This window comes from Acetobacter vaccinii, assembly GCF_008365315.1.
Lineage (GTDB): Bacteria > Pseudomonadota > Alphaproteobacteria > Acetobacterales > Acetobacteraceae > Acetobacter > Acetobacter vaccinii.
On the sequence record NZ_CP043506.1, the window covers coordinates 2,345,001 to 2,402,671 of the forward strand.

General features: G+C 54.3%; 45 protein-coding genes, 1 tRNA gene, 2 rRNA genes, 2 pseudogenes and 2 other annotated features (1 of these 52 only partly in view). Of the genes and pseudogenes, 28 read left to right on the forward strand and 22 right to left on the reverse strand.

The annotated features are described in order from the left end of the window. The first annotated feature begins 41 nt into the window (after positions 1-41). The 3 genes from FLP30_RS10565 (at position 42) to FLP30_RS10575 (ending at position 3,114) form a co-directional block, all read left to right on the forward strand. Positions 42-2,780: ribosomal RNA gene (locus FLP30_RS10565) — 23S ribosomal RNA — on the forward strand. Positions 2,781-2,889: 109 nt separating this feature from the next. Further along, positions 2,890-3,005 (forward strand): 5S ribosomal RNA (gene rrf / locus FLP30_RS10570). Between the two features lie 32 nt (positions 3,006-3,037). Further along, a tRNA-Met gene (locus FLP30_RS10575) sits at positions 3,038-3,114 on the forward strand. Between the two features lie 471 nt (positions 3,115-3,585). Here the strand turns inward: FLP30_RS10575 and FLP30_RS14375 are convergent. The 6 genes from FLP30_RS14375 to FLP30_RS10605 form a co-directional block, all read right to left on the reverse strand. Further along, positions 3,586-3,756, reverse strand: coding sequence for a metallothionein (locus FLP30_RS14375; protein WP_075624995.1), 171 nt, complete (start codon positions 3,754-3,756; stop codon positions 3,586-3,588). After that, positions 3,753-4,043 carry an ArsR/SmtB family transcription factor gene (locus FLP30_RS10585; protein WP_338028476.1) on the reverse strand — a complete coding sequence of 97 codons (291 nt, stop codon included), beginning with the start codon at positions 4,041-4,043 and terminating at the stop codon, positions 3,753-3,755. Before FLP30_RS10585 ends, FLP30_RS14375 begins: the two co-directional genes overlap by 4 nt. A gap of 160 nt (positions 4,044-4,203) precedes the next feature. Beyond that, entirely contained in the window at positions 4,204-5,937 is a 1,734-nt protein-coding gene (locus FLP30_RS10590) for an ABC transporter ATP-binding protein/permease (protein WP_149279791.1), read from the reverse strand. Further along, positions 5,934-7,856: a threonine--tRNA ligase gene (gene thrS, locus FLP30_RS10595; protein WP_149279792.1), complete on the reverse strand. Its 1,923-nt coding sequence runs from the start codon at positions 7,854-7,856 to the stop codon at positions 5,934-5,936. Before thrS ends, FLP30_RS10590 begins: the two co-directional genes overlap by 4 nt. Beyond that, positions 7,853-8,359 carry a Fur family transcriptional regulator gene (locus FLP30_RS10600; protein ID WP_149279793.1) on the reverse strand — a complete coding sequence of 169 codons (507 nt, stop codon included), beginning with the start codon at positions 8,357-8,359 and terminating at the stop codon, positions 7,853-7,855. The genes thrS and FLP30_RS10600 overlap by 4 nt, the downstream gene beginning before the upstream one ends. Further along, positions 8,356-8,982, reverse strand: coding sequence for a DUF1826 domain-containing protein (locus FLP30_RS10605; RefSeq protein WP_168200088.1), 627 nt, complete (start codon positions 8,980-8,982; stop codon positions 8,356-8,358). The genes FLP30_RS10600 and FLP30_RS10605 overlap by 4 nt, the downstream gene beginning before the upstream one ends. A 164-nt stretch (positions 8,983-9,146) precedes the next feature. Between FLP30_RS10605 and folE the strand changes: the two genes are divergently transcribed. Genes folE through cysS form a run of 7 tightly spaced genes read left to right on the forward strand, consistent with a single transcriptional unit; the run spans position 9,147 to position 15,276 of the window. Next, positions 9,147-9,758: a GTP cyclohydrolase I FolE gene (gene folE / locus FLP30_RS10610; protein WP_149279795.1), complete on the forward strand. Its 612-nt coding sequence runs from the start codon at positions 9,147-9,149 to the stop codon at positions 9,756-9,758. Beyond that, complete coding sequence (gene hisI / locus FLP30_RS10615) at positions 9,755-10,264, forward strand: phosphoribosyl-AMP cyclohydrolase (RefSeq protein WP_149279796.1); 510 nt, start codon at positions 9,755-9,757, stop codon at positions 10,262-10,264. The genes folE and hisI overlap by 4 nt, the downstream gene beginning before the upstream one ends. Before the next feature lie 13 nt (positions 10,265-10,277). Continuing rightward, positions 10,278-11,507 (forward strand): zinc metallochaperone GTPase ZigA, encoded by a 1,230-nt coding sequence (zigA, locus tag FLP30_RS10620; protein ID WP_149279797.1) that lies wholly within the window; start codon positions 10,278-10,280, stop codon positions 11,505-11,507. Positions 11,508-11,545: 38 nt separating this feature from the next. Then, on the forward strand, positions 11,546-12,709 hold the full coding sequence (locus tag FLP30_RS10625) for an S-(hydroxymethyl)glutathione dehydrogenase/class III alcohol dehydrogenase (protein WP_089179076.1): 1,164 nt from the start codon (positions 11,546-11,548) through the stop codon (positions 12,707-12,709). A gap of 17 nt (positions 12,710-12,726) precedes the next feature. After that, the gene (locus tag FLP30_RS10630) at positions 12,727-13,287 is read left to right on the forward strand and encodes an LbetaH domain-containing protein (protein ID WP_075624989.1); all 561 of its coding nucleotides are present in this window, start codon (positions 12,727-12,729) and stop codon (positions 13,285-13,287) included. Between the two features lie 40 nt (positions 13,288-13,327). Continuing rightward, positions 13,328-13,843, forward strand: a complete 516-nt coding sequence (locus FLP30_RS10635) for a DUF1176 domain-containing protein (RefSeq protein WP_123809133.1) — start codon at positions 13,328-13,330, stop codon at positions 13,841-13,843. Further along, positions 13,840-15,276: a cysteine--tRNA ligase gene (gene cysS / locus FLP30_RS10640; protein WP_149279798.1), complete on the forward strand. Its 1,437-nt coding sequence runs from the start codon at positions 13,840-13,842 to the stop codon at positions 15,274-15,276. The genes FLP30_RS10635 and cysS overlap by 4 nt, the downstream gene beginning before the upstream one ends. 73 nt (positions 15,277-15,349) lie before the next feature. Here cysS and FLP30_RS10645 read toward each other — a convergent pair whose 3' ends face one another. Continuing rightward, complete coding sequence (locus FLP30_RS10645) at positions 15,350-15,649, reverse strand: hypothetical protein (protein ID WP_035351135.1); 300 nt, start codon at positions 15,647-15,649, stop codon at positions 15,350-15,352. Positions 15,650-15,764: 115 nt separating this feature from the next. Here FLP30_RS10645 and FLP30_RS10650 point away from each other — a divergent pair, with 115 nt between their 5' ends. From FLP30_RS10650 to FLP30_RS10665, 4 genes are all read left to right on the forward strand, one after another. After that, positions 15,765-17,066 (forward strand): hypothetical protein, encoded by a 1,302-nt coding sequence (locus tag FLP30_RS10650; RefSeq protein ID WP_149279799.1) that lies wholly within the window; start codon positions 15,765-15,767, stop codon positions 17,064-17,066. A gap of 322 nt (positions 17,067-17,388) precedes the next feature. Next, positions 17,389-18,696 (forward strand): hypothetical protein, encoded by a 1,308-nt coding sequence (locus FLP30_RS10655; protein ID WP_035353823.1) that lies wholly within the window; start codon positions 17,389-17,391, stop codon positions 18,694-18,696. 218 nt (positions 18,697-18,914) lie between these two features. Further along, complete coding sequence (locus FLP30_RS10660) at positions 18,915-20,984, forward strand: ParB/RepB/Spo0J family partition protein (RefSeq protein ID WP_149279800.1); 2,070 nt, start codon at positions 18,915-18,917, stop codon at positions 20,982-20,984. A gap of 135 nt (positions 20,985-21,119) precedes the next feature. Continuing rightward, positions 21,120-22,322 carry a DUF932 domain-containing protein gene (locus tag FLP30_RS10665; protein ID WP_149279801.1) on the forward strand — a complete coding sequence of 401 codons (1,203 nt, stop codon included), beginning with the start codon at positions 21,120-21,122 and terminating at the stop codon, positions 22,320-22,322. A gap of 77 nt (positions 22,323-22,399) precedes the next feature. On the opposite strand, the gene FLP30_RS10670 is transcribed toward FLP30_RS10665, so the two are convergent. After that, positions 22,400-22,693: an HU family DNA-binding protein gene (locus FLP30_RS10670; protein ID WP_168200127.1), complete on the reverse strand. Its 294-nt coding sequence runs from the start codon at positions 22,691-22,693 to the stop codon at positions 22,400-22,402. A 74-nt stretch (positions 22,694-22,767) separates the two neighbouring features. Between FLP30_RS10670 and FLP30_RS10675 the strand changes: the two genes are divergently transcribed. Beyond that, on the forward strand, positions 22,768-23,847 hold the full coding sequence (locus tag FLP30_RS10675; RefSeq protein ID WP_149279802.1) for a DUF7146 domain-containing protein: 1,080 nt from the start codon (positions 22,768-22,770) through the stop codon (positions 23,845-23,847). Between the two features lie 314 nt (positions 23,848-24,161). Then, positions 24,162-25,097, forward strand: coding sequence for a DUF2493 domain-containing protein (locus FLP30_RS10680; RefSeq protein ID WP_035353812.1), 936 nt, complete (start codon positions 24,162-24,164; stop codon positions 25,095-25,097). A gap of 306 nt (positions 25,098-25,403) precedes the next feature. Here the strand turns inward: FLP30_RS10680 and FLP30_RS10685 are convergent. Next, positions 25,404-26,638 (reverse strand): annotated as a pseudogene (locus tag FLP30_RS10685) (IS3 family transposase). Next, positions 26,235-26,351 (reverse strand) — a sequence feature (AL1L pseudoknot). Its footprint overlaps the pseudogene before it by 117 nt. A 202-nt stretch (positions 26,639-26,840) precedes the next feature. Next, on the reverse strand, positions 26,841-28,019 hold the full coding sequence (locus FLP30_RS10690) for a site-specific integrase (protein WP_149279803.1): 1,179 nt from the start codon (positions 28,017-28,019) through the stop codon (positions 26,841-26,843). 491 nt (positions 28,020-28,510) lie between these two features. Between FLP30_RS10690 and FLP30_RS10695 the strand changes: the two genes are divergently transcribed. From FLP30_RS10695 to FLP30_RS10715, 6 genes are all read left to right on the forward strand, one after another. Beyond that, positions 28,511-29,008 carry a sigma-70 family RNA polymerase sigma factor gene (locus FLP30_RS10695; RefSeq protein WP_025860961.1) on the forward strand — a complete coding sequence of 166 codons (498 nt, stop codon included), beginning with the start codon at positions 28,511-28,513 and terminating at the stop codon, positions 29,006-29,008. Positions 29,009-29,141: 133 nt separating this feature from the next. Next, positions 29,142-30,146: a FecR family protein gene (locus FLP30_RS10700; protein WP_168200089.1), complete on the forward strand. Its 1,005-nt coding sequence runs from the start codon at positions 29,142-29,144 to the stop codon at positions 30,144-30,146. A gap of 176 nt (positions 30,147-30,322) precedes the next feature. Continuing rightward, on the forward strand, positions 30,323-32,857 hold the full coding sequence (locus FLP30_RS10705; protein ID WP_149279805.1) for a TonB-dependent siderophore receptor: 2,535 nt from the start codon (positions 30,323-30,325) through the stop codon (positions 32,855-32,857). Positions 32,858-33,003: 146 nt separating this feature from the next. Continuing rightward, on the forward strand, positions 33,004-33,261 hold the full coding sequence (locus FLP30_RS14380; protein WP_408834545.1) for a transcriptional regulator domain-containing protein: 258 nt from the start codon (positions 33,004-33,006) through the stop codon (positions 33,259-33,261). Next, positions 33,155-33,820, forward strand: a complete 666-nt coding sequence (locus FLP30_RS10710) for a DNA -binding domain-containing protein (RefSeq protein WP_149279806.1) — start codon at positions 33,155-33,157, stop codon at positions 33,818-33,820. Before FLP30_RS14380 ends, FLP30_RS10710 begins: the two co-directional genes overlap by 107 nt. A 21-nt stretch (positions 33,821-33,841) precedes the next feature. Beyond that, a protein-coding gene (locus tag FLP30_RS10715; protein ID WP_149279807.1) for an IS3 family transposase occupies positions 33,842-35,076 on the forward strand; the annotation gives its coding sequence in 2 pieces (ribosomal slippage) (positions 33,842-34,136 and positions 34,136-35,076; 1,236 coding nt in all). Continuing rightward, positions 34,129-34,245 (forward strand) — a sequence feature (AL1L pseudoknot). Its footprint overlaps the gene before it by 117 nt. A 548-nt stretch (positions 35,077-35,624) precedes the next feature. On the opposite strand, the gene FLP30_RS10725 is transcribed toward FLP30_RS10715, so the two are convergent. Further along, positions 35,625-37,001, reverse strand: a complete 1,377-nt coding sequence (locus FLP30_RS10725) for an IS1182-like element ISGdi16 family transposase (protein WP_149278715.1) — start codon at positions 36,999-37,001, stop codon at positions 35,625-35,627. Between the two features lie 258 nt (positions 37,002-37,259). On the opposite strand from FLP30_RS10725, the gene FLP30_RS10730 reads away from it, so the two are divergent. Further along, positions 37,260-38,150, forward strand: coding sequence for a LysR family transcriptional regulator (locus FLP30_RS10730; RefSeq protein WP_168200090.1), 891 nt, complete (start codon positions 37,260-37,262; stop codon positions 38,148-38,150). Between the two features lie 42 nt (positions 38,151-38,192). Here FLP30_RS10730 and FLP30_RS10735 read toward each other — a convergent pair whose 3' ends face one another. Then, on the reverse strand, positions 38,193-39,068 hold the full coding sequence (locus tag FLP30_RS10735) for an arginase family protein (RefSeq protein ID WP_149279809.1): 876 nt from the start codon (positions 39,066-39,068) through the stop codon (positions 38,193-38,195). A gap of 446 nt (positions 39,069-39,514) precedes the next feature. On the opposite strand from FLP30_RS10735, the gene FLP30_RS10740 reads away from it, so the two are divergent. Both FLP30_RS10740 and FLP30_RS10745 read left to right on the forward strand, forming a co-directional pair. Further along, positions 39,515-40,693, forward strand: a complete 1,179-nt coding sequence (locus FLP30_RS10740) for an MFS transporter (protein WP_149279810.1) — start codon at positions 39,515-39,517, stop codon at positions 40,691-40,693. Positions 40,694-40,807: 114 nt separating this feature from the next. Next, positions 40,808-41,779, forward strand: a complete 972-nt coding sequence (locus FLP30_RS10745; protein ID WP_149279811.1) for a quinone oxidoreductase family protein — start codon at positions 40,808-40,810, stop codon at positions 41,777-41,779. Positions 41,780-42,248: 469 nt separating this feature from the next. Here the strand turns inward: FLP30_RS10745 and FLP30_RS10750 are convergent, their stop codons facing one another. From FLP30_RS10750 to FLP30_RS10760, 3 genes are all read right to left on the reverse strand, one after another. Further along, on the reverse strand, positions 42,249-43,100 hold the full coding sequence (locus tag FLP30_RS10750; protein ID WP_168200091.1) for an MBL fold metallo-hydrolase: 852 nt from the start codon (positions 43,098-43,100) through the stop codon (positions 42,249-42,251). 92 nt (positions 43,101-43,192) lie between these two features. Next, positions 43,193-43,975 carry an SDR family NAD(P)-dependent oxidoreductase gene (locus FLP30_RS10755; protein WP_210419275.1) on the reverse strand — a complete coding sequence of 261 codons (783 nt, stop codon included), beginning with the start codon at positions 43,973-43,975 and terminating at the stop codon, positions 43,193-43,195. 144 nt (positions 43,976-44,119) lie between these two features. Then, complete coding sequence (locus FLP30_RS10760; RefSeq protein WP_246856502.1) at positions 44,120-45,064, reverse strand: LysR family transcriptional regulator; 945 nt, start codon at positions 45,062-45,064, stop codon at positions 44,120-44,122. Positions 45,065-45,293: 229 nt separating this feature from the next. On the opposite strand from FLP30_RS10760, the gene FLP30_RS14255 reads away from it, so the two are divergent. Beyond that, positions 45,294-45,809, forward strand: a complete 516-nt coding sequence (locus tag FLP30_RS14255; RefSeq protein ID WP_246856503.1) for an SDR family oxidoreductase — start codon at positions 45,294-45,296, stop codon at positions 45,807-45,809. Positions 45,810-46,681: 872 nt separating this feature from the next. On the opposite strand, the gene FLP30_RS10770 is transcribed toward FLP30_RS14255, so the two are convergent. The 6 genes and pseudogenes from FLP30_RS10770 to FLP30_RS10790 all read right to left on the reverse strand — a co-directional run bounded on the left by FLP30_RS10770 (position 46,682) and on the right by FLP30_RS10790 (position 53,184). Beyond that, a protein-coding gene (locus tag FLP30_RS10770; protein ID WP_149279812.1) for an IS3 family transposase occupies positions 46,682-47,832 on the reverse strand; the annotation gives its coding sequence in 2 pieces (ribosomal slippage) (positions 46,682-47,574 and positions 47,574-47,832; 1,152 coding nt in all). A gap of 102 nt (positions 47,833-47,934) precedes the next feature. Further along, positions 47,935-49,146: a histidine-type phosphatase gene (locus FLP30_RS10775; RefSeq protein WP_149279813.1), complete on the reverse strand. Its 1,212-nt coding sequence runs from the start codon at positions 49,144-49,146 to the stop codon at positions 47,935-47,937. Further along, positions 49,143-51,335, reverse strand: a complete 2,193-nt coding sequence (locus FLP30_RS10780; protein ID WP_149279814.1) for a TonB-dependent receptor — start codon at positions 51,333-51,335, stop codon at positions 49,143-49,145. Before FLP30_RS10780 ends, FLP30_RS10775 begins: the two co-directional genes overlap by 4 nt. 387 nt (positions 51,336-51,722) lie before the next feature. Beyond that, positions 51,723-52,427: a FecR family protein gene (locus tag FLP30_RS10785; protein WP_246856504.1), complete on the reverse strand. Its 705-nt coding sequence runs from the start codon at positions 52,425-52,427 to the stop codon at positions 51,723-51,725. 114 nt (positions 52,428-52,541) lie between these two features. Next, a pseudogene (locus tag FLP30_RS14385) lies at positions 52,542-52,658 on the reverse strand (hypothetical protein); the annotation flags it as partial. Beyond that, complete coding sequence (locus FLP30_RS10790; protein ID WP_168200092.1) at positions 52,609-53,184, reverse strand: RNA polymerase sigma factor; 576 nt, start codon at positions 53,182-53,184, stop codon at positions 52,609-52,611. The pseudogene FLP30_RS14385 and the gene FLP30_RS10790, both read right to left, overlap by 50 nt. A gap of 1,009 nt (positions 53,185-54,193) precedes the next feature. On the opposite strand from FLP30_RS10790, the gene FLP30_RS10795 reads away from it, so the two are divergent. Continuing rightward, positions 54,194-55,297, forward strand: coding sequence for a linear amide C-N hydrolase (locus tag FLP30_RS10795; protein WP_149279817.1), 1,104 nt, complete (start codon positions 54,194-54,196; stop codon positions 55,295-55,297). Between the two features lie 628 nt (positions 55,298-55,925). Here the strand turns inward: FLP30_RS10795 and FLP30_RS10800 are convergent. Further along, entirely contained in the window at positions 55,926-56,378 is a 453-nt protein-coding gene (locus FLP30_RS10800; protein ID WP_149279818.1) for a MarR family winged helix-turn-helix transcriptional regulator, read from the reverse strand. A 67-nt stretch (positions 56,379-56,445) separates the two neighbouring features. Between FLP30_RS10800 and FLP30_RS10805 the strand changes: the two genes are divergently transcribed. Then, positions 56,446-57,671, forward strand: the 5' portion of a protein-coding gene (locus tag FLP30_RS10805) for an FAD-dependent oxidoreductase (RefSeq protein WP_149279819.1). It continues 289 nt past the right edge of the window; only the first 1,226 of its 1,515 coding nucleotides appear in the window; its start codon is at positions 56,446-56,448; the stop codon falls past the right edge of the window.

The following is a 57,671-nucleotide window of genomic DNA, read 5'->3' on the forward strand; positions in this document are numbered from 1 at the left end:
TGCTGCATGCATGATGCATGGATGGTTTCTGTGCATGGTGCGAGTGAGCGCGATAAGGGCATTCGGTGGATGCCTTGGCACTAGGAGGCGATGAAGGACGTAGCACGCTGCGAAAAGCTGTGGGGAGCCGCGAGCAGGCATTGATCCGCAGATATCCGAATGGGGCAACCCACCCGCAAGGGTATCATCATCTGAATACATAGGATGATGAGGCGAACCCGGGGAACTGAAACATCTCAGTACCTGGAGGAAAAGACATCAAACGAGATTCCGCTAGTAGTGGCGAGCGAACGCGGAACAGGCCAGTAGTTTTTGAAGAAGAAGCAGAAGGATCTGGAAAGGTCCGCCAGAGTGGGTGATAGCCCCGTATGCGTAGTGTCTTTGAAAATTCTTGAGTAGGGCGGGGCACGTGAAACCCTGTCTGAACATGGGGGGACCACCCTCCAAGCCTAAATACTCCCTAGTGACCGATAGTGAACAAGTACCGTGAGGGAAAGGTGAAAAGCACCCCGACGAGGGGAGTGAAATAGACCTGAAACCGAATGCCTACAAGCAGTCGGAGCCTCTTATGGGGTGACGGCGTACCTTTTGTATAATGGGTCAGCGAGTTTCTGTTTGCAGCGAGCTTAAGCCGTTAGGTGTAGGCGTAGCGAAAGCGAGTCTGAATAGGGCGACGAGTTGCTGGCAGAAGACCCGAAACCGAGTGATCTAGCCATGGCCAGGCTGAAGGTGCGGTAACACGCACTGGAGGGCCGAACCCACGCCTGTTGAAAAAGTCGGGGATGAGCTGTGGTTAGGGGTGAAAGGCCAATCAAACTCGGAGATAGCTGGTTCTCCGCGAAATCTATTGAGGTAGACCGTCAGGTGTTGACCCCGGGGGGTAGAGCACTGGATGGGCTAGGGGGGCCCAAAGCCTTACCAAACCCAACCAAACTCCGAATACCCGGAAGTTTAGCCTGGCAGACAGACAGTGGGTGCTAAGGTCCATTGTCGAGAGGGAAACAGCCCAGACCACCAGCTAAGGCCCCTAAATCGTGGCTAAGTGGGAAAGGATGTGGGGATTCCATAACAACCAGGAGGTTGGCTTAGAAGCAGCCATCCTTTAAAGAAAGCGTAATAGCTCACTGGTCTAATAGAAACCCTGCGCCGAAAATGTAACGGGGCTCAAGCCACGTGCCGAAGCTGTGGGTGCATACTATGTATGCGCGGTAGCGGAGCGTTCCGTAGGTCTGTGAAGGAGACGGGGTGACCCTCTCTGGAGATATCGGAAGTGCGAATGCTGACATGAGTAGCGACAAACAGTGCGAGAAACACTGTCGCCGAAAGTCCAAGGGTTCCTGCGCAAGGTTAATCCACGCAGGGTCAGTCGGCCCCTAAGGCGAGGGCGAAAGCCGTAGTCGATGGGAATCAGGCGAATATTCCTGAACCTGCCAGAAGTGACGAATGCAATATGTTGTCAGTCCTTATCGGATTGGACTGGCTTTTGGCGCATTCCAGGAAATAGCTCTGGCATATAGACCGTACCCGAAACCGACACAGGTGGACTGGTAGAGAATACCAAGGCGCTTGAGAGAACGATGCTGAAGGAACTAGGCAAATTACTCGTGTAACTTCGGGATAAGCGAGACCCGTCATTGGGCAACCATTGGCGGGTGGCACAGACCAGGGGGTAGCGACTGTTTAGTAAAAACACAGGACTCTGCGAAGTCGAAAGACGACGTATAGGGTCTGACGCCTGCCCGGTGCCGGAAGGTTAAGAGGAGGTGTGCAAGCACTGAATTGAAGCCCCGGTAAACGGCGGCCGTAACTATAACGGTCCTAAGGTAGCGAAATTCCTTGTCGGGTAAGTTCCGACCTGCACGAATGGCGTAACGACTTCCCCGCTGTCTCCAGCATCGGCTCAGCGAAATTGAATTCCCCGTGAAGATGCGGGGTATCCGCGGTCAGACGGAAAGACCCTATGAACCTTTACTGCAGCTTTGCAGTGGCATCAGAGATAGTCTGTGTAGGATAGGTGGGAGGCTTTGAAGCGGGGGCGCCAGTTCCCGTGGAGCCATCCTTGAAATACCACCCTGTCTCTCTCTGATGTCTAACCGCGACCAGTAAGCCTGGTCCGGGACCCTGCATGGTGGGCAGTTTGACTGGGGCGGTCGCCTCCCAAAGTGTAACGGAGGCGCGCGATGGTGGGCTCAGGCCGGTCGGAAACCGGCTGTCGAGTGCAATGGCATAAGCCCGCCTGACTGCGAGAGTGACAGCTCGAGCAGAGACGAAAGTCGGCCATAGTGATCCGGTGGTCCCGCGTGGAAGGGCCATCGCTCAACGGATAAAAGGTACTCTAGGGATAACAGGCTGATCTCCCCCAAGAGTCCACATCGACGGGGAGGTTTGGCACCTCGATGTCGGCTCATCACATCCTGGGGCTGGAGCAGGTCCCAAGGGTTCGGCTGTTCGCCGATTAAAGTGGTACGTGAGCTGGGTTTAGAACGTCGTGAGACAGTTCGGTCCCTATCTGCCGTGGATGTTGGAGACTTGAGAGGATTTGTCCCTAGTACGAGAGGACCGGGATGAACATACCTCTGGTGCACCGGTTGTCGCGCCAGCGGCACAGCCGGGTAGCTAAGTATGGACGGGATAACCGCTGAAAGCATCTAAGCGGGAAACCCACCTCAAAACTAGGTCTCCCCAAGGGTCGTGGTAGACCACCACGTTAATAGGCCAGATGTGAAAGCGTGGTAACACGTGCAGCTAACTGGTCCTAATCACCCAATAGGCTCACTCCTTCACTGTCCTAACCGACAGACCGTGCACAGAAATCATCCATGCACAACGTCATACACTCACTCTCTCAAAAACCAACCGGTCCACACCACCAAAGGGTGGTCTGGATGACCTGGTGGCTATGGCGGGGCGTGTTCCACCCGATCCCATCCCGAACTCGGCCGTGAAAAACCCCAGCGCCTATGATACTGCGGCTTAAGCCGCGGGAAAGTCGGTCGCCGCCAGGTCTTCCAAACCACCCTATCAATACATCCTCACCCGCGGGGTGGAGCAGCCCGGTAGCTCGTCAGGCTCATAACCTGAAGGCCGCAGGTTCAAATCCTGCCCCCGCAACCAAAATTTCCAAATAAAATCAATTTGTTAGCCCGCTCACAGAGCGGGCTTTCTGCGTTCTGCTCCACGCGCAGGATGCGTATAGGATGCAAACGGGAGTCGTAGTAGGGCGTAAACGGCCCGCGAAATCACAGCTTCACGATCGCGTGATTTTGAGCGGCTGTAGCACCGGGAACGACTTCGGCAGGTAACTGATCTCACCATGTCGAACCATACGGCAGGCTGCTGCCGGGATCATCCCAGATACATCCGCGAAAAGAGGACTTCCCTAAGGTGCCGTGGCACCGGGAATCCTCTCTTTTTTGCTGTCTGGATGAATGCCGATACGGGGGAGGGACGATGACTCCGGTTGGTGCAAGAGGCAGTGTCATCGGGAAGCTATTATGCTGAGAACTCACGTGTCGTCAGCATTCTGTTCGACGACGCAGATGTAGATATTCCTGCTGACCCCGGAGTCAGCAGGAACAGCCCAGATCAGCCGTGACAGGCGCATCCGGCATGGTGGCATCCGGCTCCATCCTTGTGATGCGTCGCGCAGGCTTCGTCACAATAGATGCGACCATCTTTCTCGACGCCGTTGTTAACGCTGACCACGCACACGCAGTCTGGGCAGGCACATTTTACGGATTCAACGGTAACGCTCATGGGTCTTCTCCTTCGGTAATGGCTTCGTCCACGTCATGCGGTTCAGTGACGTGTTCGATCATGTTGGTCAGCATCTGCCGGACATGACAGTCCGGCAGGTCATAGAACACCTGCTTGCCGTGACGTGTGCCTTTGAGCAGACGCGCACTGCGGAGCAGACGGAGATGATGCGACGTCAATGAAGGACTGAGGTCCAGCGTGTCCGCAATATCTCCAACGCTCATGGGCTGAGAGAGGCATGATGCGACAATCCGCAAGCGGTTCGGATCGCCAAGGAGGCGGAACATTTCTCCGAGTTCAGTGGCATGATCAGCAGTCAGCATCGTTATTCCCAAACACATGAACATGTATTCATATATCGGTGTGAGGAGAGGGGTGCAAGCATTTTCGTCATAGGAATGATGGCGGAAAGCCGGAAAGAGGAAATGACGACGCGCGCGCCGCCGCTCACTGTGATGGAGCGAAAACCTGAAGATCAATCGTCACAGGATGGCGTTCCTGTAGCGTGATCCGATGCGTGACGGACACAATTGTTACTGACGGGATATGGTCGCGCAGGAGGTCATAGAGCTGGTTTTCAGAAGCGGCATCAAGATTCGATGTCGATTCATCCAGAAACACCCATGCCGGCTGGTTCAGCAGGACGCGACCAAACATCAGACGTTGCTGCTCTCCCGGCGACAGCCGTTCAGCCCATCTGGCCTCGGTATCCCGATCATCGATCAGGGCCGACAGGCCGACCTGCGCGAGGACGGAGTAAAGACGATCATCGGAAACGGTCTCGGGGGAGCGGGGATAGCATAGGGTGGCGCGCAGGGTTCCAAGAGGAAGGTATGGGCTTTGCGGAACGAACATCATCTCCTCCGCAGGCAGTCGTATTGTGCCGCTGGTGAACGGCCAGACACCGGCGAGCGTGCGTAAAAGAGTCGATTTTCCGAGACCTGATGGCCCTAACAGGACAATATCATGTCCTTTGGGCAATGTTATGTTTACCGACGACAGAAGCACCGAATCATCCGGACGGTATATATCCAGATTATCAGTCACAATGTCGCACACGGTCGGCGTAATGTCGCGCGTGGTTTTCCCGATGCCGACGGACGCACGATCCATCGTGCGCTGGAAAGTGGCCAGACGAGTGACATTGGCCCGCCACTCAGTAAGTGACGCGTAGGAGGACCAGATCCATCCGAGTGCGTCCTCGACGCGGGAAAAAGCCTGCACAAGCTGCATCAGCGTACCGAAGGTGATCTTGCCAGCGAAATAGCGGATTGATCCGACGAGAAGAGCAAAATTTCCTGATAATGTTCCCAGACCATCCGTCAGGAATCCAAGCCATTTGGCGCGTTTCATAATCCCGAGGCAGTTGTCGTAGATGACGTCGAATTTCCCGATCAGAAGACGCTTCTCATGATTGGCCCCATCACTGAGAGCGATGCTGGCCGCGTGATCGCGGATATGAACCAGACTGTACCGGAAGTCGGCTTCCGCTTTCTGCTGGGCGATCCGCAGTGGAATCAGGCGACGACCCGTCAGATGCGTGACGGCCGACGCAAAGAGAGAATAAAGAAGGGCGATCCACAGGAAATAGCCTGGGATACGCACGCCGAATATCGAGATCGCACCTGACAGCACCCAGAGTAGGCCGACATAGCTGAACAAAGTGACAAGCCGTGACACGATGTCGAGGAACTGTGCCAAGGTGTCGCGCACGAAACCGTCGATATCTTCCTGGATGCGCTGATCGGGATTATCGCCAACAGCGGTCAGACCGGTTTCCTCTATGGCAATCCGGAAAGCGACGTTCTGGTCAAGCCACTGACTGACCATACGATGTGTGAGCCAGCGCCGCCAGCGCAGTTGCAGCAATTGTTGCAGGTAGGTGGCGTACACCGCCGCCAGCAGGGTAGGAACGGCGATGATGAAGAAGCCGGGGATCAGCATCGTCGGGGTGCGAACGAACCAGAACAGACCACGCAGGAAGGATGTGACGTCCCGCTGCTGCAGCGCGGTATAGAAAATATTCCGCGAAAACGATTGCAGCACATCCGCTCCCACGAGCAGAAGGGTCAGCCCCAGTACGACGCCAAGCAAACCCCACGCAGACTTTCGTTCATCCGAGGTGAAATAGGGGCGGCTCAGGTACCAGAGATCCGCGAGAGCAGCGCCTAGTCCTCTCATGTGCCAAAGACCTGGGACAGGCGGGAGCGGGAGGCGTCAGCCAGCAGGTTGATGGCCGTTTCCATAGCTATTGTTGGTGCATCCGGGTTTCCATACTCCCGGATGGAGACGGTTCCCGCCTGCGCTTCTTTCTTCCCGACGATCAGCAGTACGGGTACTTTCGCGAGACTGTGTTCACGGATCTTATAGGCAATTTTCTCGTTACGCAGATCGGGTACCACGCGGATGCCAAGCTGGCGGAGTGCTTTGATCAGATCGTCCGCGTAATCGTCTGCGGCGGCGGTGATTGTCGCCACAACGACCTGAACGGGAGCGAGCCAGAAGGGCAGATGGCCGGCATGGTGTTCAAGGAGAATGCCGATGAAACGTTCCAGCGAACCGAACAGGGCGCGGTGCAGCATGACGGGCGGATGCTTGTCCCCATCCGCGCCGACATAATGCGCGTCCAGACGCTGAGGCAGATTGAGATCGACCTGCACGGTACCGCACTGCCAGTCTCGTCCGATTGCATCACGCAGTACGAATTCCAGCTTGGGGCCGTAAAAGGCGCCTTCCCCCGGATTGCGCGTGTAGGAAAGGCCCGAAGCTTCGACCCCGCGCCGTAACGCGTCCTCTGAGCGATCCCAGATCTCGTCCGATCCGACACGTTTTTCGGGCCGGTCGGAGAATTTGATACGGACATCGTTGAAGCCAAAATCTTTATAGATCGAAAGCACGAGATGGCAGATCCGCTGCGTCTCAGCTTCCATCTGCTCCGGCGTGCAGAAAATATGCGCGTCATCCTGCGTAAATGCCCGCACGCGCATGAGGCCATGCAGCGCCCCTGACGGTTCGAAGCGGTGGACCTTGCCGAATTCAGCCATCCGCAGGGGCAGGTCACGATAACTCTTCAGGCCATGACGGAAAACCTGCACACCACCAGGGCAATTCATAGGTTTGAGAGCATAGGTGCGGCCTTCGGTTTCGGTGGTGAACATGTTCTCCCCGAATTTTTCCCAGTGGCCGGAAGCCTGCCAGAGAGACAGATCCATAATGTCGGGCGTATTGATCTCTACATAGTTCTCGTCCTGCTGGCGCGCGCGTAAATAAGCAAGAAGCGCCTGGAACAGTGTCCAGCCGTTTGGATGCCAGAATACTGCTCCCGGTGCTTCAGGCTGGAAATGGAACAGATCCATCTCACGCCCGAGACGGCGATGATCACGGCGTGCCGCTTCTTCCTGGCGCTGCTCCCACGCCGCAAGTTCGTCCGCATCACGACAGGCCGTGCCATGAATCCGCTGTAGCATCGGATTGTTCCGGTCACCTTTCCAGTAGGCACCGGCTGTGCCGAGAAGCCGAAAGGCGTGTCCGATCTGCTCGGTGCTAGCGAGATGTGGCCCCCGGCAGAGATCGACGAAGTTGCCCTGTCGGTAAAAGTTCAGGATAGCATCAGCAGGTAGGGACCGGATGATCTCCGCCTTGTAGGGCTGTCGGTTCTCCTGACACCAGGCAAGTGCGCTCTCACGCGTCCATTCTTCCCGGATGATCGCTTCGTCCCGATCGACAATCTCGTGCATACGGGCTTCGATCCGCACGAGATCATCATCTGTGAAAGGGCGCTCAACAGCGAAGTCATAGAAAAATCCCTGCTCCGTGGCTGGTCCTGTCGCAAGGGCGGTGCCGGGAAAGAGTTCGCTGACGGCCTGCGCCAGAACATGGGCGGTGTCATGCCGGATCAGGGAAAGCGCATCGGCGTCCGACCGGAAAACAGGCTCAGAAGGTCGGTCGCCTGACATGATTGCCGAAAGGTCGGAGAGAGCGCCGTCCACACGCCGGGCGAGAACGTCCTTTGGAGAATGTGATGCGGAACGGGAAGCGATGGTGGTCGATGACATGGGAGAACCTTGACGAAGAAGGGCGATGAGAGGGCAGCGGCTCATTTGGGGGCGCGTGTCGGAAGATCGTTCTGTTGGGGGCGTTGCAACGCGGACGAGAAAGAAGGACACGTACTGCACTGCGCGCAGACGCCCTGCACTTCCATCACCCGGTGCCTGACCTGGAATCCAAGGGTCTCGGCTGCGCTGTCGATCTGCTGGCACGATGACGTGGTTTCCACCGCCTGAGCGGCACCACATCGATCGCAGATACAGTAGACGAGGCGCGACGGATCGCCTGTCCGGATCCGCACGAAGGCATTTCGACTTTCGAGCCGCCCGACGAGCCCGTCAGCGATCAGCTTTTCCAGGGCTCTATAAATTGTAGGCGGGGCAACGCGACGGCGATCCGGATGACTGACACACCGGAGGATATCATAAGCCGATAACGGCAAATCTGTCTTAGTCAGCGCGTCGAGCACATCACTCAGCAAAGAGGTGGTCCGGCCATTTGGGGTATTGGAAACCTGATGGACGCCGCGAGAAGGGTGCGTGACATGTTCTTTCATCGGGAAACCGTATCCATCACAAGGATTGGCCCCGGAATCGCACCGTTTGGGTCACTGGCCGGGAGACGATGGAGGCAGCCAGGTTCGCCTTCAGCAGCTCCCTTGATAAACGCAACGGCGAAAGGCGACAGGGTACTGACGATGCCGCTCTTCGGGTCCTGATTGCTGCACCATTCCGCCCCAGTGCGCCCATAGCCGCAGATCAGCCTGAGCGCATCAGGAGGAAGCTCGAATATTGCATCACTACTGAGGGAGGCCATCAGTCGGATGTGCTGTCGGATGCCTCCCGTCAAAGCAGCGAACAGAGAGGATAGATCCACGACATCCGTCAGAATGACGGGAGGCCAATCCTGAAGCACAGCCGGGGTTGCAAGGTAATCCGCGATCTCCGAAGGCATGCCGGTGAGAGTGAGAGGAGACGGGGAGCCCGACCAGCCTGTGACCGACTTCTCCCAAGCTGCTGGCACCCTGCGGCCCCATACGACCATATCAACATCGGGCCGTTGCAGATCCATCACGACGGCCGCGTGGGAACAGGCGACTACATGGGGTGTGGGACAGCCAAGAGCGGCGTCTTCTGGTGTATCGACTTTCGCTGCGGGCCAACTCTCCATGAACAGCATGACACCGGGACTCTCCTGCGGCGCACGCGCTGACAGGGGCATGTTCATTGAGACGGGATGTTGCTGTGTGGAAGACGGCATGGCTCCAGCGCTTGACGAGAGGTGGGCGATGTTCGTAATGTTATATTATAACATAACATAGTCAATGTCGGGACGAGGGTTGAATGGACACACTGATTGAAACGCCCCGGAAAATGCGGGCACGCCCGACACGGGCTCAGGCAGAAGAAGCCGTACGGACTCTGCTTGCCTGGACTGGTGATGATCCCGATCGCGAGGGGCTGGTCGGCACGCCCGATCGCGTGGTGCGGGCCTATGAGGAGTTTTTCGAGGGGTATCAGGATGATCCGGTTGCTCTTCTGGAGCGGACCTTCGCAGAGACCGGAAACTACAATGAAATGGTGGTACTGCGCGACATCCGGCTGGAATCCCATTGTGAACATCATATCATTCCACTGATTGGTAAGGCGCATGTGGCTTACCTGCCTGACAGGCGGGTGGTCGGCATCAGCAAGCTGGCGCGTCTTGTAGACGTCTTCGCCCATCGCCTTCAGATTCAGGAAAAACTGACAGCCCAGATCGCCGACACGATCCAGAGCGTTCTGCAGCCGCGCGGCGTTGCGGTCGTGATCGACGCGGCGCACCAGTGCATGACCACACGTGGGGTGCATAAGCCGGGCGTGAGCATGGTCACCAGTCGCCTGCTAGGCGAGTTCGAGACCTCGGAACCCTTACGTCGCCAGTTCTTCGCTATGGCGGGAATAGGGGGCGTATGATGGGCGAAGCTCTCCCTTCTGCATCAACAGCGTTCCAACCTCGTGTCTCTATCGAGCAGGTCGAGGAAGGAACCGATCTCGCCCCGCGTTTCGACGTCAGGGGACTGCTGACCGTGGTCACGACGGACGCAGAGAGTGGGGATGTGATGATGGTCGGCGTCATGAACGCCGAGGCGCTCGCCCTCACCATCGAAACCCGCGAGGCGCATTACTGGAGCCGAAGTCGCCAGTGCCTCTGGAGGAAAGGGGCTACGAGCGGGCTGATCCAGCATGTCATCGAAATGCGGATCGACGACGATCAGGACGCGGTCTGGTTGCGCGTGCGCACTGCGGGCACAGGAGCGAACTGCCATGTGGGTTATCGAAGCTGTTTTTACCGGCGTGTCGATCTCCCTGCTGATGAAGTCGTTTCGGCGTCATTGGCTGAACTCGTCTTTTGCGAAACGCACAAGACCTTCGATCCGGTCGTCGTCTATGGCGACGTCCCGAACCCGACGCAGCTCTAGAGGAGAAACACCTATGGACAACAGGCTTCCCGTCACCGTGCTGTCCGGCTTTCTGGGCGCGGGCAAGACGACCCTGCTCAATCATGTTCTGAATAACCGCCAGGGCTATAAGGTCGCGGTCATCGTAAATGACATGAGCGAGGTCAATATCGACGCCGATCTGGTGCGAGAGGGCGGCAGCAATCTGTCGCGCACCGATGAGAAGCTGGTCGAAATGACCAATGGCTGCATCTGCTGCACCCTGCGCGATGATCTGTTGCAGGAAGTGCGGCGGCTCGCGGAGGAGCGGAAATTCGATTATCTGCTCATTGAATCCACAGGCATCGCAGAACCGCTGCCTGTCGCTGCGACGTTCGAATTCCGTGACGAGAATGATGTCAGCCTGAGCGATATCGCACGGCTGGATACGATGGTGACCGTCGTGGACGCGGTCAATCTCCTGCGCGACTATTCCTCCAGCGACTTCCTGAAGGATCGGGGCGAAACAGCCGGGGAGGACGACGAGCGCGCTCTGGTCGATCTGCTTGTCCAGCAGATCGAGTTTGCCGATGTCGTGGTCATCAACAAAGTCTCCACCGCCACGCCGGATCAGGTGGACGCGGCGCGGAAGATCATTCGTGCGCTGAATGCGGACGCCGACATCATTGAGACCGATATGGGACGGGTTCCTGTTGAACGGATCCTGAATACCGGTCGCTTCGATTACGACAAGGCGCACCAGCATCCGTTGTGGTTCAAGGAACTTTACGGGTTTGCCAATCATGTTCCTGAAACAGACGAATATGGCATCCGCAATTTCGTCTACCGGGCGCGGCGTCCGTTCGAGCCCGCGAAATTCCAGGCCTTTCTTGACCGGAACTGGCCGGGTGTCGTGCGCGCCAAAGGTCATTTCTGGCTGGCCACGCGCCCGGACTGGGTAGGAGAAATGAGTCAGGCCGGAGCCCTTGTGCGGAGCGAAGCAATGGGGTTGTGGTGGGCCGCGATACCGAAAAACCAGTGGCCGGACAGCGATCAGTGGCGGGATTTTGTTCTGGGGAACTGGGATTCCGTCTATGGCGACCGGCGGCAGGAAATCGTCTTCATCGGCACGGCGGAGATGGATGAAGCAAGACTGTGCCGGGATCTTGACGCCTGTCTTGTGCCGGATCTTGGAGATACTCCTTTCGAGCCGTCACGCTACGCACGACTGCCCGATCCTTTTCCGGTCTGGCGTCGCCAGTCGGAAAGTCTTGAACCGGCCTGATCGCGCAATCACACGTCATTCCTAAGGACTCTATTTCCATGAAAACCCGAGCTGCCATTGCGTGGGAACCTAACATGCCGCTTGAGATCGATCTGGTTGATCTCGAAGGCCCGAAAGACGGTGAGGTTCTGGTTCGTATCGTGACCACGAGCCTGTGTCATACAGATATGTTCACCCTGTCAGGGCATGATCCGGAAGGACGCTTTCCGTGTATTCTCGGCCACGAAGGGGTGGGTATCGTCGAGGATGTGGGCAAAGGCGTGACCTCTGTTGCCCCGGGGGATCATGTCATTCCGCTCTATATTCCCGAAGACCCGAACTGCCCGATGATCCGCTCGGGCAAGACCAATCTTTGCTCGACCATCCGCGAGACACAGGCGCTCGGGCTGATGCCCGACGGCACCAGCCGTTTTTCATACAAGGGCCGCCAGATCTTTCATTACATGGGCACCAGCACGTTCAGCGAATACACCGTGTTGCCCGAAATTGCTGTGGCGAAGATCACCAAAGATGCGCCGCTTGCCAAAGCCAGCGTCATGGGGTGCGCCGTCCCGACAGGCATGGGCGCCGTGCGGAACGCCGCGAAGGTGGAAGCGGGCTCGACCGTGGCTGTCTTTGGTCTCGGCGCGATCGGTATGGCTGTTATACAGGGCGCTGTCATGGCTGGCGCTTCCCGGATCATCGGCATCGACACCAATCCGGCGAAGTTTCTGCTGGCCCGAAATCTGGGTGCCACCGATCTTGTTAATCCGACCGATCATACCGATCCGATCCAGAAGGTGATCATCGAGATGACGGGTGGCGGGGTGGATTATTCCTTCGAGGCGATCGGTCGCGTCGATGTCATGCGCGCGGCCCTTGAGTGCTGCCATAAAGGCTGGGGTGAATGCACGGTCATCGGTGTTGCCGGGGCTGGCGAGGAGATCTCGACGCGGCCTTTCCAGTTGATCACGGGGCGCGTCTGGCGGGGCACGGCTTTTGGGGGCGTAAAAGGGCGTTCGCAGTTACCCGGCATGGTCGATGAATGGCTTGCGGGCAAGTTCAGCGTTGATCCCTACATCACCCACAACATGACGCATGACCGGATCAATACGGCATTTGATCTTCTTCATCGGGGAGAGGCCATTCGCTCTGTCATGCACTATCAGCCGGGCGAAACCCTGTCGAATGACCTGCCCGGCGAAATTCTGGCCGATCTTTAAGGAGACGAAACGTGGCTATGCTGAGACCCAATCCGCGTGGTGATTTCCCCGTAGTTTCTGAAAGCGCCTTTGTCGACCCGACCGCGATCCTTTGCGGTCATGTGATTGTCGAGGACGATGTCTTCATCGGCCCCTATGCCGTTATTCGTGCCGATGAAGCCGATGAAAATGGCCATGTCGAGCCCATCCGGATCGGGAGTGGATCGAACATTCAGGATGGTGTTGTCATCCACTCGAAAGATGGTGCGGCCGTGACAATCGGATCGCGCACTTCAATCGCCCATCGCTCGATCATTCACGGTCCCTGCACCGTGGGAGACGAGGTATTCATCGGATTCAATTCCGTGATCTTCAACTGCACGGTCGAGCGTGGTTGTGTGGTGAGGCACAACTCCGTTGTCGAGGACTGCGTGTTGCCAACGGGTTTTTACATTCCGTCCACAACGACGATTCATTCGAATACGGATCTGCTGACGATCCCGCAGGTCACGCAGGATGCGACCGCATTTTCTGAAAGCGTCGCGGAGATGAACGTCAGTCTGGCGCGGTCCTATCGACGCATTGCAAACGAACTCTAGCCCCTCCGAACAAGCGAGGCGTTTGAGCAGGTCGGCATGCGTGGTTCTGGTGCTCATGTCCGGGCAACTGGTGTCACCGGGATACGCACAGGAAAAGGAGTTACCTGCTGCAGTGCGGCAGGTGATTCCTGATGATTGTGTCCATTACCGTCTGAACCCGTCCGGCCGTCTTGCCTTTCGGGTCTGGTCCTTGCCGCCTGCGAGTGACGGACACCGTATATGGCTTCTTCCTTGCTCGGTTACTCCTGCCAACACGACGCAGGTGGTCGTCTGGGAAGATCGGACGGGCCACGCGGAGTTACTGATGTTTCGACGTTGGGATCAGGATGTGTGGTCTTCGACGCCTTACCTGTTCAATGTGACCTATGACGAACGAACGGGTGTTTTGACCTCCTTGTACAGGGAGGATGCCTTGGGCGATTGCGGCACATGGACGGTCTGGCGTGCCGACTGGGGCCACTTCATCATGCGAAGCCTGGAAGCCAAGACGGTATGTGATGGACATGAAGGTCCATACCGTCTGATTTATTCTTCAGAAGGAGATCATCCGTCATGACGCAGACAGGCGACGGCCAGAAGAATGCTCACCCTCTGCGGCTCACGAACACACTGTCTGGCAGCAAGCAGATTTTCGTACCGCGTGATCCGAACCGGGTCACGATGTATGTCTGTGGACCGACCGTCTATAACTACGCCCATCTTGGGAATGCGCGTTCGGCTGTAGTTTTCGATCTGCTGTATCGTATTTTACGACACTCCTACGGATGTGTCCTGTACGCCCGTAATTTCACCGATGTCGACGATAAGATCAACGCCGAGGCGGTCCGCACGGGGCAACCGATCGGGGCGATCACCGATCGGTTTATCAGTGCCTATCATGCTGACATGGCGGCTCTCGGTGTTCTGCGGCCAGATTTCGAGCCGCGTGTGACGGAGCACCTCTCCGACATCATCGCCCTGATCGACCGGTTACTTGAAGCAGGTCATGCCTATCAGGCGGCGGGACATGTTCTGTTCCACGTCCCGTCCTTCGCCGATTATGGCCGACTGTCGGGGCGGAGCCGCGAGGATGTCATTGCGGGAGCGAGAGTGGAGGTTGCGCCGTTCAAACGTGACCCGGCCGATTTTGTTCTATGGAAGCCGTCCTCGGATGACGCGCCGGGCTGGGAAAGTCCGTGGGGGCGGGGACGGCCTGGATGGCATATTGAATGCTCCGTAATGACGGAGCATTGTCTCGGTCTGCCGATCGATCTTCATGGCGGCGGTCAGGATCTGATTTTTCCGCATCATGAAAATGAGATCGCACAGAGTGTGAGCGCGCGAAACGGTGCTGCTTATTGCGATTTTTGGGTGCATAATGGCTTCGTTACCGTTGACGGGCGCAAAATGTCGAAGTCTCTCGGAAATGTTGTTCTCGCGCACGATCTTCTGAAACGCCACGATGGTCAGACGATCCGCCTTGCTCTTCTGTCCGCCCATTACCGCCAGCCCCTAGACTGGTCAGATAAACTTCTGACAGGGTCAGGTCGTGCGCTTTCACGTCTGAAGCGTCTGCTGGCGGACACAGTTGCGCCGGATGATGGGGATGCGGTGGAGGCGATCAGCCACAATCCTGTTGTCCTGGCCCTGGAAGACGATCTCAATACGCCGATGGCGCTCAGCGGGCTTTTCGGGATTGCCCGCAAACTTCGCCACACTGACCCCGGCGAGAAACGCTCTCGGTTGAGACATGAACTCGTTGCCGCGTTATCACTGCTGGGCCTCGACCTCGAGAACGACGGTTTGGAAATCAGACGTCATGGGATCAATGCAACACATGATGCGGTCGTGGCGGATATGGTGGCGCAACGTGATGCGGCGCGTCGTCGGAAAGATTATGAAGAAGCGGATCGTCTACGCGCTGCGTTGCAGGTGCAGGGTGTCGCCCTCGACGACACGCACGAAGAGACGCGGTGGGTGATGACTCGGCCTTCTTCTGATTACCCCTGAAAGTCTTACCTGCGTGGAGTGGTCACCGCGAGAACAAAGGCGGCGGCGGTTGCAAAACCATGCGCGAAAGACGTCATTCAGAAGACTCTGGCCGGACGGGGCTGTTAGAAGCAGTTTTGGGGTGTCTGATGGCGGCGCACCGGACGGCGTCGCCGATGCCATTTTTCGATAGAGTCTTCTTAAGCGACGCAACGGCGCGCGCACTCATGACCGTTCCGAGAAGCGCGATACGGATCGTCATGGCATGAATTACACCGGCATCATTGGCTAAGCGACTGATCTCAATGAAGCCCCGCGCACCATGAGCTACAGTCACCATCAGGCCGTATAACTCAACTGCACCTTCGCTGGCGCCGAGTGCCTCGAATGGCATGATCGCATGACCGATGAGTACAGGTTCGACCCGCTCACCGGGAACTTTCTTCCGGTCGATCTCTTCGATAAAGCCGTGACAACACGTTCGTGGAGATCCAGAGACAATGTGCGTGATGACATCTACAACCGGCCCCTATCTCGGCTGTCATCTTGAATCAGATCATCACCAATTTTGGAATCCCAACCGATTCATTCAGCGCAGAAAACGCTCTAGTTGCCATTTCCCTGTGATTGCCAGAAAAACAAAAATCATCTTAAATCGGCTTATGGGTAGTTTTTCACTGGATGAGACGCGCCAAAACGCACTACGAGCAATCTCTCCTATAGAGAAGTTGCAGGTGCCTTCGCGCAGTTCTGGAAAGCTGGTCGTGTTTAGGGGAATACCTTCCCACGATTACTACCTCGTTTTCTTTCTGTTCGTAGATCTTCTTGGTTTCAAATATTTAGGCCCATTTGAGAAGGTCGCATACATTATCCAGCTTGATTTCGAAGGACAACAATACAGCATTGTATACGCAAAGTTTGGAATGCGAATTGAATGTTCCGAAGGTGGTAATCCAGAGGCTGTCTATGCAGCGGTAAAGAGGGGAATTAAAGCTGCAAGACCTTACTACCTTTGGCGAGCAAAAGAGGCGTCCACTACTTCTAACCTAAACCTTGAATCAAAGTGCCCTCAGCTTTGGGAGAAGTACGTTTTCCTAAAAGAGCAAAGTAAAATGCTCTTGGAAAAATTTGAATCCGAAAAAGAAAATCGTGTCGTAGAAAAAGGCTACGATGAAGAAGGCTCTTTAAATTGGACTACAATTTCTTTTCCTGCTTATGACTTTCGTAAGCAATCAGTTTGGCTGCATGAAACCGCTGTAGATGCATTCTTCTGCTGGTGTGAGCAAGCTCTTGTCCATATTGCGGTCCTGATGTGTAAATTGACGACTGGAAAGGAAATCGCTGATTTGCTTCGACGCGAATTTGGAGAAAAGTGCAAATTAGTTTTCGACCTATCAGTCTCTGATGACAAGTTAGTTTATGATGAAATTTTGGACTTGAGAACTGAATTGCGTAACTACGTCGCACACGGATCCTTTGGAAAAGATGGTTCGACTTTTCAGTTTCACTCGCGTGTTGGCTCGGTACCTCTGAAAATATTGGACAACGACAATCGTTCCGAATTTCGGTTTGGAACTTATAACGTGAGGAACTGGGAGAATGACTATGCGCGAATAGAGCGTTTCCTGAGCCAACTGTGGTCAATGGGTAGAGGGCCGGCAAGACAATACCTCGAAACTGGATTCCCATGCGTTCTCACGCTCGCAACGGATGGAACATATCAGCAGGCGATGAAAAGCGACGAAGAAATGGGGAAATTTATCGAGGTCTGGGCCCACATGATTGATGACTCAGCCAATATGGACTTTTGAATTTCTTTTCCTTGCATCTCTACTATTAGGTCGGAACGCAGCATCAGTCGGGTCTCGCACCACATGATAGATGGCTGTTTTCGGGAGTTTAGAGCCTGTTCGGAAAATTATGGGTGAGCATTTCAGCGTATGAGATTGGCATCCGTGGATCCGTGGCGACGAAGATCGTGGCCGGTAACGCGGAAATCGTTATTCCGACTAGCGGTTCGTTTCCTGCATAGCGAACATGAGGTAATCAGTATTTTTCAGATACTTGATTGCAGATAATATCTAAATATAAATTTATTCCAATTATTAATATATAAAAAGGGATATGTGTTCGATGAGCTTTAAAAAGCACTTTAAAGAAATTGGTCTAGCCTATCTCGGGGCGATTGAGGGGGCCGTCGGGTGCCCAATCGATGCAAATTATACTGGCAAAACCTATTTGATATCCGATTTGAATGCCACCTTGCAAAGGTTCTACAGTGAGTGGTCTACAGAGAGCATTTCTGTCCGTTATGGTGAAGTGATAGATAAAAATATAGGTGGTGAAGATAAAAGCATAGGTAATTTAAATTCTGCAGCTTCTATTGATAATGGATTGAGAGAAAAGTGCAGAGATGATCCTGGTATTTTTTTAATAATGAACTTGAAAGATATAGAAAAAATCAGATCTTTGTTGATGTTTGCAGATGCGATATTTTTTTGGGACCCTTTTGAGGAGACATTTTCCCAGAAAAATCAAATTGATAGTGGTGTTGCTGGGTTGGGATTGTCTTTACTCGCACCGGTAAGATCCCTAATTGCAGAAGGATTATTAATTCCTGCACAAATTGGAATGACAAAATCATCTGAAAGTGAACAAGCGGAAGGCGTAGAATTTGATTCGCAACTGATGTGGCAAGGAGCTCTTAGCCCTAAAGAATTTGTAAATCGATTAACGGATACTTCTGAAAAGAAGTATGAATTGTCGGTTCCTGAAGGAATATTGGCGGCCAAAGGATACCGGGGGCATGCTGAAAACAAAATGGCAAGTTTAATTATGCCAGATGTTGTTATCCCAGTAATGGATTATGAAAGTATTTCTAAATATGAGGAATTTTGTAAAAATTCTGATCGTCATTTAACATATCGAGAATTAGAATATATTTACCAAAGCCTTCCTTTTGAAACAGGTTTCATTCTTGATCCAACTAAGCTCACCAATGAAATTCTTTTGGATCTTCGTGAAAGAGATAGCATTTTTTGTGCAATGCGAACGGCTATTCTAACTGCTATAGAAAATTATGAAAAACATATTGGCGAGGACGACGCTGCAAAGTTCATACAAGAGTTCAATGTTGAAATACAGTTGGCGTTTAGAGAACTGAAAGAAAAGGCTTTAGTCTCAAATACATGGAAAGAGTATGTAGATGAAAGTCGTTCATTTTCCACTCGTTTCCTTGCGAAATCAATACCTAATTTAGTAAACGGAACAGTTATCTCTGATATGATGGAGTCACTGACAAACTCTGGAATCACATCAATTGGCAATGTATTGGCTGCTTCATTGAAGACCTATTCTCGCTATAGAAATACAAAAATTTTCATGGATGTTGCTGCGTCTATTCGTGAAAGCCACAGTCAAAATGATATAGTGAGAGTTTAATAAAGAAGATGAGCATGAAGAGAAACTATTCTGGCTTTCTCTGATATTTCCTATAGCGGACATTCCGCCTCCCCTCCATTGCCGAAATTTTTCGGCCGATAATAGGGGGCGGGGTGGCGTGAGTGTAGCAGTCAGAGACAGAGGGCTGCGCGAATTTTCGTGACGGGTTGAGAGGGTAGGGGAGAGTCTCCTATCCGCCCGTCATGGAGTTTTTCGCAATGGCGACCGCTATTCCCAAAATCAGCCTGAGTTCGTCCCGCGACATCCCGTTCAACCGGCTGGTGCTGTCGCAGTCCAACGTGCGGCGGGTAAAGTCCGGCCTGTCGATCGAGGAACTGGCCCGCGACATCGAGCGTCGCGGGCTGCTGCAGAGCCTGAATGTCCGTCCCGTGCTTGATGGCGAAGGGGCCGAGACCGGCACTTACGAAGTCCCTGCCGGCGGACGGCGCTTTCGCGCGCTCGAACTGCTGGTGAAGCAGAAGAAACTGGCGAAGACCGCCCCCGTGCCCTGCGTCGTGCGCGAGGCCGGATCGGCCATTCTCGCCGAGGAGGATTCCCTGGCCGAGAATGTCCAGCGGCTGGCCCTGCATCCGCTGGACCAGTTTCGCGCCTTTCGCGACATGCTGGAAAAGGGCATGTCCGAAGATGAAATTGCCGCCGCGTTCTTCGTGACACCTGCTGTTGTCAAACAGCGCCTGCGGCTGATGACCGTGTCCGACAAGCTGCTTGAGGTCTACGAGCAGGATGGCATGCGACTGGAACAGTTGATGGCCTTTTCCATCAGCGACGACCACGCGCGGCAGGAACAGGTCTGGGAGATCGTATTTCAGAACCATAACCGCGAACCCTATGTCATCCGCCGTATGTTGACCGAAAAGACCGTTCGGGCCTCGGACGCACGCGCCCGTTTCGTGGGGCTGAACGCCTATCTCGCAGCAGGTGGTGCTATCATGCGCGACCTGTTCGAAGCCGATGATGGTGGCTGGCTGCAGGATCCGGCCATTCTGGACAGGCTGGTCATGGAAAAACTGCATACAGCCGCTGAGGATATCCGCGCTGAGGGCTGGAAATGGGTCGAAACGTCCCTGTCGTTTCCATGGGGGCACACACGGCAGTTCGCGGAAATTGATGGCACGGAAGTGCCACTCTCTGATGAAGAAACCGCCCGTCTCGAAGCCCTGCGTGTCGAGCAGGAAACCATAGAAGCAGAATACGCTCAGGCCGATGAATACCCTGACGAGGTCGATGCACGGCTGGGCGGGATTGAACAGGCGATCCTTGCCCTGGAGGAACGGCCTCTGGCGTTCGATCCTGCCGACATGGCGCGGGCAGGGGCTTTCGTCAGCCTCGCCAGCGATGGCACATTGCAGGTGGAGAGGGGGTTCGTGTTGCCCGAGGACATGCCGACCGAGCCCGACGATGCTGATGCCGGCGGTGCCGATAGATACGATCATGCCGCGTATGATGGGCGGGATGAACATATTGCTGGTTATGGCAGCGATGCCGGCGATACTACCGCTCCCGACGTTGAACCCGAGGAAGAAGACGGGATCAAACCACTGCCTGACCGGCTGCTGACCGAACTGACGGCCTGGCGCACGCTGGCGCTGCGGGACGCGTTTGCCAGCAATCCGCACATTGCCCTGACCGAATTCCTACACACGCTTGTGCGGGATGTTTACTGGCAGACACCGGGGGCTGACTGCCTGGAAGCCTATGTCCGGGAAATCCCGCTGCCCGTCCATTCGCCGGATATGCCGGGCAGCCTTCCAGCCCATGGGCTACGGCAGCGCAACGAGGGCTGGAAGCACGATCTGCCTGAGGACGAGGACGCACTGTGGCGCTGGATCGACGGGCTGGACGACACCAGTCGCATGGCATTGCTGGCGCACTGCCTGTCTTTCGGGGTTAACGCGCTTTATGAGCGTATGCCTTCGTATGGGGCCGTGTCGCAGCGCAGCGTGACCGAACGCCTCAAACGGGTAGACCGTCTGGCATTGGCCCTCAGCCTCGACATGGTGGCGGCGGGCTGGCAGCCGACGGTGGAGAACTATCTCGGCCGGGTGACCAAGGCGCGTATCCTGCAGGCGGTGCGGGAAGCGCGCGGTGACGATGCGGCTGACCGCATTGCCCACCTGAAGAAGCCCGACATGGCACGCGAGGCCGAGCGGCTGCTGGAAGGTTCGGGCTGGCTACCCGAAGCGTTGCGCACGATAGGGCGGCCAGATGACACATCTGCCGATATGACGGTAGCTGCTGAAGGCATCGAGGCCATCGCCGCCGAATAAAACGATGGGTTTTGGGATTGTGAGACAGCGGCTTCCGATGCCCGGAAGCCGCTTTTTTATGTCAGGCACCCCGGAAAGAGGGAGAGGGCGGCTTCGCCTTTGGTGCCGAATAACCGGCATAGAGGAGAGTTTTCCATGACCACGACCACCATCCTGCCCCCAGCACCCCGTGGCGCCGCGTCCGGTGGCTTCCGGATCGATCTTTCGCGTGGGGAGCGCAATGCCCGAGTATCGTCCGAATGGTTCTCGCGATCCGATGACGAACGCTATCTGTCGCTGTCCGACCTGCATGCCGCGACTCTGGCGCGGGCAGATCGGGCCACGGCCCGCACGGTGGAAAGCCGCGCCATTCGCGTGGAAGCGTCCCGCGACAATGCCGAACGCCTGACGCTGACCGTGCCGGGACAGAATGAGCCGATCGCACCCACACACTGGTCGTTCGGCCAGATGTGCAGCCTAGTCGGCGCGCCGTCGTCCTACCTGCGTAACCTTCCGGCCCCGCTGGCAGCGATCAACCTGCAGCACGGCCTGCTGTCGCACCGCGCCGAACTGGTGAAAACACTGGAAACCGAAGACGGGCGCGTCGAGCTGCGCGCCGTAACCGGTCCTGATTATGGCCGCATCTGGGACCATGAACTGGTGGGTGCCGTGCGGAAGATCGCCGGCGACGGCACAGGCGATACCAACTGGAAGGTGCCCGGTGTGATTGACTGGGCGACCATGACCCATAATCCGTACGTGGACATCACGAAGGAAACCACGACGCTCTACGCATCTGATCGCGACGTATTCCTGTTCCTTGTGGACGATACGCATCCGATCGAGGCGGGACGCCTGCCCAATGGCGATCCTGATCTCTATTTCCGGGGCTTCTACGCCTGGAATTCGGAAGTCGGCAGTAAAAGTCTTGGCATTGCGTCCTTCTACCTGCGCGGAGTGTGCCAGAACAGGATGCTCTGGGGTGTGGAAAATTTCGAACAGATCACCATCCGGCATAGCAAGTTTGCCGCTTCGCGTTTCGTGCATCAAGCCACGCCGGCGCTCCGGAGTTTCGCCACGGCCAGTCCGACCTCGTTCATCTCGGGCATTCAGGCCTCACGTCGCGCTCTGGTGGCGAAGAACGATGATGATCGTGAAACGTTCTTACGTCGTCGCGGGTTCTCGAAACCGGAAACCACGAAGATCATCGAAACGGTGCTGCACGAGGAAGGGCGCAAGCCCGAGAGCGTGTTCGATTTCGTGCAGGGCATTACCGCACTGGCACGGACGAAGACCAATCAGGACACACGCCTCGATCTGGAGGGAAGGGCGCGCAAGCTGATGGAGAAGGTCGGATGAAGCCGGTCATCATCAGAAACTGGCGTGATGGGGAAGGGGCGGCGGACGAGGTCCGCCGCCTTTCACCTGTCAGCAGGTCAGTCGTTCAGGCTGTCCTTGAGCGCCTTGGCAGGCGTGAAGGCCAGCTTGCGCGAGGCCGCAATCTGGATGGTCGCGCCCGTGGCCGGGTTGCGGCCTTCGCGGGCGGCGACTTCTTTCACCTTGAACTTGCCGAAGTTCGGCAGGGTGATGTCGTCACCCGCTTTGGCAGCGGCGGTCATGGTGTCGATCAGGGCGTCCAGCACCTTGCGGGTATCGGTCTTGCTCGTGTCAGTGGTGGTGGCGATATGATCGACCAGATCGGCAATCTTCATGGAACTATCCTTCGTTATCTGTCGGGCCGGAACCCGCTGCTCCTGCCGTTACGGGGGAATTATGGCGTCTTCAAGCCTGCAGGGAGGGTGCGATGACAGACATGCCGCCATGGGATGCCGCCGATCTGGCCCGCAGGCTGGCGGAGAACGCAGAAGCGGTGTGCCGTCATTACCTCTCGGCCGGGCGACGGCATGGCAATTACTGGCTGGTCGGCGATGTCCACAACACGCCGGGACGGTCGCTCTATGTCCGTCTGCATGGGGGACCGGATGGACGTGGCCGTGCGGGAAAATGGACGGATGGCGCAACAGGGCAGCATGGCGATCTGCTCGACATCATCCGCGAAAGCCTCGGGCTGCTGGATTTTGGTGATGTCGCCGACGAGGCCCGGCGCTTTCTCTGCCTGCCGCAACCACAGCCACGACCAGCCTCTGATCGCGGTCGTTCCGATGCGTTCGGGCATGACGCTTCCCCGCAGGCATCAGGAACCGCTGATGCGGCACGAAGGCTCTGGGCCATGTCCCGCCCAATTGCCGGGACGCAGGCGGAAACCTGGCTGCGCCATCGTGACCTCACCCGCCTGACGGACCTGTCCTCGCTGCGTTTCCATCCTGACTGCTACTACCGCGCCGATACTGACAGTCCGACCGAGACCTGGCCTGCCATGATCGCCGCTGTGACCGACCTTCAAGGCCGCGTGACCGGCGTGCATCGCACCTGGCTGGCGCGCGACGGACGCGGCAAGGCCCCTGTCGAAATCCCCCGCCGGGCGATGGGCGACCTGCTCGGCCATGCCGTGCGCTTTGGCACGGTGTCTGACGTTCTGGCGGCAGGCGAGGGGATCGAGACGGTGCTGTCGCTCCACGAAATCATGCCCGATCTGGCACTGGCCGCGTGCCTGTCCTCGGCGCATCTCGCCGCCATGGCGTTTCCGCCTGCCCTGCGCCGCCTTTATGTGCTGCGCGATGACGACCCGGCCGGCGACCATGCGGTGACGACCCTGCTCGCCCGGACGCAGGAGGCCGGGATCGAGTGCCTTTTGCTGTCACCGCGTCTGGCGGATTTCAACGATGATCTGCGCTATCTCGGGTGCGGGGCGATGCGGGCGATCCTGCATCCCCAGCTTGCCCCGCAGGACGTGGCGCAGTTCCTGCATCCGTTCACGCACTGAGGCGGGCCGGGAAGGGGGTGTGCGGGTTAACTTCTTTCCGGTGTGGTGCGGGGCTGTCCCGTTTCCGGATAGGGCGCGCCCGCGGCCTTTTCTGGAGGGGAGCGGGCGTCAGTCAGGCCGGGCCTGCAATGGCGGAGACGGCTATTTTCCGCCGCGCGTGCCGCGCTTTGCATCGCGAAGCAAAATAGCCGTCTCCCTGCCATCCTCCACTGCGTTCCGGCCGCGCGTTGCGCGGTTCCGGCCCGGCCTTCGTCTGCCGCTTTCCGCCCCCGGAAAGGCCGCGAGAGGCGCGGCCAGAACCGGAGGACAGACCTATGACCCGCACACAGGACGATTTCGAACCCGCACACGCCACCTCTTCCACCGCCCACGTGCTGGCCGAGCTTCAGCTTTACGGCCACCGTCCCTTCGAGGATGAGCCGGACCCGAGGCCCTTGCCCGACGCCAGCCAGATCGAGGGCGCGGTGGCTGACATCTTCGACGCCCTGTCAGCCACTCTGACCGACACAAGGCTGGAACCCGATCTCGAACCGCTGCTCTGGTCTACCGTCAATGTCTTTCACCGCATGGTCGGGCAGGTGGAGCGCGATCTCGACCGTAACGAGGCGGCGCAGAAACGCAGCCAGCAGGAACAGGATGGCAGCGAGATCCGCTCGGTGGAACTGGAACGCCTCATCGCCGAGGGACTGACCCTGCTGGAGCGACGCAACGCCTACGAGATCTTCCGTGACCTCGCCTGCGACCAGTTCGAACGCCTGACGATGTCGCCCTGGCGGCCCCGCTCCGGCTCGCTGGTCAGCCGCAGCACCCTGACGGCGTCCATGATTGACAGTCGTGATTTCCTCAACGCCCGCCGCAAGGCCGAAACAGAACTGCTCGTGCCTCCCGGACCAAAGGTCGCGGTGACCGGTGGTCTCGATTACGAGGACCATCACCTGATCTGGAACCGGCTGGACAAGGTGCGCGAGAAGCATCCCGACATGGTGCTGCTGCATGGTGGTTCACCGAAGGGCGCGGAATTCATCGCCTCCCGCTGGGCCGATCATCGGCAGGTCGCGCAGATCGCTTTTAAGCCGGACTGGAACCGGCACGGCAAGGCCGCCCCGTTCCGGCGCAACGACGCCCTGCTGAAAGTCCTGCCCGTAGGCGTCATGGTGTTTCCGGGATCGGGCATTCAGGACAATCTGGCTGACAAGGCCAAACAGATGGGCATCCCGGTCTGGCGGTTCCGCAAGGACAGTGGCGCGTAAGCGCCATTGTCTTTTTCGATGCATCCCGAAAACGATGAGTACCACAAACGATTTTTCGCGTAGCGCCGATCGCTCAGAACTGTCCGTCGGGCTCTCTGTTGCCCGCGCTACCGGTTGAAGCAAACGGGATGGACCGCGCCCCGGAAGGCCCCACCCGGAGAGATCGGATGCGGGGCGTGACCTCTTTCCCCGTTCCGGCTGCGGGGACGATGGATGAGGGAGGCGATGGTCCCCTTCCTCGTCGGTGAACAGGTCGAAACAGCAGTGAACTGCCCCGGGTTTACCGGAGAGCGATTTGTTCAGTAATCAGGCAGCGATATCAAGCCCGCTCTGATCTTCATAGAAGGCGCGTTCGGCTTCGGCGGGCGGCCTGTAGCCGATTGGTGCTAATAGGCGTCGATTATTATACCAGTCCACCCATCTGAGGGTTTCCCATTCGACCTGCGCCATGGATTTCCATGGCCCCAGATGATGGATGACCTCGGCCTTGTATAAACCGTTGATGGTCTCTGCCAGCGCATTGTCGTAGCTGTCACCGACCGTGCCGACTGAGGCGTCTATGTCAGCCAGCGCCAAGCGTTCGGTATATCGGATCTACAGATATTGTGAGCCACGGTCCGAATGATGGATCAGCACCTTATTTCCCGCAGGCTTTCGTTGCCAGATGGCCTGTTCAAGGGCGTCGAGCACGAACTGGGTGGTCATGGAAGTCGAGACTTTCCAACCCACGATCCTGCGGGCGAACACATCGATGACGAAAGCCACATAGACCATGCCATTCCAGGTCTGGACATAGGTGAAGTCCGAAACCCAGAGCTGGTTGGGGGCCTCGGCCCGGAACTGCCGGTTAACCCTGTCATTGGGACAGGGGCGCGCCGTATCCGGACGGGTCGTGATGACCTTCCGGCCCCGGATGACACCCTTCAGACCCATCTTGCGCATCAGGCGCTCAACAGTGCAACGCGCCACCTGTCGCCCTTCACGGTGCAGGCTATGCCACACCTTGCGCGCACCATAAACAGCACGGTTGTCCTGCCAGATCCGGCGGATATGTTCCATCAGTTCCCTATCGCGCCGGGCACGCGGGCTGGCCGTGGCCGGATCTCTTGCTATGGCCGCCTGCTGGTAAAACGTGGACGGGGCAATCGGCAGAACGCGACAGATTGGCTCGACCCCGTAATCGGCACGGCAGGTTTCAATAAACGCGATCATTTGCGAAACGGGCGGTCGAGCTCCGCCTGAGCAAAATAGGCCGAGGCCTTCTTGAGGATCTCATTGGCCTGACGCAGTTCACGGACCTCACGCTCCAACGCCTTGATCCGTGCCGTCTCGGCCGTGGTTGGCCCCGGCTGCGCACCCGCGTCCCGCCGGGCCTGCTTCCACCAGTCATGCAGGCTGTCGCCCGAACAGCCAAGCTTGCCACCAATCTCGCGACAGGCCGCTGATAGGCTCGGGTAATCCGAGCGATGCTCGTCCAGAAGGCGCACCGCGCGCTCACGGAACTCAGGCGAATAACGTGATGTCTTCTTCTTCTCTACCATAGGGCTCATCCTCCGAGAATTTTACTCTCCGGTAAACCCGGGGCAGTTCAGCCGCTGGGCATTGCGCTGATTGGTGGCCTGCTCGTCAGCCAGGCCCAGACCATGTTCACCACGCCCGCGCTTTATCTGTTGGTAGAAAAGGCGGCGGCTTTCCTCTCCTTCATCCGAACAAAGCGCCTGGCGCGAAAATATCCATAGCGGCTTAATCGACTGAGGTTGGTGACGTGACACGGCTTGTCGCGAGAGCTGCAGAGATTTTGAGGTCGATCCCTTTGACCGCACGCTGGATAGGCTCCCTCTTGAGGTGGGCGTAACGTGCGGTCGATTTAAGATCGCGATGGCCCAGAAGTTTTCCGATCATGATTAGATCCTCGCCGAGTTCAAGCGCGTCGGATGCAAAGGAATGACGAAGATCGTGAATGCGGACGTCCTCCAGCCCGGCTTCCTTGCGGATGCGTCGCCAGGGCTTCTCCAGATCGGTTAGATGGCCACCGTCCTTCCGGCCAGTAATGACATACGGATTGCCCGCGATCATGGGGATGCTCTTCAGCAGGCCCACCGCACTCTCGCCCAGCTGAACGGTGCGAGCGCCATTTTTGCTGTCGGGTAGCCTGATTACTCCTTCGTCCAGAAAGACATATTCCCATTTCAGGCGCTGGATCTCTCGAAGACGGCAACCAGTTAAAAGCAGGAGTTGAAAGGCATTGACGGCTTCCGGAATCGTGGAACGGGCATCGTCGAGTGCTTTGCCGAGGCGCTGATGTTCCTCTGCTGCGAGGTAGCGCTCGCGCTTCTGCTCCTTATAGCGTTTCACGCCCCTGCATGGATTGACGTTGTCTGTCCGCACACCCCAGAGGATTGCCAGAGAGAACATTTTCGACAGCACCCCCAGAGTCCGGTTGGCCTGATACGGGATATGCCGATAGGTGTGGTGGAATGTGACGACATCAGAATGCGTGACAGCGGCCATCTTCCGGCTGCCAATTTTTTTCGTAATGAACAGGTCAATCGCGCGTTGATATTCGGCTTGTGTGGTTGATTTCAGATGCGTCTTCACATGCCGTTCAACGAAAATCTTGCAGAACTGGCTGACGGTGGGGGAGGTCCGCTCTTCGCCACGTTCGCTGTTTGGATCGTTGCCGTCTTTCACACGGGCGAGGATTTTGATCGCTTCATCGCGGGCTTTGTCTGCCGTCCAGGGACCGTGATGGCCGATCGTATAACGTCGGAACCGCCCATTGGCTCGGTAATGAACCACGTAGCTCATCCGGCCCGAAGGCCAGACCCGCAAGGCGAAGCCGGCGACCTGATCGTCCCAGACGATGTAGTCCTTTTCGGCAGGCTGGAGGGTGGCGATTATGCGCTTTGATATCCGGGGCATGGCTTCCTCCACAGGATGCATATAGGATGCAAATGGGATTGAAACGTCAGCGTGAGTAAGCGTAGGCAGAAGAGCCAAAATGAACGACTTATTCAATTAAAATAATAGGATAGTAGTGGTTCTTCGGGATGCGTCGGGGAATTTCGTGGTGGGGCGTAGCTCTTACCTACAAACTCATAACCTGAAGGCCGCAGGTTCAAATCCTGCCCCCGCAACCAAAATTTCCAAACGAAATCAAGTAGTTAGCCCGCTCTCCGAGCGGGCTTTCTGCGTTCCAGACCCACAACTGGAATCATATAGGAATCATCAGGAAGCGAATTCACGCGTAGTTCCGAGACGCAGAAGGCACGCCGCCAGAGGGCCGGGAAGGGCAAGAATCGGGCCAAGCTGTTTAGGTCTACTTCCGTTCTCCTTGCTTTTCACGGTGTCCTGACGTAACCAGAAATGCGAACGGTTCTCACTTTGTGAGTCGGAATTCAGGACAGCGACGGGTGAGCACGGCAACCTACAAACATAGCGCGCAGGCGCACGGCGAAATGGTGAGCTACGCCTGGCGTCTGACGGGAAGCCGTGATCAGGCAGAAGAGGTTGTCCAGGAGGCTTATGTCCGGCTGGCCGAAGCTGCTGCCAAGCAGCTACTGGAAAAACCGGCGGCTTATCTGCGACGCGTAGTGCATAATCTGGCCCTTGACCATATCCGGTCACGGAAAAGGCGCGAGCGGATATTTGTCGCGGATTCAGATACAAATCTGGCCGAAATGGCATCGACGGAAGCTTCGCCAGAACAACAGACTCTCTCTCGTATGGAAATTTTCCGGCTTCAGGAAGCGTTGTCTGAGTTGCCGGATAACATACGGATAGCTGTCGAAATGCACCGCCTGGGTGGTGCAAAACTACGGGAAATCGCGGAAGCGCTGGACGTTTCCACGACGCAGGCTCATTATTTCATACGTAAGGGTGTGGCGCACTGCCTGACGAAGTTGGGCTGATTTTCTCGTATGCCAAGATGTTTTTCCCGAAAAAATCCCGTGTCCGATAGTCTCTTCATAATAAGAGGGAGATGGATCGGTCTGCCTACGGGTATGCCTTCCCGCATGTCCGTTTGTGTTTGGGGGCCTCGTGGTGGAGACCGATGATCTGGAAAATCTGACGCCCGAAGAAAGTGAGGCCCTGGATTGGGTAATTTCGCTCCAGGAAGAGGGTGAAAATCAGACAATCCGTCAGAAGTTCAATATCTGGTTACACGCGACAGAAGAGAATGCGCGTGCCTGGGCCAAAATCTCACGGGTTTACGGCGGTATAGGCGAAACGAAGCCAGCATTTGAAGACACATGGCGTCCGGCCTTGAACGAGGCTGCGTCTTCTATGGTCGTTGGGCAGGTCGCGTCCGGGCGAACTGTGCGTCGCAGACGATTGTATGGGGTAACAGCCCTTGCCGCGAGTGTGGCGGTAAGTTGGTTCATTGTTGGTTCTGATGTGCGCCTCTTTTTTCAGGCGGATCAGGTGACGGGTATAGGCCAGTTACGAACTGTGTCTCTGCCCGATGGAAGCACTGTGACTCTTGCTCCCCGTTCCGCGATCGCATTCACGTCCGATGCGCATTCACGCACTGTTCGACTTCTGCAAGGGGAAGCGTGGTTTGATGTAAGACATTCCGCAGAGCAACCCTTCCACGTCGTCGCGCATGATCTGGACGTCATGGATGTCGGTACGAAATTCGACGTGCAGGAAGCAGAACGGGAAACAGAGGTTTCTGTAGAAAGCGGTGTGGTCAGGGTAATGTCTGTTAACCCACCAGCGATATCCGAAGATATTGTCGCCGGACAAACTGTTGCGATCTCTGCTGACCATCTTGTGAGACGGGGCAATGCCGACCCGACTATGATCGCGGGATGGCGTGACGGGGTGCTCACTGTTCAGAACCGGACAATATCCGATGTCGTGGAGGCAATCCGTCCGTGGCATCGAGGGCTACTCATTCTTTCGGGGAGCAGGCTCGGCAACCGCCGTGTAACGGGTGTCTACGATCTGCGGCATCCGCAGGCAGCGATCAAGGCTTTGGCCGATGCCTACGGGATTAAAATTACCAGAATATCGCCGTGGCTTGTGATTCTTTCTGAAAGCTAACGCCTTGTTCTGACAGCACTATATAAATCAGTCTGTATTTTATTTTTCAGAAATTTCAAAAAAAGACCCCCTCAACAGTCAGTAGAAACATAGGGCATGCAGTTGCGTCGCGTTCGCATAAAATGCGCAACGCAGCAAGCGCCATCGGGCTGTAGCATAGAGAAGGTCATCAGGTGATGGGTGCAAAATCCGGCGACGCACGGATGCGGAAATATATTGGAAATTCCAAGGTCTTTTTACTGACATCGGCTTTAGGCGGAATTGCAGTTTCGCCACTGCACGCGCAAACGACGGCGGCAAAAGAGTTTCACATACCTGCGCAATCTTTGCCCGCAGCGCTGACACAGTTTGGTCGTCAGGCTGGTTTGCAGGTGAGTATTCCAGCGTCATTGGTCGAAGGTAAGACGTCCCATGCGGTCAATGGAACAATGTCGCCTTCGCAGTCTTTGGCGCAAATTCTGAGTGGCACAGGACTGACATATCGCGTCAATGCTAACGTCGTTACCTTGGTACCCGCCACTGCCAACATCACCCTCGGTCCTGTTCGGGTAGGCGGACAAATCTCTAAACAAGACCCGACTGGCCCAGGTGTCGGATACGTCGCCACAACTACAATGGCTAGCACCAAAACGGATACACCAATCACCGAAATACCTAATTCTATCTATGTTGTTACAAAGCAGATAATGCAGGATCAGCAGCCGCAAAATGTGCAACAGGCATTGCGTTATACGCCCGGCGTTTTTGCAGAAACTTTTGGCACGGCGGGAAATGGTGCAGCTAAAGGACCATCCAACGGCATCATGCAACGAGGTTTTGCCACTACGGAGTTTATCGACGGCCTGATGACAACATCATCTAGCGCAGGGGAAACCGCTTTTGTTGAGCGCATTGAAGCGGTCAATGGTCCGGCTTCAGTGATGTACGGACAAGTCACGCCGGGTGGAATGCTTTCAATAGATTTGAAAAAACCCACAGATACACCGTTACATTCGGCATCGTTAGGGTTTGGGAACTGGGGGCGTTATGAAGCAACATTTGATATTAGTGATAAGCTTACTGAATCTGGGAACGTAAGGTACCGTATTGCGGCTATCGGTGTCACACAAGGAAGCCAAACAAACTATATCGATTACCACCGGGTCGGTGTCCTGCCTTCTATTACATGGGATATTGATAGGAAAACGTCCCTTACCCTCTTGGGAATGTATATGTATACCCCAGGAGACGGTATTTCTGCAGAATATCCTATTTCTGGCACTCTCATTTCCAACGGCCAGACTAGGATACCCCGAAGTGCATTTTTGGGCCTGCCTGGATGGAACACTGCAGGCAATAAAGATGCGATGTTTGAATACCAATTTAAGCATAATTTTAATAAATACATTAATTTTAGTCAGGTATTCCGCTGGGAAAACAGCCAATATAATATGAAGACCTCGTATTTGAATACGGGAACAAGCACTGGACAAAGCAATGTCACTGCGTGGACCCCTTGGCTCTTCAATACTAACCAAACGACATCAAGCCTCGATACTCGCCTGTTCGGAAAATTTAAAACCGGTCCGGTTAGTCACACGTGGGTCATTGGAAATGATTTTCGTAACTTTAATTACCCACAATATTTTCAGTATGATTTGGGATCTAGTAATTTAATTAATTCGTATAATCCGCAAGAGTATTATAGTAATTTATCCTATTGTTTCAGTTTTTCAAGTAAATCGTGCTTCACATTCGGTGATCGTCAAGCTCTAAGTTATTTTCAAGATGGTCTGTATTTTCAAGACCAGATAAAATGGAAAGGCCTTTCTATTTTGCTGGGAGGCCGTCAAGACTGGGTCAATTATTCTCGGAAAAGCGTCATAAATTATAATATTTACGGAACAAAAATGTCTACTAATAACGATGCGGGTAGTGAACCGCAAAGCGCGTTCACTTGGCGTGCGGGCCTTATCTATAATTTCGATTTCGGCCTTGCTCCTTACTTCAGTTATTCCACATCGTTCGTTCCTCAGGCAGGATCAACAAATTATCTTGGTCAGCCATTTGCTCCATTGACTGGTAAACAATTTGAGGCTGGGCTTAAGTACAAATTTCCGCATAAGGACATTCTTTTAACAGCTTCTGCATTTCATATTGACGAAGATCACTATCTCATTAGTGACCTAACTCATTCAGGCTTTAGTGCTGACGCTGGTCGAGTTGTATCTCAGGGTTTCGAGGTATCCGCGAATGCTAATATTACACGCGATTTAAGACTGGTTGCGTCTTATAGCTATACGGATATAAGATTTGGAAAGAGTAACGTAACAGATCAGCGCTACAATCCTTATACTAAATCATATTATGGAAATGCTCTCTCAGAAGAAGGGATGTCGGTTCCACAAGTGCCGCGTAATATGTTTTCTATTTTTGCCGATTATACGATACCGCAGAATGTAGCTAAAGGGTTTGGTCTCAATTGGGGATTGAGATATGTCGGAGCTACATATGTTGATAATGTTGAATCATTTAAAACGCCATCTTATGTTTTGTTTGATCTCGGAGCCCACTACGATTTCGGTGCAGTATCGTCTTCTCTTCGTGGGTTGAAAGCACAAATCGCTGTTTCGAATTTGACAAACAAATATTATTTAACAGCATGCTCGACTGCCGTTTGTTACCTTGGTCAAGGTAGGCGCGTGTATGGAAATCTAACCTATAATTGGTGAAACTTCATCGTTCCCAACTATAGCGTCCGTTTCTCTTTAAATCCAAATCTTGCCCTTCGAATCAGTTCAAAGTCGTTGGATGCTCCTGTGCAATATCCGTGAGAACTTAATGTAAATACAACGTGGGGCCGCCTGACAGGTGCGGCATGTTTTGCCGTACCCGGTCGGTGGCTCCCCAGTCGAGAGGACCGTCGCTCATGCCACTGGACATCTGGCATTCCGAGGCCGATCTGGCCATCCTCAGAACCCTCCCGGCCTCCGCTCTTGCCGGGGCCTTCATGCGGCGCTGGTCCCGCTATGTCAGCGATTATCGCGACATTCTGCTGCGGGGCGGTGCCAGCGGCAATCCCTCGCTCCTGTGGGCGGCGTTCCGGGACCGATGGAGGTTACAGTTTTGTCCATAATCCGGACATTCCCATCACCCGGAAACCCGTCATCTGGCGCAGGGAAGACACAACACGGATCATCAGCCTGACGGATGCGCCACGCGGCTTTACTGATCTCCGCTCGCTGGATTTCGAAGCAATGGGCCGCGTCCTGTTCGACAGCGAGGATGATGCGGGACGCTCCATCACCGTGACGGGCTCCTTCGGGACGTTTTCCTTCCTGCTGGATGATCCGGCCGCCGCAAAGCGTCCCGCCGTGGTCATCCCGCTGGACCCCCATTACCGAAGTCGCTGGTATGAGGCTGGCCGCTTCGTCTCCCACCATCTTGGTTTCAGGCTGCCGTCGCGTGTGCCCCCGGTCATCACGCCCTTTCGGTCCCTGTATCTGATCCGCTGCCTGCATGCCTATGATCTGCATCGGGCGGGTGCCGATGAACGCCGCATTGCTGCCGTCCTCATCAATCCCCGCGCTCTGACCATGTCCTGGAACGAATGGTGTGACCATACATGGCGCAGGACTGCCAAGGACTGGCGCGACGAAGGCATCGTGAACTGCCCCGGGTTTACCGGAGAGTAAAATTCTCGGAGGATGAGCCCTATGGTAGAGAAGAAGAAGACATCACGTTATTCGCCTGAGTTCCGTGAGCGCGCGGTGCGCCTTCTGGACGAGCATCGCTCGGATTACCCGAGCCTATCAGCGGCCTGTCGCGAGATTGGTGGCAAGCTTGGCTGTTCGGGCGACAGCCTGCATGACTGGTGGAAGCAGGCCCGGCGGGACGCGGGTGCGCAGCCGGGGCCAACCACGGCCGAGACGGCACGGATCAAGGCGTTGGAGCGTGAGGTCCGTGAACTGCGTCAGGCCAATGAGATCCTCAAGAAGGCCTCGGCCTATTTTGCTCAGGCGGAGCTCGACCGCCCGTTTCGCAAATGATCGCGTTTATTGAAACCTGCCGTGCCGATTACGGGGTCGAGCCAATCTGTCGCGTTCTGCCGATTGCCCCGTCCACGTTTTACCAGCAGGCGGCCATAGCAAGAGATCCGGCCACGGCCAGCCCGCGTGCCCGGCGCGATAGGGAACTGATGGAACATATCCGCCGGATCTGGCAGGACAACCGTGCTGTTTATGGTGCGCGCAAGGTGTGGCATAGCCTGCACCGTGAAGGGCGACAGGTGGCGCGTTGCACTGTTGAGCGCCTGATGCGCAAGATGGGTCTGAAGGGTGTCATCCGGGGCCGGAAGGTCATCACGACCCGTCCGGATACGGCGCGCCCCTGTCCCAATGACAGGGTTAACCGGCAGTTCCGGGCCGAGGCCCCCAACCAGCTCTGGGTTTCGGACTTCACCTATGTCCAGACCTGGAATGGCATGGTCTATGTGGCTTTCGTCATCGATGTGTTCGCCCGCAGGATCGTGGGTTGGAAAGTCTCGACTTCCATGACCACCCAGTTCGTGCTCGACGCCCTTGAACAGGCCATCTGGCAACGAAAGCCTGCGGGAAATAAGGTGCTGATCCATCATTCGGACCGTGGCTCACAATATCTGTCGATCCGATATACCGAACGCTTGGCGCTGGCTGACATAGACGCCTCAGTCGGCACGGTCGGTGACAGCTACGACAATGCGCTGGCAGAGACCATCAACGGTTTATACAAGGCCGAGGTCATCCATCATCTGGGGCCATGGAAATCCATGGCGCAGGTCGAATGGGAAACCCTCAGATGGGTGGACTGGTATAATAATCGACGCCTATTAGCACCAATCGGCTACAGGCCGCCCGCCGAAGCCGAACGCGCCTTCTATGAAGATCAGAGCGGGCTTGATATCGCTGCCTGATTACTGAACAAATCGCTCTCCGGTAAACCCGGGGCAGTTCAGCACACCTAACCACTGGTAACGATGTCGCCGATACGAAGGCTGACAAGATCGCAGCCTCTGAGTTTGCTATCGAGAGCAAGATCAAACAAAGCTCTGTCTCTGACACGCTGTTCGCTCCCCAGCCAAAACCGAATAGCCCAGACGTGCTTTTCTGTGAGCGCCCGCTTGGCGCAAACCATTTTTCCTGCATTCCAAGACACGGACGCCTTCAGTGTAGGCGATGGAAATCGCGTTTTTTTTCATGATACTTTCTCCTGATCAACTGTTGCTCATGCAGCAATCAGAAGTCTGGAGGAGGATATCGGCGGATAACGAGAACTATTGCCGACCGTCCGCTTTACGGAAACTGGAACGGCTCTTCTTATGACCGAGATGAGGCGACTGCCGCCTGTCTGCTCTTGCATCACTGAGCGGACGGGCAGATTAGGGGGGATAGTGTTGAAAAACTCATGGTGAAGAGTGAAAGTGTTGCCAAGCCACTTCGACATAAGTGCAGCTTTCTTGCCTCAGGTGGATAAGGCAGGCGCTCCGGGAGGTATCAGTTTCGCCATTTTGCGGAGATTTTGAGCAGCTGCGGCGAGATGGAACTCATCACGGGCACCGTTTGGTCCTCTGAGCCTCAACCGATCGATCTTCAAAATGCGCTTGAGGTGAGCAAACAGCATTTCAACCTTCTTTCGTTCTCGTCTGGAGATAATATAGGCGTCGGTTAAAGCAATGTCGCGGGCCATATCACGAGCGCCTTCATGAATAGAGCGCAGAACCTTACGATTGGGCTGATTGGGGCAGCATTTTGGTTTGAGAGTGCATACGTCGCACGCCAGTTTCGACGAACGGTATCGAAGTAGGTTGTCGGGAGGGGCATTTGGTTGATCCGAGTTGATCTTGCGCCACTGCTGCTTCAGTTGCTGTCCTCCAGGACAGATGTAAAGATCGTGCACGTGGTCATATGTGAAATCTCGACGTTCGAAAGTCCCGTCCTGCCGGGCAGATTTGTCGAAGACCGGAATGTGAGGTTCGATGCCACGCTCATGAACCAGCCACGCAAGATTTTCAGCGGATCCATAAGCTGTATCCGCCGCAAGCCTTTCGGGCCATATTCCAAATGTTTCCTGCGTACGCTCTATCATTCGGCGTTGCGCCGTAACCTCGGCCTGCCGGATGGCTGTCGTGGTTTCTACATCCATGATGACAGCCGATTTAAGGTCGATGAGGTAATTTGTGCAGTAGGCATAATAAGCAAGGCCACCGCTTGCAGCGTTCCAACGTGCCGCAGGATCGACCGGAGAGATATATTTTGGTTGCACGGGCGTAGCAGACCCAAATGCAGCATCGTCCAGCACCGAGAAATACTCCCGCACAGCACGTTGGGCTGCCTCGATCGGCAGTTTATCTGGGCCCGGAACACTACGCTGCCGATTAGCGTCAGCCTTGATCGTGCTGGCATCGACCGCAAAGCCTTCACCGCCCACCAGTCCCTTGGCGATACACTGCCGGACGGTCATTTCGAACATTTGGCGAAGCAGATCACTCTCCCGGAAGCGTCCGTGCCGGTTTTTCGAGAATGTCGAATGATCAGGCACAGGGCCGTTGAGACCAAGGCCACAGAACCACCGGTAGGCCAGGTTAAGATGGACTTCTTCACATAGCCGTCGCTCGGATCGAATACCCATCACGTAGCCAACGATTAACATCCTGATGATCAGCTCGGGATCGATTGAAGGCCGTCCCGTGCCGCTGTAAAATGGACGAAGATGCTCACGCAGGCCGTCCAGATCGACAAAGCGATCAATTGAACGCAAAAGATGGCCAGCTGGCACATGGTCTTCAAGACGGAACTCGTAGAACAGTGCCTCCTGTATTTTCGTTCGATCACCCATCATTTGCAGGTTCCTCCTGCGAAGAGTGAATCAGTGCTTCACTCTCAAAGCAAGCGCGACTTTTTCAACACTATCGGGGGAGGACGGCACGTCTCTTTTCGTACAAAAGATATAGAAAAGCGGACGTTTAAGAAGCCAGAGGGATCCTAGATGAAGAGCAAAAGCCAGTCATTCATGATCAGGATACACCGTGATCCCAAAGACATTTGATGTTAAGATTGTCAGTGATAACAAGGGATAAAACAGGGCTCTGGTCAGAAAGTGTCACGAGAAAATTTTAGCGAACTACTTTCTTTTCTGGCAGTTGCCCAAGAACGGAGCTTCACAAAGGCGGCGGCCCGCAGAGGTGTTACGCCATCCGCAATAAGTCACACCATGCGTCTTCTGGAGGAACGACTGGGTGTCACCCTTCTGACGAGAACAACGCGGCGTGTCGTTCCCACGCCTGCGGGAGACTATCTCCTGCAAAATATTCAGCCGCTTTTCGACGAAATCGAGAACCGGATGGTCAGTCTTGATGAATTCCGTAAATGCCCCAGAGGCAATCTCCGGATTACAGTGACAGATGAATCTCTGGGATTCTTTCTTCGACCCCGTATTGCAGATTTTCTAAAGAACTACCCTGAAATCTCCCTTGAGATCTCAACGGATCTGCGCCTGATTGATATCGTGGATGAAGGCTTCGATGCAGGCGTGCGCCTTGGAGAACTGGTGACACAGGGCATGATTTCAGTACCTGTATCCCCTGATATCCCATTTGCGGTTGTTGGGTCTCCGACCTATTTCAAAAGTCATGTCACCCCCAAAATTCCGGCCCGTCTGCAAGAGCACAACTGTATCGGTGTTCGCCTGCCAACCCACGGAAAGATTTATCCGTGGCGCTTCAGACAGAAGGGAAAAGACCTGAAGTTTCAGCCCATCGGCAAATTTGTATGCAACAATGTGTTCAGTGCGCGAGATGCTTGCCTAGACGGCATTGGCCTCGCCTATATTCCTAAAATTGTTGCAGAAGAACATATCCAGAATGGCAAACTGATATCAGTTCTGGAGCCATTCTGTCCGACGCATCTGGGGTTTCATCTCTTCTACCCCCGACACCATCGCCATTCGATGCCTCTGTCGCTGTTTGTCGAGGAAATGAAAGTAAAATGAGAAAGCCTGCTCTTACGAATACAGGCTTTCTGGCGCTAAGGTTTAACTGCCGATAAGAGGAAGCTGTTTGAGCATTTCCTGCAGGTTTACCGCATCCCAAGGCATGTGTTCGGCAATTGTCATACCGACCACTTCTTTTTTGCTCGCCACTTCCTGAAACAGTTTCAGAACATCAGGAATGTTGAGCTTGCCTTCGGCAACGTCTCCAAAATCATGCTTGTCACGACCCGGCTTTGCAAACAGTAGAGAACGGAAGTTGTGCGGATCCAGCACATCCAGATCCAGATGAATGGCAAGCACTTCGATCTGACTGTTTTTTAGCCATTCCATGACCGGCTGTGCGCCATCCCGCACCTGCTGGGGTGAACATGTCCGCAATCCATGGTCCGCAATAAACTGGGCTTCGAACGGAAGTGGATCGTGGATGCCTGCAATCATCACATTCTTTGCAGGAACCGGCTTTGTTACTGCTTTCGTCAGGTCGGGGTCGCCATGGCCTAACAGAGCCCCCAGAACGTGCGCATGTGCGTTCGTATACTGCTTTGGAGTCTGAACGTCTGGATGGGTGTCAATCCAGAGCACACCCAGTTTATCGCCATAACGTTCTGAAAGCCATGAAAAAGGCACGAGCGAGACAAGGCAGTCCCCACCCAGCACCGCCAGTGACTTCGGTTGATGGCGTTCAATGATTTTTCGAGCGTTCTGCATCTGTTTCAGCAGAACACTGCGTCCACGCATTTCATCCTCGACTGGCAGAGGAACGTCAGTCGGAGCGTCAACCGGAACTTCCTCAACAGGGCCAGCAGAAGGAGGAGCCAGCCAGGCCAGAAGTTTTGAGCCAAGATAATAGGGAGGATTATCGCCGCCCTGCCACTGCGGGAAAATAAGCCGCAAAGTTTGGGAATTCTGATCCGCCATGGAAGACTTCCTGTAAGGTAAGTGCACGCGGTCTGTCTCGGCACCAATCAGACAGCTCGCCATCACGCAAGATGTGATGGCGATTATCTTTCTTCTTTCGTAAAAAATCCGAGATTTCCTGAACCACTTCATGCAACGGAGTATTTCATGAGAGGGATGAAATTGATAGATAAACATTACTGAAATTTATTCACAAACATTTTGATGAAAAACTCTATAGTCATGAAAACCCTTCGATCTTAAGACAAGAAAATCTCTAAAAAGGCCAAGGTTGTATCCACGCCGTGTGGATTGCTCCTATCTGAATTCATATGGGAATAGGTGCCATAAATGAATATAATTACTTCATATTCAGTAAATACTCACTTCCATTTTGTATGTATGTTTAGTGCGGAATCTCGGAATATAGTTTTCCAACCTGAAGTTTCAGCAAAAATGTTCCTATCATGCAGCATTTGATTTCTCGGGAGCTTTCTTCTGGTCGCCAGAGACTGGCCGTCCTGTCTCTGGCATTGGGATCATTTGCGTCAGTCACCACCGAATTTCTTCCTGTAGGTATCCTGCCTGATATTTCGAGAACATTTTCTATAAGTTCCGGAACGGCGGGGCTTACCATGACAGTTCCGGGCATGATGGCAGCACTTTCTGCTCCCGGAGTCATGCTATTTTCCGGACGCACAGATCGTCGCAGGATTATTTTATGGCTTTCCCTTATTCTGCTCGCAGGTTGCCTGATTGCCACCATTGCACCGACATTTGGAGTGATGCTGCTCAGCCGGGCACTGGTCGGTATCAGTCTTGGTGCATTCTGGGCCATGGGCCTCTCTGTCGCAGTAGAACTTGTTGCTAAGAAAAAAGCGCATAAGGCAGCAGCAGCTGTTTTTGCAGGGGTCACGGCAGCCATGATCCTTGGGGTTCCAAAGGGATCTCTTGTAGCCGAGTACTCATCCTGGCGCGGTGCATTCGTGGCCGCAGCAATTATCGCCATTGCCGCTTTAGTCATGCAGTGGAGAGTGCTTCCAACTGTTCCAGCGGAAAGTCCTGTCCGGCTCACTGATTTCAAAGCATTCGTCAGACTACCCGAAGCACGGAAAAGTATCGTTATGATTGCCGCTGTTTTTGCGGCCCACTTTGCAGCGTATACTTACCTGACTCCTCTCATTCACGAAGCAGGTATTCCTTCGGCGGCTGTGACGGTCTTGTTATTGGCTTATGGTGCTATCGGGTTTGCTTCTAACCTTGTGGCCAGCCGCTTTTTGGAAAATAATCTCAAAGCAACGCTTTTTGCTTCGAAAATATCACTGGCAATACCCTTTCTGCTCCTGCCGGTGCTGGTGATCTTTCCAAAGTTTGAAACGGTGCTTATTCTTCTCTGGACCGTCGCTTGGGGAGCTCTGCCACTGTGCCTGAATACCTGGCACCGCAGTATCGAGACCGAACATTCGGAAGCTGCCGCCGCCATGTTCACTTTTACCGCGCAGGTTGCCATTGCGATCGGTTCAAGTCTTGGAGGCGCGATAGTCGATCACTTCGGGCTGAGAGCCAATTTCTGGATGAGCGCTTTGATTGTTATTCTGAGCGCTTTCTATCTGGCTACTCACAGAAAAGGCAGAGTGATTTTGTGAGTTTCATGCACTGAGAGAATACGTCTGCAAGAGAGGACGGTTCAAAAATTACGAAAACGATCAACAGCAATCCGCCTGTCAACATCGAACGTTTTTCAGCATGAGGGAAGCATCATGAAGGCTTTGGTTTGCGCGTCTTTTGGAACAGCCCCCTCAATGGCTATTGAGGAACGTCCTACACCTTTGCCTCGGCCAGGTTATACTTTGATCAAAATGCATGCCGCGACGGTCAATCAACTTTCGGGGCAAATTCGTCGAGGTCTTTTCAACAAAGCCAAGGTGCCTCTCGTTCTGAGCAATGACGGCGCAGGTACGGTAGAGGATAGCGACCTCTTTCAATCTGGGACACGTGTTGCAATTTACGGCGGTGGTCAATTAGGAATCACGGAAGACGGTTTGCAACAGGAATATGTATCTGTCAAAAACAGCCATGTCTTCGAGTTGCCTGATACTATCAGTTTGGACGAAGGCGCGGCGCTCCCTATCAATTATGTGACTGCGTATCAGGCCGTAACCCGCGTCGGACGCATAGAAGTAGGGCAGACAGTCCTGATTTCAGGAGCAGCCGGGGCAGTCGGTCATGCCTTGATCCAGCTTTCGCGAGTTCTGAGAGCGAAGCCCGTGGCAGTCGTCTCCAACTCCCTGAAGGCAGAAGCTGCCCGTAAGAGTGGAGCGGCGGCGGTCGTAGATCTCTCAATTGAGATTCTGTCGGATGTTGTATCTTCCCTTACGGCTGGTCAGGGAGCCGACCTCGCATTTGATCCAGTTGGCGGCCCTCTGCTCAGGGAACTGATAAAATCTGTGCGTGAACGGGGTTCAGTTGTATCCATCGGGTTTGCTGGCGGTGCTGAAGCCTGTCTGGATCTGGCTGAAATTGTCGTTCATGAGAAACGCCTTCTCGGATACGACGCATGGCTGGAAACGGACGAGGCCGTGTCCGATGCATTCAGCATTATTCGTTTTTTTGTTGAGAAGGATGCTGTTCGCCCAGTCATTGATAGTGCATGGACACTAGAGGAATTTGAGCAAGCTTATAAGCGTCTCGCATCCCGGCAGGCTATGGTAGCTATTCTTCTCAAAGCGTAAAAGTAAAGCTCTCTAGGGGCTTCGAAATCAAATTTGTTTTCTCATCAGAATAATTGAAGCACGTCTGCTATGTGGAAAGCTAATCAGAGGCATGTATGTCTGACATGAGGGCGAATTCAGACCGTCTTGTTTCTATCTTTTATACCAGTCAATCAACGTTTAGCCTCTGATGCGGAGGTCCGGGTCATCAAGCCGATGTGGAACCGTCGTGGAAGCAGTGCTGTATGACTTTGGTGAACGGCTCCGAGAGTGACGGAGACTAACCAACTGTAGGCGAAGCATCGAAATTGGTTATTTCCCGCCAAACAATGTCCGTTTCAACCGGACGCTGACTTTTGTCGTGGTTTGTTTGGACGATGGCTCTGCCCCAAACGCGGTCTATCGCGGCTCACCTGACAATGGCGGCTTTCTGTCCGCTACGATGACTACTTTGATGTCTGACTTGTAGGCGACGGCCGTTATTGATGGGCTAAAGATCGTAAGTCAGACGGAATGCGTCTTTGTAGCTCTCGATTTTCGCTCTAACGGGTGCATTAAAATGTACGCCCGTGACATATCGATTATTACCGGAAAGTTCGGTTAAAATCTTACGGCGTGTCTTTGCGGCCAAGCCGGGATTGTGATCAAAAGCAAATGTGACGTCAGGCCGCGCTACCTGAATATGGGGCAAATGCAGCACATCGCCCCAGATCAGGAGAGAGTCGTTTTCACTTTCCAAAAGATAGCCGGAATGCCCTGGTAAATGGACGGCTGTGATCCCGGGGAGCAGAACATCTCCGTCCTCGAAAAGTGTTATCTGCTGCTGGTAAGCAGCAAGGACATTGCGAGCAACGTCGAACAGGCGCTGATGTGCAACAGGTGCAGCATCGCGTCTCTCTTCGTTTCGGCAGAAATTCAACTCTACCTGATGAAGGAAAAACTTTTCAACGTTGCGGAAATGTTTTGTAGCAAGAGGCCCTGCCAGACCGCCGACATGATCACTGTGTCCATGTGTGAGAAGGATCGTGTCAATCTGCCGGGGGTCATAACCTGCGGTGATCAGCGCAGGAATCAGTCGGCCGCCCCATCCGTTGAGGTTTCCAGCACCATCATCGATAAGAATGGTCCGCGCACCGGCCTCAATAACAAACGCATTGATGTTCATGTGCGGTGAAGGTGAAGTGTCTGCCGCGCCCAGAAGCGACAACGCCTCATCTTGATCAATCCCATCAAGAAGATCGAGCGAGGCGTCCAGAGAGCCGTCACTCAGAGCCGTTACGGCGAACTCTCCGACACGGTAACGGCTGATTTCAGGTGCCTGAAACATTCGTTCTGATGACATGAGCTTATCCCTGGCTTGCTCATCTGGTATCGGACAGACGATGGGTGTCTGCCCGATACCATCCGGCGCAATCTCTGCCGTGCTTTATCTGATCACGCGACGCCGTTCAGTTTGCAAAGAATGGCATGCCGAGCTGCTTTGACCGTTTCAGGTGTGGTGCGGTTGTCGATAGCCTGCTGCTTTGTTGCGGCATCGCCCCCAACGACCATATCTTCGCTTTGCATGAGAGCGTCGACACCCTGCTGCGCCACAACATGCAAATCATTTTTTGGCCCATGATCGATCTTGCTGGTGGCCATGCCGGCATTCTTGTGAAAACGCGTGTTTGTGGCACCCGGGAGCAGGGCTGTGACACTGACGCCTGTATCGCGAAGCTCTTCTCGCAGGGATTCTGAAAACATAAAGCCGAATGCCTTGGAAGGACCATAGACAGTTTCGTAAGGTGTCGGTGTGGTTGCCGAGAGGGAGGACACAATCATGATCCGGCCGACCTTGTTGGGCACCATGTGCTGCACTACACGCTTAGCCAGATGCACCGTCCCGGAGATGTTGATGGCAATGACCCGGAAATCATCTTCGAGCTTGTTATCAACAAAGGCTCCGCCCAGGCCGATGCCAACATTGAGAACGGCAATATCGACGTTTCGTCCGAGATCTTTCGTAAACTGCCAGAACCCTTCGACGCCGTCATAGGTCGCAGCATCCGCCTGAAATGCATAGATTGCTACACCGATCTTTTCGAGTTCTGTTTTGGCGTCGTGGATTTTATCACTGGCCCCTGAAATGGCGAGGTCATAACCCATGCCGCCGAGGATACGTGCAATCTCGAAACCAATACCCGAAGACGATCCGCTGATCATGGCAAGTTTGCTCATCTATCTCAACTTTTCCCAAAATTTTATAAAACGGGACGACACACAGTTGGTCATGCCTGTCGCCACTTGTTTGTGGAGTTAAGCGCGAAATCAGTGAAAATCTATGCCTTAGGCGGAGAGCTAAAATCAACGAAGTGATCGTTTTTATTCACCTGTTACGTTCTGATCAGGTTTTTGCCCCTGTATCAGGCGAATAAGAGCCCGTAATGCTTCAGGAAGCTGTCGCCGGCTGGGATAATAAATAAAGAGTGGCGGTCCCATGGAGGCCCATTCGGGCAGGACCTTGACGAGCGACCCGTTTGCGATCTGCACTGCCGCCCGGCTTTCAAGGTTGTAACTGATCCCCCCATCGCGTTCGGCGATCTCGATAGATAGAACGGTTTCGTTGACGATCACTGACCAGTCCGTGTCCAAAAAGACTTTCTCCTGGTCGCGTTCCAGCTCCCAGTGGTAGATTTTTCCGCTTCCTATCCGGATCCCTATACAGCGATGCTGGTGTAGGTCGGCCGGGCCTCGAAGGGGTGGAGCTGAAGCAAGATAGGCAGGCGATGCGACTGTCACCCATCGTAGATCGGGACAGAGCGGGACCGCGATCATGTCTTCCGGTATTGTGCCACCATAGCGAACACCCGCGTCAAAACCCTGTTCGATGATGTCCACCACGGCGTCCTCCACCGCGACTTCCAGACGGACGTCGGGATAAAGGGTCGCATAGCGCGCAATGACCGGGGCCAGAACAAGCCGAGCGGCGTCAGTTGGTACGTTCAGACGTAACTGCCCAGCGGGTCGGTCCCGAAAACGATTGAGCGCTTCGAGCCCATTGGTGATTTCAGAGAGTCCTGACGTGACATGCGAGAGCAATTCCCGTCCAGCTGGTGTTAGCGTGACGCTGCGATTGGTCCGGTTGAAGAGACGTACACCCAGACGCTTTTCCAGTCCGCGGATAGCGTGGCTCAAGGCCGATGGAGAAAGATCCAGTTCTGCTGCAGTTTTGCGAAAGCCGCCTGTTTTGGCGATGGCGCAGAACAGGTTGAGATCTCCCAGATCTCCACGTGAAAGATGCATGATGCGTTTCGCTCGTTCGTTCATGTCTGTTGAGTATAAACATACAGCATGTGCCGTTTGACTCAATTACAGGCCTTATGAGGTTGCGCTAAGATCCTTAGATCAATCGCCTTTCCTGGCCACCCAGACAGAAGGAGCAACGTGAATGTCGGAAAGAATTCGGAAAATCGTCGCAAAGGATCGTGTCGCAGTCATCACCGGTGCAGCAAAAGGCATTGGTGCTGCTCTCGCCTGAGAATTTGCGGCCCGCGGTATGCGTCTGGCGCTTCTTGATCAGGACGGAGACGCATTGGGGGCGTTGGCGTCCGCGCTACCCGTTGACGTACTGACTGTCGTAGGCGACGTGACCGATAATACGGTGCTTCTGCGCCTGCGTGACGAGACGTTAACCCGCTTTGGGGACGTTGGATTACTGGTGAATAATGTTGGTGTGCTAAGCAAAGCCGGTCCATGGGCTTCACCCGATGAATGGGACCGGACTCTGAACGTCAATTTTCGCGCCGTCCTCAGTACACAACATTTATTTGCGCCGTATATGATCGCCGCAAATCGTCCATCGGCCGTGGTGAATCTTGGCTCCAAGGAAGGGATCACTACGCCGCCTGGCCACGCCGCCTATTCTGTCGCCAAGGCGGCAGTAAAGGTGCTCACGGAGCAGTTGGCCCATCAACTTCTGGTCTCCACAGGAGGGACTGTTTCGGCCCATCTTCTGGTGCCAGGTTTATACATGGACCCCCATGAATTTCCACGACAAGGACGGGCCTCATGACCGTAAACCGGAGGCCGCATGGGCAGCGGAACAGGTGGTAGATTATTTTCTGCAGCGGCTATTCAGGGAGGACTTCTACATCTTGTGTCCGGACAACGAAGTCACATCCGAAATGGGATATGCGCCGCATCCAGTGGTCGGCCGACGACATGATTCACAACCGTCCCGCACTCTCACGTTGGCATCCGGCTTGGGCGCAAAAATTTACGCAATGGATGAGGAAAGCGTGAGCTTTCGGATGATCAGTTCCGGGCATCGCGGGCTCTGAGCTTGACCCGCTTGCAGATTGGTTCTCTGGTCTGATCGCCTTGCAATTCGAGGCCGTGCACGCCTCAACTAAAGTGTCTGCTATTAAGAATGGTAGACACAGACCTTATATGACAGATATGAGAGCGGAAGCGGGTATAGCTCTGGATGCATAAGCTTTACGCTTTATGAGGGGTGGGGGCATTTATTTCAGTAAGAGGTCATGCGTGTGCCGAAAAAAGTTCATTAAAACAGCCTATTAATCCCGATTTGCTCTCAACTTGCGGTTGCCGTAAGCTGAGAAGCAATCCTGCCCCCGCAACCACTTGCAGTTTCTGAAACCCCGCTAAGTCAACGGCTTAGCGGGGTTTTGCTATGCGTAAATTGAGGCCCTCTTCTGGGGAACTGTTTAATTACAGAGACTTAGGGGGGTAAGTTCAAAGCGGGGGTATCATACCGCGCAACCACTTGCGATTATCCGCATTGACGTGAACTGCTGTTACAATCAGGCTCAGAAGCGAATGTAATTTTAGCTTCTGGATTGATGACGGACCTTATTCGAGACCTTATCCTTCGCTGGAGGGACGATCCCGCAGGTACTGACGTGCCCCCTTTTTTGTATTCACTCAAAAGGAGAGTTCCCGTTTTTTATGGCTTTGGGTTGATGGGATGACAAGTGTCTCGGGGGCATGCCCCCGAGACACTTGTCTGGCGACCTGATCCGGTGTCCTGCCATCAAGCTGGGAATGGGGGCGCACTGTATTATAGTCTTCCCGCCAGTCAGCCAGAACCTGTCGGGCATGGCTGAGGGACGTGAACAGCGTCTCGTTGAGGCATTCATCTCTCAACCGGCCGTTGAAACTTTCGACAAAGCCGTTCTGTTGCGGTTTCCCGGGGGCGATATAGTGCCATTCAACCTTCATCTCATCCGCCCATTTCAGGATGGCATGGGATGTGAACTCCGTACCGTTGTCGCTGACAATCATGAGGGGTTTGCCATATCGTTCTACCAGGGCCGTCAGTTCCCGCGCCACCCGTCCACCTGATAATGACGTGTCGGCAACCAATGCCAGGTTCTTGCGGCTGAAATCGTCGATAACAGCCAGAATGCGGAACCGGCGGCCACAGATCAGGGCATCCGAGACAAAATCCAGGCTCCAGCGCTGCCCGGGTTCCTGAGGGATGGTCATGGGAGAACGCGTCCCCAGTGCCCTCTTGCGGCCACCCCGATGGCGGACTTTCAGCCCTTCCTCTTGGTAAAGGCGGAACAGCTTCTTGTGATCGGGGCTGAATCCTTCCCGCGCCAGAAGATAACCCAGGCGGCGATAGCCAAAGCGGCGTCGTTGGTCCGCCAGTTCCCGTAGGCGCTGGCGCAGGGCAGCATCGTCCGCTCCGGTAGAAACATACCGCGCGACACGCCTGGCAACACCAACAAGCGCACAGGCTCGGCGTTCACTCAGGGCTAGAGCTTCCTGAATGTGTCGGACCGCCTGCCGTTTCGCGACAGGCGTTACCACTTTTTTCCAACAATGTCCTTCAGCGCCGCATTATCCAGCATGGCATCCGCCAGTAGACGTTTCAGGCGGCTGTTTTCATCTTCCAGCGCCTTCAGTCGTTTGGCCTCGGATACCTCAAGGCCACCATAACGGGTCTTCCATTTGTAGAAGGTCGCGTCACTGATCCCGTGTTTACGGCAAAGATCAGAGACCTTCAGCCCGGACTCCTGTTCCTTCAGGATACCTATGATCTGCTCTTCCGTAAAACGACTGCGCTTCATCCGTCCGTATCCTTCTCGATCGGACTCTACTTTTAAATGGTTACATTTCCGGGGAGCAGGTCAATAAAAAAAACCTGTCCTCTCTCAAGGTCTGATTACTGCTTATCGTACTGCCCGAAAATCCGCGGTCATCTCTGTTTGCAGGGATGGGCCTCTGGCAATAATCTGCATGTCCATCGCCGGGTCTGGCGGCGTTAGAGTGCGTAGAGCCTCTAATCCTTGATGGAATAGCCTTATAGTTACGGATGATCCACTGGGTGAGCGCCAGAGTTCAAAGGCCAGAGTTGTGTCGGGTGCAGTGGGGTCGGGCTGGTCGGTAAAGGACCAATCCAATCCGTAGAGTGTGGCCAACACATCCAGATTGGTGTCATGCCCAGAGAGAACTAGCAGTTTAGTCTGCTCTGTAACCACGGGCAGGGCGGGACTGGGTTTGCCTGCCAAAACATCCTGCACGACCGATGCCATGGTAGCCCCTTTGTGAGCCGCCAGCGTTGGAAGACGGCGGATCAGCCAGCTTTCCTGCGTATGGAGGGGGAAAACCTGTTTAATCAGGGCTGCCGGGTTTTGCTGTTCAAAAGGCTCAGCATGCACAGGCATGCCTTGAATGTATTCCAGAAGTAGATTTTCTGCCGCTGTTCCTCCTGTTGCAATACCCCCTTCCAGATGGGGTTTATCCTTTTTCCATACGAGCATAGCTGTATTGGTGCTAAGGCAATGTGGCTTGTCTATAGAGCAGGCTGTGGGTGCTAAAACAGCCTGCAACATGTTCATGCTATTGGCGACAGAGGAGGGGATAGAGCTGAGCCTTTGGTTGAACTCACGCGTAATGGCGTTCTGCTCCTGTATACTCAGGGGTGTGGTCGGACCAGCAAAAATGGGGTCTTCCTGTTCAGCCTCAAGTGAGAGGGACTGCAGTTTGCAGGAGGGGGCCAGATGTTTGGCCCATATATCTCCACTCTCACGCGTACGGTGGTCCTTGGCATCGGCCCATATGGTTATGCTTCCCGGTGTCGGGCAGTCTGCAGCGGGGAGCAGACCCGCCTGAACGTAGTGCTGGCGCACCATGTCAACCATCAGTGCCAGTGCCTGTTTACCGTGTTCCGTTAGCTCTCCTGGGGCGACAGGCCACTGAGCCCACACATGACCAGTCTGGTTTTGCAGCACTTGTGGAGCCTTGGTTGGGCTGCGTATGCCGTGGCGGGCAACCAGAACGACCCGTTCCAGAACGGCCTCTTGCTGTGTAGCTGGGGTTGGAGGGGCGGCAAGGGCCGGTGTGCTGGCAAGCAGTGCACATAACAGGGCGAGATGTCTCATGGAATGGTCACCGCAAGGTTGAAGAACACGCTACGTCCAGGGTTGCGCCAGTAAAGAGGGGCATCACCATAGCTCTGATTGCCCGCAAAATTGCTGATAGCCTGGTTATTGAACAGATTGCCAATTTTAAGGCTGGGTGTAATTTCGCGGAAGATGCTACCCGCGTTGCGGATGCGCCAGCCCATAGCTAGGTCGGCAGTGACATTGCCGCTAATTTTATACTGGTTGGCAAATTGAGTGTTGCCCGCGGCATTGGTAGTGCTGTCCAGACCCCAGTGTTCGCCTACATATTTGCCAATAATGGAAAAATAAGCCCCGCGTTCGTTCTCGTAGAGCAGGCCAAAAGAGGCTAGCATGTTGGGGCTGGAGGCAACGCTCACATCGGTGTTTTTGTATTTGGCACTGTTTACACTATAATTTCCGTAAACAGACAGACCATAGCCGATAACATATTGTGCTTCCAACTCGATCCCTTTGTAGATGGCGCCACCACTGTTAACATAGGTTGAGGTGGTGCCATAACCGGGAACAGAAATCTGTGCTGCTGCAATGTAGTTTGAAAAATCAATGTAGTAGGCATCAGCCGCTACCATCCATTTTTTATCCCGGTAAACAGAACCGATCTGATAGTTCATGGTTGTTTCGGGCTTTACATTACCAACATCTCCAACCTGAAAGACAGAGATGGGGGGGGCCAGAAAACCACGGGCAATCTGCCCATAAACGCTCCACTGATTGATAATACGTTGGTTTATGGCAATGGATGGCTGCCAGGATGTAAAGGTTTGTGTAGCCTGCAGCGGTTGTTTGGTAGATTTGTTCAGCGCTGCATCGTAATCCCGGTGGAAGTAGGAGTATTTGATGCCGGGTTTGATGGTCATACCCGGAAGGGGGTGTATATCCAGTTCCAGATAAGGCTGAAGTGTAGTGTTAGTATCTGAAATATTGTAGCTGTACGGGCTCCCTGTTTTGCCAGGGACAGGGATGGACCCCTTGGAAAGGTCTACAGCATAACTGATGCGCCTGTCTTTCTGCACATCGGCCCAAATACCAAGCTGCACGTCCACATAGTGTGTTTTTGCAGTCAGGTTCAGGGTGTCACCATAATTGCGAAAGTGAGCATCAGCATATTTACCGGGAATATCCGATTTATACGTTGCTACTTTTTTGCCTGCAGCGTTGTAAAAGGTCACGCCATTGGCATCGAGCGAGCGTTGGCTGGAATCTGTTGATTCCGTATATTCATGCTCAAACCCTGTCGTATAAACTGAGTTTTTTAGGCTCAGCCAGTCGTTCAATCGGGTTTTGAGAGCAATATAGCTAAAGTCAGATGTATAGGTGCTGGGGTTGTAGCCATAATAGCACTGTCTGGTTGGGTCTTTGCATAGGCCGTAGTTGTTGCCGTATTTGGCATAATCTTCCAGTGTTGCCCCTTGAGTAGTGTACTGCCATTCCTTGTTGTAGGTCGTCTGGATCGTCAGGCTTGTTTCATCCGCGAGTTTGATTTCATCCTTGAAGAGAATGTTACTCCGTCTTTCATAAGAGTTGGTCAGGTAGCCATCTGTTTCTTCATGCTGCATATCCAGAACGGCTTTGCCAAAGCGGGTTTTGCCACTATCCAGTTCCAGCCCACCTGCACGGGTGTTGAAACTTCCATATGTGCCATAAAGCTGGGCCCCAGCTTTGCTCGGTGGTGTTTTGGAACGGAAACCTACTGTACCGCCAAAGGTTGCATTGCCAATGGTTGAGGCTGTGCCAGGGCCACGGTCAATCTGTGCCTCCCCCAGAAAGTGTGAGATGAATAAAGATGATGTTGTGTGGTGTAGGTCGGAGGCATCGCCAAATGGGATGCCATCATATGTCATGTTGTACTGTCCATCCTGAAAGCCACGCAGGCTCATGGTTTCGGCTTTGCCCATGCCCGGACCATTGGGATTTTGGGTCCATATGCTGGGTTGGAACTTGATAATATCGTCCACACTGGCCAGTGGAATAATGTTGTTATTAATAAAATTGCTTTGGATGCGCGATGTAGGTTCCGTAATATCCAACGGCACGACTGCGGGGGACAGGCGCATGGCCCGGCCAAGAACAGTAATGTGCTCTTCTGTATTCTGTTCTTTTTTTGTGTTGGCGCTATGCGCTCTGACTTTGGTGGGGGCTGAACTGGATTTGCGGACGATCAGCATGTTTTTTTGGTGTGCATCAACATCCAGGCCCGTGCCCTGCAACAGGTGAGTCAGGGCTGCATCGGGCTCCATAGTTCCATAAACCGGGGTGGTGATGGCTTTGGCGGCCAAGGAGCTATCTAGTGCAACCTGCTGTCCGGACTGACGACTAAAGGTTACAACGGCCTGATCAAGAGGTCCGGCCGGAATGGCAAAATGAACCGGAGCTGCCAAAGCGTAGGAAGAAGAAAGAACGGATACGCTGCACATACACAGCGCAAGAGAGGAAACATGGGTAGAAAAAAATCGCACGGTAGTCGCCCTGCTTGTGACGGAACATACCGTTAAGAGTCGAAACTGCTTCCTTTTCCGTCATTTTTATTTGTTACACAAATAAGACAGATACGGTTAATGCAGAAAAAGTGTTTGTGGGGATTGTGTTAATTTAGCACCCAGAATGGTTTGTGCCGCTATGGCAAAAACTTCCGGCTGGTTCAGGTTAAAAACGCCTGTTAGTTTGCGGTTTGCAAGCTCAGGTGAGACATGCATCTGCTTTTGGTTGTAGCGGTTGAATGTGCTGGCAATGCTGGTAATGCTCTCGTCACGGGCTTCTAGGCGGCCAATGCTCCATGCGTTCTGAGCTTCCATTTCCTCAGGCAATAAACTGCGCACTTCGGGGGGAAGGTCCCCGGTCAGGCTAATCTGTGCACCAGCGCTTAAAGTCCACCACTCATCTGAGTGGTGTTTGCGCAGTCGCACGGTGCCCGATATGCTTGTGGCTGTAACCTGTGTTGGGGAGCAGGATAAAAGCAGGCGGCCCTGTGGGGCAAAAATAAGGTTGCCTGCTTTGACAATCATACCTGTGCGCCCCAGCACGCAGCAGCGCCCCTCTACAAGGCGGCTGCTCTGCAAACCCATTTTGAGTTTGGAGTAGCAATCCAGGGTAATGGTGCCAAAAGCTGTGTGTAAAGGAGCCGAAACAGCATTGGATGTTGCATAAAGGCTATTGGCCTTGCCCTGCTGTTTGGGAATGGCAAGCAGCAGGACAGATGCGGCTGCGGCCACAAAAAAGCGGCGGCGGGGTAGGGCAGGGAAAGGCGTGGGGTGGGTCATTGGGTGTGCCGCAGGACCATGCACGACTGCCACTCTGCCACTTGCCTGCCAGATAGCCTTTGCACGCAGGAAAGCTCCCTTGTGTCGTCTATCCTGATCAAGCCAGTGTTGCAGTGCCTGCTGTTCGCTTGCGGAAAGGGGGCCTTTGTCTAATCTGGCCGTCCATCCTGCTGCCGCCTCTTCAAGGTTGGCGCTTGCGAGAGTGGGCGAGACGCGGGCGTCTCTCCTCATCAACTATCATCTCCCTCTCTGATTCCGAATATTCTTTGGACAGAAAAATAAGCGCGCGGGCAAGCTGTTTTTCTACTATGTTTTCAGAAATGTTTAATTGCGTGGCGCATTCTCGCTGGCTCAGCCCACGCGCTCTGCGCAGAATGAAAATATCTCTACAACGGGCTGGTAGTTTCGCGATGGCTTTTTCCAAAAAGCGCATTTCCTGGCGGGCATGAACAACCTGCTCGGCTGACGGCATGGCGTCTGGCACGGTATCGGCCTGTATGAGGGCAAGGCTGGTAACTGGCACCACGCGGGCGCGCCGGTAATGCTGCATCACCAGATTGCGGCAGATAGACATAAAATACGCCTGTGGGTTGGTAATGCCCGGCCAGTCGGCCTCTGCTATGGTTACATAGGCTTCGTGGATAATGTCATCTGTATCAATATCCTCATAGCGGCGGAGCCTGGAGCGGATATGGTTTTCGTGCGGGAGAATATGAGTGGCCAGCCAGATGCTGCACTGGTCTGCATTGTTGAACAATCGAACCCTCTGCCCGCCAGTGTGGTTGATTGGCAGGCATGTAGCAAGTGCATGAGTTGAGTGGTGTGACAGTTACATGACAAAGGACTTGGTTGTCGTTGATCCTCTCGGTTGGTGCGTTGTTGTCGCTGTTACTAATTGTCCTGACCTATGCGTTGATATCAGTCAGTGCCAGATGTTCGGTGTATTAGGTTCAGGACTCATTCTTTAAGATAGAAGATGAAGCTTGCCGCGATATGGACTGCGGACATGAAAGTTTGAATGTCGCGATCGTATCTGTTTGCAACACGTCGCCAGTCTTTCACTTTGCGAACATTTTTTCGATCAGATGGCGCTTTTTGTACAAATCCAAATTGTAGAATGGCTTTGATTTCCGGTTTTTTCGGGAGAATACAGGCACTGATATTACGTTCTCCAAGTGATAACCTGATCCGGTTGCTGTCATAGCCTCTGCCCCCGATAACTTCTCCTGTCCGTCAGGGTGATCTGCCAGCAGCACGTCTGCCCTTTGAAGTCACTGATCTGACCTGCTATCAGATGCAGGCGAACAGGTCTCCCCTGACCATCGTATACAGCGTGGAGTTTTGAGCAGGGATGCTGATGTCCGGTGTGCTTTGAGATATGTCGCATCAATCTTCAGGCGGATCGAACGGCCAGCCTACTCTGTCAAGCTGACGTAGTACTCATGAACCAGAGGAAAAAACGGCTCTATCCGCTCCATCTGGCTCTCATACAGAAAAAACACTCACTCACAGTTCCACTTTCCATCGGTAAGCCTGTGAATCACAACCGTTCGCTCAGTTCAATAAATCAATAGGTCCGGAGCCTAACCAATTGGCCTACAAAACCGATCATTTCAGGAAACTCTACGCGGAATATGTTGTTATAGTGGTTGCGTCCTTTTGAATTGAAGATGAGAATTCGCAATGCATTGAGAGGGTTTCTGTATAGAAATAAATATTAATTTCTCCGCTATGAAGTTTCGAATAATAAATCCAGGAATAAAATCATGAAAATCAAGTCGCTTCTTAATATGGTATTGCCTGCTGTTTTCCTTTTTCCTTCAATTGGACAGGCTTGTTCAAGCTTGGCGATCACAGATAAAAGTGGCCATGTTTTCCATGGGCGCACGTTGGAATTCCCAGAAGACTTACCTTCTTGGCTGACCTACTATCCTGCCCAGACAGCATTCCAAAAAAAGTCACCTAATGGTGGTGCTGGTGCACATTATCAGGCGCTCTATCCTATTCTGGCGATTACAACGTCAGTTTATCAGGATGGCGATGATCATAACATGCTTGAGGGCATGAACGGTGCGGGCCTGTCTTTCAGCGCCAACATGGTGCCTGAAGCCACACTCACTCCCCTAGCCGCATCCGATTACCATGACTCTATCCCAGTAACATCATTAGGAGAGTGGGCACTCGCCAATTTTGCAACGGTAGATGATGTCAGAAAAGCCGTGAATAAAGGGCATTTTTGGTCTCCCGTTCTGGCTAAATTGGGGGGAGTAAAATCACCCTTTCATTTTGCGTTTTACGACAAAAAAGGAGGAAGTATTGTCGTAGAAGCGCGTGATGGAAAATTTCACGTTTATGACAATCCCACAAAGGTCATGACAAACGGTCCAGACTTTCCGTGGCATCTCCAAAACATGAATAACTACACGCAATTGACCAATAAAGACAGATCGTCCGCTATTTTGGGAGGTATGAAAGTTGTTCAGCCCGATAGTGGCATTGCGGCTTCCGACTTGCCATCGTCAGATACGTCTGTCGGGCGTTTTGTTCGTGGCGTTTACTACACCAGCTACGCCCCCCTGGCTCAGTCGACGGGAGATGCAATCAATATTCTTGCACACATCATGAATCGCTTTGATCGTATGAAGAATATTACCACCGATACACTAGGGGGCGAGACCCAGAAGGAATCAGGAAAAACTGTTACTGAATATACTGTCTGGACAGCACTCTCCGATCTTAGTGATGGCGTTATGTTCGTCCGAGGATATACAGATATCAGCTACAAGAAATTTTCACTCCAGGATTTCAATAATACTACAAAGCCCGTCTTTGAAAAAATTAATAACCGGGATCTGGCAGCGCCTTATTAAGCGTTAATCTGATTTATGGTATGGAATGGCGCGTTTCGAAGCTGGAATTAATTGAAACGCGTCCGCTCCAAGAATAGTTTTTGGGTGTGTAGGCTGCATTGTGAGTGAATGCTGGCTTAAATTTTGATGGAACCCAAAGCTTGATGGCCGCGAGGTTGAGAAAGGCGAGTAACGGTAGCCTTGTCGTAGCGTATGCCGAGACGCCGAAATTGCTTTAGCGTGTTGAACATCCGTTCGATATGGTTGTGATCCCTGTAACAACGTAAATCACAGGAAATACCCTCTGTACTGCTCGAATACAGCAGGATTCCTGGAAACATTTCAAAAAAGTAGGCTCTCCCGTATCCTGTCACTCTCACACTCCTTGTCAGCCAGCAGCCGGCGCAGTGTCGCAACCGGCAGGGCCATCAGATCACCATGCAATTCACCGGTCTCGTTGCTCTGATGTCCACATCCTGAGTTTGAAACACGCATAAACCCGGTTGAAAAACCATCACATCGAATTTCCAAACGGGCGCTTACGAGGCATTCGGTGAGAATGAGGCGCCGTAACTTGAGAAAGGGTGGAAAAGCTATTGATTAAAGAGGTTATACTCTGATTTTGGTAACTGATATTTCACGGGATTGGTCATCGCATCAGGTCGTCAGCGAAGCGTCGTAGAAGCACCTGCAACTGATCAAGGTCAGCATCTGTCCAGTCGACAAGAATACGGTTCGCCAGTCTTTCGCGGGCAGCATTCAGCATGTTGACCATTTCTAGTCCCTTGCCAGTCACGGTTGCTTCGCGAACACGCTTGTCAGTTGCGGAAGGGTGACGCTCGATCAGGCCAAGTTCTTCTAGCTTGCTCATTTGCCGGCTGATCGTGGTGTGGTCACGACCGGTCCGGTCGGCCAGATCAACGACACCGATAGGGCCATAGCGCCAGACACGTGCCAGAAGTGGAAAAAGAGCTCGATCTAGTGGAATCCCTGCTTCTTCGATCAGCCGATCATCACGGCGAGGCCGGTTGATTTCATCAACTAGATCAATCATCGCGGCATGCAGTCCGCGTAGGATCTCGGGGTCGTGTGCATTATTCACGTTTATCGTTGCCTTGGGAGCCAACCTCAGATACGTGAATATTACACATTGATTCGCGGAGTAGCCAGTGTCTTTTGATACAGACGTCCTGATCGTGGGTAGCGGAGCCGCAGGCCTGACACTTGCAATCGACCTTGCCCGTCGTGGGGTTTCGTTTTGCCTGATCGAGCAGAATGCGCAGCCGTTCAGCGGGTCGCGCGGCAAGGGCATCCAGCCACGGACACTGGAGATTTTCGAGGATCTCGGTTTCGTCAACCGCGTAGCAGCAGCAGGCGGACCCTATCCGCCGCTTTGCCAGTATCGTCCGGATGGAACTCATACGGTGTCGCTTCTGACGGAAACAGAAGCATTCCCAACTCCAGCCGAACCTTATGCCGCACCGCTGATGCTGCCGCAGTTCGCAACCGAAGCTGTCATGCGGGAGCGGCTTGCCGAGCTCGGTCATCACCCTTGCTTTAGCGCACGGCTGGCCAGCTTTGAGCAGGACTTCCATGGTGTAACGGCGCAAATTGAACAGGAAACAGGCGAGCATGTTATCCGTGCCCGCTTCCTCGTCGGCACCGACGGCGGTCGTAGCTTCGTGCGTCATGCCTTGGCTATCGATTTTCCAGGAGAAACACTGGGCGTGCGCGCGATCGTTGCCGATGTTCGGCTGGAGGGTCTTGAGCGGTTCGATTGGCACCACTTCCAACTTGGCTCACCCGAGACACAGGTGATGATCTGCCCGCTGGCTGGCACGGAGCTGTTCCAGATTCAAGCGCCCGTAGCGCTGGAAGGAGAGGTCGACCTGTCTCCGGCTGGATTGACCGAGCTCATCCGAAACCGGACCCGCCGAGGAAACATCACTGTCCACTCGGTATCCTGGTCCTCGGTCTATACGATGAACGCACGTCTGGCCGATCACTACCGGGTCGGGCGTGTCTTCATCGCGGGGGACGCCGCGCATGTTCACCCGCCAACTGGCGGCCAGGGTCTCAATACCAGCGTTCAGGATGTCTATAATCTCGGTTGGAAGCTGGCAGCCGTGCTCGCAGGGGCGCCCGAAGCGCTGCTCGACAGCTACGAGGCGGAGCGCCGACCGATCGCATTGAATATGCTGCGTCTCTCGACGAGGCTGCTCGGTGAGGCAAAGCAAGGTACCATGCGACGTGACCGCGAAGCGCGACAGCTTGACCTGGGTTATCGCGGCTCACCGTTAAGCATGCCCGGTCTGGTGGGTGGAAAAGTGCAAGCTGGCGATCGCGCTCCTGATGCGCCCTGCCGAGGACAGGCGGGACAGCGGACACGGCTGTT

Bases quoted from the DNA above. Each gene is read 5' to 3' on its own strand.
- hisI (WP_149279796.1), top strand. From the start codon at position 9,755: ATGATGGGCGAAGCTCTCCCTTCTGCATCAACAGCGTTCCAACCTCGT.
- folE (WP_149279795.1), top strand. From the start codon at position 9,147: ATGGACACACTGATTGAAACGCCCCGGAAAATGCGGGCACGCCCGACA.
- FLP30_RS10690 (WP_149279803.1), bottom strand. From the start codon at position 28,019: ATGCCCCGGATATCAAAGCGCATAATCGCCACCCTCCAGCCTGCCGAA.
- thrS (WP_149279792.1), bottom strand. From the start codon at position 7,856: ATGAGCCGCTGCCCTCTCATCGCCCTTCTTCGTCAAGGTTCTCCCATG.
- zigA (WP_149279797.1), top strand. From the start codon at position 10,278: ATGGACAACAGGCTTCCCGTCACCGTGCTGTCCGGCTTTCTGGGCGCG.
- FLP30_RS14380 (WP_408834545.1), top strand. From the start codon at position 33,004: ATGTTTTGCCGTACCCGGTCGGTGGCTCCCCAGTCGAGAGGACCGTCG.
- FLP30_RS10710 (WP_149279806.1), top strand. From the start codon at position 33,155: ATGTCAGCGATTATCGCGACATTCTGCTGCGGGGCGGTGCCAGCGGCA.
- FLP30_RS14255 (WP_246856503.1), top strand. From the start codon at position 45,294: ATGCGTCTGGCGCTTCTTGATCAGGACGGAGACGCATTGGGGGCGTTG.
- FLP30_RS10755 (WP_210419275.1), bottom strand. From the start codon at position 43,975: ATGAGCAAACTTGCCATGATCAGCGGATCGTCTTCGGGTATTGGTTTC.
- FLP30_RS10585 (WP_338028476.1), bottom strand. From the start codon at position 4,043: ATGTTCCGCCTCCTTGGCGATCCGAACCGCTTGCGGATTGTCGCATCA.
- FLP30_RS10645 (WP_035351135.1), bottom strand. From the start codon at position 15,649: ATGCCATTCGAGGCACTCGGCGCCAGCGAAGGTGCAGTTGAGTTATAC.
- cysS (WP_149279798.1), top strand. From the start codon at position 13,840: ATGACGCAGACAGGCGACGGCCAGAAGAATGCTCACCCTCTGCGGCTC.
- FLP30_RS10785 (WP_246856504.1), bottom strand. From the start codon at position 52,427: ATGACCCACCCCACGCCTTTCCCTGCCCTACCCCGCCGCCGCTTTTTT.
- FLP30_RS10780 (WP_149279814.1), bottom strand. From the start codon at position 51,335: ATGCTGATCGTCCGCAAATCCAGTTCAGCCCCCACCAAAGTCAGAGCG.
- FLP30_RS10675 (WP_149279802.1), top strand. From the start codon at position 22,768: ATGACAGACATGCCGCCATGGGATGCCGCCGATCTGGCCCGCAGGCTG.
- FLP30_RS10705 (WP_149279805.1), top strand. From the start codon at position 30,323: ATGGGTGCAAAATCCGGCGACGCACGGATGCGGAAATATATTGGAAAT.
- FLP30_RS10740 (WP_149279810.1), top strand. From the start codon at position 39,515: ATGCAGCATTTGATTTCTCGGGAGCTTTCTTCTGGTCGCCAGAGACTG.
- FLP30_RS10605 (WP_168200088.1), bottom strand. From the start codon at position 8,982: ATGCTGTTCATGGAGAGTTGGCCCGCAGCGAAAGTCGATACACCAGAA.
- FLP30_RS10745 (WP_149279811.1), top strand. From the start codon at position 40,808: ATGAAGGCTTTGGTTTGCGCGTCTTTTGGAACAGCCCCCTCAATGGCT.
- FLP30_RS10655 (WP_035353823.1), top strand. From the start codon at position 17,389: ATGAGCTTTAAAAAGCACTTTAAAGAAATTGGTCTAGCCTATCTCGGG.
- FLP30_RS10750 (WP_168200091.1), bottom strand. From the start codon at position 43,100: ATGTCATCAGAACGAATGTTTCAGGCACCTGAAATCAGCCGTTACCGT.
- FLP30_RS10590 (WP_149279791.1), bottom strand. From the start codon at position 5,937: ATGAGAGGACTAGGCGCTGCTCTCGCGGATCTCTGGTACCTGAGCCGC.
- FLP30_RS10600 (WP_149279793.1), bottom strand. From the start codon at position 8,359: ATGAAAGAACATGTCACGCACCCTTCTCGCGGCGTCCATCAGGTTTCC.
- FLP30_RS14375 (WP_075624995.1), bottom strand. From the start codon at position 3,756: ATGAGCGTTACCGTTGAATCCGTAAAATGTGCCTGCCCAGACTGCGTG.
- FLP30_RS10775 (WP_149279813.1), bottom strand. From the start codon at position 49,146: ATGAGACATCTCGCCCTGTTATGTGCACTGCTTGCCAGCACACCGGCC.
- FLP30_RS10630 (WP_075624989.1), top strand. From the start codon at position 12,727: ATGCTGAGACCCAATCCGCGTGGTGATTTCCCCGTAGTTTCTGAAAGC.
- FLP30_RS10660 (WP_149279800.1), top strand. From the start codon at position 18,915: ATGGCGACCGCTATTCCCAAAATCAGCCTGAGTTCGTCCCGCGACATC.
- FLP30_RS10680 (WP_035353812.1), top strand. From the start codon at position 24,162: ATGACCCGCACACAGGACGATTTCGAACCCGCACACGCCACCTCTTCC.
- FLP30_RS10735 (WP_149279809.1), bottom strand. From the start codon at position 39,068: ATGGCGGATCAGAATTCCCAAACTTTGCGGCTTATTTTCCCGCAGTGG.
- FLP30_RS10625 (WP_089179076.1), top strand. From the start codon at position 11,546: ATGAAAACCCGAGCTGCCATTGCGTGGGAACCTAACATGCCGCTTGAG.
- FLP30_RS10665 (WP_149279801.1), top strand. From the start codon at position 21,120: ATGACCACGACCACCATCCTGCCCCCAGCACCCCGTGGCGCCGCGTCC.
- FLP30_RS10725 (WP_149278715.1), bottom strand. From the start codon at position 37,001: ATGATGGGTGATCGAACGAAAATACAGGAGGCACTGTTCTACGAGTTC.
- FLP30_RS10795 (WP_149279817.1), top strand. From the start codon at position 54,194: ATGAAAATCAAGTCGCTTCTTAATATGGTATTGCCTGCTGTTTTCCTT.
- FLP30_RS10650 (WP_149279799.1), top strand. From the start codon at position 15,765: ATGACATCTACAACCGGCCCCTATCTCGGCTGTCATCTTGAATCAGAT.
- FLP30_RS10760 (WP_246856502.1), bottom strand. From the start codon at position 45,064: ATGAACGAACGAGCGAAACGCATCATGCATCTTTCACGTGGAGATCTG.